The sequence below is a fragment of the Bombilactobacillus sp. ESL1197 genome (assembly GCF_058107145.1).
Window position 1 is genome coordinate 57,672 of sequence record NZ_JBYLTY010000004.1, and the last position, 57,671, is coordinate 115,342.

The window sequence follows — 57,671 nt, forward strand, 5'->3', positions numbered from 1 at the left end:
TTAGCAATGGTGACAACTGGCGATGATTTACCCGATACAGTAAAAGCTGATGATTTAGTAGACACCGTTCATCGTACCATTCATTATCAAGATCAAGCTAAACCGGGGATTCCGATTAGTCCGGATGTTGTCCAACAGGCTGATTACCAATTAACGGGAGTCATTGATAAAGGGAATAATGATCAATTCTTAGGTTATGATACCGATAACGATGGCAAAGCTGACGTCTTGTTAAGTGATTTTGCTTCTACTGCTGACGCGAAAGACGCGGCGGTGACGAAAGTCGCTAAAAACTTCCAACAACAAGAATCTCCAAGTGTATCAGGTTATTCCACTCCAGATCAACCATTTGTGACTGCTAGTTCGGCTGTGCCTGGAACAAAAGATGTGACAGTTTATTATTCTAAATTACCAGTTTTGAGTGAAGATACAATTCAAGCAAACGCTGCAATGGATTTACAACCGGGGTATATTGTTGATCAAGATGACTCTGATAGTCCTCAATGGCCACAAGAAGCCATGGCAAGCAATTTAAGAAAGAAAATTACGCGCACGATTAATTATGTTGATAAAGATACAGGAGCTCAAGTCTCTAAGCCAGTCACGCAAATTATTGATTACCAGGTGATTGCACAATTTACCGAAGAGAAGACTGACGGTAAAGTTACCGGCATTCACTTTGATGGTTACGTTTTACCAGATGGTTCTTTAACCACTGATAAGCAGACAGCTATCAATCAGAACTATCCACAATCATTAACGGCAGCAGCTGTTGTTTCGCCGAACTTAAGTGCGCAAGATTATGGAACTCCCGATGTGGGCACTGTAGCAGCTGTAGCAATTCCTTATGATAGTAGCGATCAAACTGTAACAGTTAACTATACGAAAAATCGCTTTATCCCAGTGAAGGATTCTGCTAATGCGAAGGGTGATACACCAGTAGAAACTGACAGTTCGGTGAAGATGCCCGAAGAAGCTTGGAAAATTAACTTAACGGGTAATGTGCAACGGACAATCAATTATGTAGTACCAGCTGATGATCCAGCTGCTTTGAGTGAGATCAAGGAGGCTTTAGGTAAGCAAGAAGAACCTGATGGTAGTGTCGGTGTGCCATATCTAATATTAACTGATGATGATGGTAATACGGTCGTTTCAGTGCCGCAGTTGGTGGATTATCATTTAACAGCCGTGGTAAATGCGAATACTGGTGCTTTTGTTGGCTATGATACCGATGGCGATGGTAGTACCGCCGAAACTAAAGATAAAAAAGCTGCTGTCACTTCCTATATTAATCAAAATCAGCGTTCATTTTATGCTCAACCAACACCAACGGTTGCAGGTTATACACCTGATCAAGCAACTGTCGCTGCTACTGACGCAAATATGGATAATTTGACCATAACCGTCAAATATGCAAAGAATCGTACGATTGCCATTACTGGTGGTGATCAAACTACTGATGATTTAATTGAACCTGGTAGTCAGTATAAGGTTCCAGAAGAAGCTACAGGGGCTAACTTAAATGGTACAGTATCTCGGAATATTATTTATGTCGTCCCGAATAGCGATAGCGACAAGGCTTTGAATGAAATAACGTCGACTTTAAATAAGCAGATGGAAGCAGGTGGTAGTACACATATTCCTTATCAAGTTTCAGGTGACAAAACTACAGTTACAGTTCCGCAGTCAGTTAATTATCAATTAACTGGTGTTGTGGATGCCACTACCGGTGAATTCCTTGGCTATGATACCACAGGTAAGGGAGTGGCAGATACTCAGGATAGAGATACGGCGATTGCGGCTGCGTTAAAAGATCGGACTTTCTATGACCAACCAACCCCGACCGTAACTGGTTATACTCCAAGTACGAAAGAAGTAGCTGCGAGCCGTGATACAAAAGATATTAAAGTTTATTACACTGCAAATGATTTGATTCCGGTTAAGGGTGCAGATTTAGCTAATGATGCTACGACCATTGATTATGAAGGCACAACGATTACTTTGCCAGATGAAGCTAAGCCAGCAGTATTGAATGGAACTGTTAAGCGTACTATTCATTATAAATCCAAAGATGGCTCCAGCTTGCCTGACTCAACGGCTGCGAACGATCAAGTTCAGACTATTGAGTATCATTTAACAGCAGTTGTGGATTCCACCGGTGCCTTCATGGGTTACGATACAACTGGTGATGGACAAGCTGATACGCAAGATAAAGATTATGCGATTGATGAATATTTAACAAAAAACAAGAGTGAGTTTGCAGCGGTAACCTCACCAACACAATTAGGCTATTCAGTAGATACACCAACTGTAGAAGCAAGTTCAGCAGCTAATGCTACTCCAGATGTGATAGTCACTTACACTAAGAATCGGACTTTACCGATTTCTGGCGGGGCAGCTCATAGCGTAGGGCAACCAGTGGAACCAGGTAGTAAAGCAACTACGCCAATAGAAGCTACGAAGGATAACTTAACAGGGAACGTGACGCGGACGATCAAGTATGTCATGGCTGATGGTAGCCCTGCAGCAACGCCAGTGGTTCAAGTGGTACCGTACAGTTTGACGGCCATTGTGGACTTTACCGGGGCTTTCTTGGGCTATGATACCGACGGTGATGGTAACGTTGATATTGCAGCTAATGCTACTGATGCTAAGAACGAGGCTATTAAAAAGGCAATTAGTGGTCGAACTTTCTATGAAGCTCAATCGCCAGAAATTGCTAATTATACACCTGATCAATCAGTTGTTGATTCAAAAGCTGCCAATTTGGATGCTGAAACCGTCACAGTCACTTATACACCGCAAGCAACTGTTACGATTAAAGATAGCGATAATCATGATAAAAATACGCCATTGCAAACCGGCAGTAACTTACCGACACCGGCGGCTGCTTGGAAGGAAAACTTGACTGGTTCTGCCAAATTGGTAATTAAGTATGTTAAAGCTGATGGTACGGAGGTTGCTGCAGAAAGTTCGCAGGAAATTCCTTATCATTTGACGGCGATTGTCAATGCTGTTACGGGAAAATTTATTGGTTACGATACTGATACTGATGGTAAAGTTGATACCACGAACCAGCAAGATGCTATTCGGCAATCATTTGGAGATAAGACTTTTACTTCTGTAACTTCGCCAACCGTTACTGGCTATAAACCTGATAAAGCAGTGATTGAAAATGTTGCACCGGTCTTAAATGGTAATGCTGATAAAAATGCTGCCGGTGACGCTGCTGCTAATCAGAATACTTTAACAGTGACCGTCACTTATACGCCTGATAACATGGCAACTGGTACAATCCCAGTAACTGCTGGTGATAACGCTAATGGTAATACCCCAGTAGGTGATAGCACTACGTTGAAAATGCCACAAGAAGCATGGGCAAGTAATTTAACAGGTGAAACCACGAGAACTATCAATTATGTCAAGAGTGATGGTTCTCAAGTAGCTACTCCTGTTACTCAAAGTAAGACTTATCAGTTAACAGCAATTGTGAATAAAGCTGACGGGACTTTCTTAGGTTATGATACAACTGGTGATGGAGTGGCTGATACGAAAGATAAGACAACAGCGATTGCTGCTGCCATTACTCAAGATCAATTTGCTGCAGTAACTTCACCAACAGTTTCAGGCTATACACCAGATCAAGCTACAGTGGCAGCAGGCACGCAAGCCGGAACAGTGACGGTAACTTACACTGCTGATGGTACAACTCCACCTGAAGAAAATGATACGATTCCAGTGACAGCTGCTGATAATGCCAATGATCAAACACCAGTAGGTGATAGCACTACGTTGAAAATGCCACAAGAAGCATGGGCAAGTAATTTAACAGGTGAAACCACGAGAACTATCAATTATGTCAAGAGTGATGGTTCTCAAGTAGCTACTCCTGTTACTCAAAGTAAGACTTATCAGTTAACAGCAATTGTGAATAAAGCTGACGGGACTTTCTTAGGTTATGATACTGATGGTAATGGTAAGGCTGACACGAAAGATAAGACAGCTGCGATTGCTGCTGCCATTACTCAAGATCAATTTGCTGCAGTAACTTCACCAACAGTTTCAGGTTATACACCAGATCAAACCACAGTAGCCGCAAGCACACAAGCCGGAACAGTGACGGTAACTTACACTGCCGCTGATAATGGTGGCGGAACTACACCGCCAGTAACGGATACGACTTCAGTCAAAATTAACGGTACGGCCACCAGATCTGTTTATTATGTCATGAATGATGGTAGTTTAGCTCCGGATTCACAATTACAAACGAAAGATTATAGTTTAACCGCGATTGTTGATAAAGCGGGTCAATTGTTGGGTTATGATACCAACGGTGACGGCTCAGCTGATACGACTGATAAAGATGAAGCTATCAAAATTGCTTTATTTATGGTACCGTTTGATGCGATAGATTCGCCAAGTGTTTCTGGTTATGATCCAAGTCAAACTACGGTTGCCGCAAGTAATGACCCTAATGATATAGTTGTTGTTTATACAAAGCCGGGCACCGCCCCAGCAACAGGAATTACTACTGTAACTATGCACGGTACTGCAACAAAGACTATTAGTTATGTCATGAGTGATGGAACTACTGCTCCAGTTGCTAAGCAAGAAAGCCAAGCTTATAGTTTAACGGCAATTGTTGATAAAGCAACGGGTCAAATTAAGGGCTATGATACTGATGGTAATGGGTCAACTGATACCACTGATAAGAATGTGGCAATCAAAACAGCTTTGGCAAAGACCCCATTTGCTGCAATAACATCGACACCAGTTTCAGGTTATACTCCAAATCAACAAGTTGTGGCTGCAACTAGTGATCCTAGTGATGTTATTGTTCTTTACACTAACGATGGCGGCTCAGTTACTCCACCCGAAGAAACTGGTACGATTCCAGTAACGGTTGCTGACAATGCCAATGCACAAACACCAGTCGGTGATAGCACTACACTGAAGATGCCACAAGAAGCTTGGGCAAATAATTTAACGGGTGAAACTACAAGAATCATTAATTATGTCAAGAGTGACGGTACTCAAGCAGCTACTCCTATTACCCAAAATAAGACTTATCAGTTAACGGCAATTGTGAATAAAGCAGATGGTAGTTTCTTAGGCTACGATACTGATGGTAATGGTACAGCTGATACCAAGGATAAGACAGCTGCGATTGCTGCTGCACTTGCTAAGGCTCCATTTGCTGCAGTAACTTCACCAACAGTTTCAGGCTATAAGCCAGATCAAGCTACCGTAGCGGCAAGCACACAAGCTGGCACCGTGACCGTCACTTATAAAGCTGATAATAATGGTGGTGGAACTACGCCAACTGTACCTGATAATAACCAGCCAAGTGACAATAATTCTGATAATAATAGCAATGACATTATTGTTGTTAAACCAAGCGATAATGTTAAACCAGGTCAATCAATTGACAGCAATAATCCAAGCGTTGTTTGGCCGACAGGAACTGCGCAAGAAGATCTGCAAAAGACAGTTACGAGAATTATTAAGTATCAAGATCAATATGGTAATACTTTGAGCTCACCAACGATGCAGCAAGTTGTTTATCAAATTGCTGCTGTGGTCAATAAAACAACCGGTCAGCTGTTAGGTTACGATACTGATGGTGATGGTCAAGTTGATACCCAAGATTTAACTGCAGCGTTTGCCAAAATCAATCGCACGCAAAACTTTGCTACACAAGTAGTGCCAGATTTAAGTAATCAAGGTTATGTTCCAGATACTCAAGTTGTTGCCAGTGCAGTGGCTGATACTAACGATCCGGATGTGATTGTGGTTGCTAACTATCAAAAGACTGCTTCAGGTAATGATTCAACTGGAAATACTCCAGGTAATAACACTACAGGTGCCAATAGTAATGGACAAACTTCAGATTCTGCGGCAACTAATCCTAATGGAACGATAACTGGCAACCAGCCTGCAGCACATAATCTACAATTTGATCCGAATGCATTATCCGGACAGAATTTAAAGAAAGCACAATCTGCTGCTCAAAATAAATTACCACAAATGTCTGATGATCAACAACAAGACCGCACCGTGTCATTATTGGGATTCGGATTGTTAGGAACATTATTAAGCTTCTTTGGTTTAGCAAATAAGAAGCGAAAAGATGAAAGGGATGAATAGTTAAAAGGATTATTAATAAAGGTTAACTGAAAAATGCTTCATAGCTAGTTGGAAATTTAATCAACTGCTATGAAGCATTTTTTAACTTTTTAATTGTGAATTGTAGTTATAACATCTTTAAGAACACAGAAGCGATAATGACTGAAGCCACCGAAACAGTGGCAAAACCGCCCACTAACATTTTGGGGAGCATTTGGTCATTTAAAACTGCTTCTTCCTTAGGATTGGTAGCTAATTGACTACAAATTTCAGTAGTTAAAATATAATCAGCGGGAAAACCGAATAAGGCAGTTAGAGAACAAGCAAAGGCCATCGCAGGACTCATCTTAAATGGTTTGGCTAAAATCCAAGATGCTAAAAACATTCCTAAAAGACCTAAAGCAATTAACACAATGATTTGTACTAAAACGCCAGCGATAATTTTGGGTGTGGTAATACTTAATTGGGAGAAAATATAAGCTAATAATCCATACATTAACCATTGAAAGACGCCGGCTTTGTTTAAAGCATTGTCTTCCAAAAAGCCTAATTGATGAGCAATTACGCCAAAAATTAAGCAAATAACATTCGCATTAATCGCGTTATGAATTAACATGCTACAGCCATTGGCTAATAGGGCGACAATGAGCACCCGCACAATAATAAAAGCTGAAGTTTGATAATCACTTGGAATGCCGAGCACATTTTTGGGAGTTGTTGAAGTATTCGCATTTTGCGTTTGCTGTGGATCAGCAATATTGCCGGCCCGGTACTCTTTTAAAACGCGCCGACCTTCTTTTTTGAGCATGACAGAAGTTAATGGATAGCCCACAACTGAATGTAAGACAAACATGGCTACTGGTAAAGTGACTAAAGTACTAATGCCCGCAGCTTTTAAGCCATTCGTCATTAATAAAGCGGCAACTAAACCACCAGTTAACGGTGGAATAGCAGCAACCACGGTGCGCCAATCAAAAATAGCAGTGCCGACAGTTAAGGTTAAAGCAATAACACCGATGGTTCCTAATAAAGCAATACAAACCGCGCGCCATTGTTGTAATAGTTCTTTTAAATCCATTAAAGTTCCTAAATGTACTAGTAATAATGAGATGCAGATATTGGCAAAATTAGTGTTGAAAGAAGCTTTAGCAACAATATCTTTAGGCAAAATTGTCCAAAAGCCAATCACAAATAAAATGGCGGTAATAAAGACGGATGGTAAATAAGACTTGGTAAATTTGGAAACCCATTCTCCAACTAGTAAAAATAACATCACAATGCCTAAAGCAACTAAAGAATTCATTGATAAAGCCCCCTTGTATTTTTGTTTTAAAATTAATAAAAGCAAATCTAATTAATTTATTTTTAATCATAAAACGACAATATAAAAAATTCAAGCGTGACTTTATGCGATTAACGTGGTAAATTACAATGTATAAATATTTAATTGTATTTTAATTAAAAGGGAGGGTTCTTTAATGACAACAGTCTATAAAAATTGTAACTTGTTTGTGGGTACTAAAGATGAAGTATTGGCGAATGCCTGGTTTGAAGTGGATGACCAAGGTAAAATTACACAAACTGGAACGGGTACGGCACCTCAAGCTCAACAAACGGTTGATTTAGCGGGTCAATATGTAATGCCGGGAATTATTGATGTGCATACACATATTATGATGGATCCAAATGACGGCGATATCTCATTCGTCAATGAAACGGATGCAACTGTGGCGGCTTTGCAGAATCTACAAGCATTGTTAAGAACAGGTGTCACTTATATTCGTGATTGTGGTTGTGTCTTTGATGTTGATATTAAATTAAACAAAATCGCACAAGCTGGCGTCTATCAGATTAAGGGCCCGAAGATTTGCCCGTCAGGACGACCAATGTCGATGACTGGTGGTCACGGAGATTTTCAAGAAGGAACGTATGGTGAAAAGAACTGGGGTTATTTAACTGATTCGCAAGATGAAATGCGTAAAGCTGTGCGCACCGCATTTAAACATGGTGCTAAAAATATTAAAGTGATGGCGACCGGTGGGGTAATGTCACCGACGGATCAAATTGATGATACGGAGTTGAGTTTGGCAGAAATTCAAACTGCGGTTGAAGAAGCTCATTCTAAACACATGACTGTCGCAGCCCATGCCGAGGGACGTCAAGGCATCCATAACGCGATTGTTGCGGGAGTGGATTCCGTGGAACACGGTTCTTATGTGAGTGATGAAGACATTGAGTTAATGTTAGAAAAGGGAACTTTCCTAACGCCAACCTTAATTGCTGGTTATACGATTCCGACCTATGGTCAGGGCAAGTTGCCCCAATATATGCTTGATAAAGCGAGTGCTTTTTTAGATGATTATTTTGCTAATATCGGTAAAGCTATCAAAGCTGGTGTGAAGATTTCTTTTGGAACCGACTCAGGAACGCCATTTAATGATTTTACGGATGTCCCAGTAGAATTTCAATTAATGACGCAAGTCGGCGCCACGAATTTTCAAGCATTGCAGGCAGCTGGTCAATCCGCGGCCCAATTGTTGAAGATTGACGCAGAGTATGGAACTTTGGAAGTTGGTAAATATGCGGACTTTCTCGTTTTGAAGCAAAATCCTTTAGCTGACATTCAAGCTATTGCCCAAAAGGATAAGCAGGTCTATCAACAAGGGATCCGCCAATATTAAATTCAATGAAAAATAGGCTAAAGCATTGTGTAGTCGGCTTAACAAGCAGTGAATCAAAGTTCAACTGCTTGTTAAAACTAATTGCAGATGCCATAGCCTATTTTTGTCTAATTAATTACAAAATTAATCGGTGAAAACTAACCAAAACTAATGCCAGTAAACCAATGATAGCTAAACTGGTGGTGCCTACGCGTTCGCTCGGAGATAAGGGAGTATTTAATTCGTGATGGTTAACATGATAGTATAAATAAATTCCGGGCAAATAAATAATGGTGCAGACTAGTAAATATTGTAGTCCGGATAAAGTAATCCCGACAATTTCAAAGCTGATGGTTCCTAAGCCCAAACAACAGGTCCGCCAATTTTTTTGTTGCCATGAAAACTTGATTTCAAAAGCGGCGACGATGATGTAACAAACAATTACTGCCGCGGTACTTAAACTATAAGCTAATTCGTAAGCTTGGTCAGTAAAGAGCAGGGTTAATAAAAAGATTTGTACCATTAAGCCGGTGACAATTAACGCTAAAGTCGGCGCTTGATGCCGATTCTTTTTGCCCAAAATTTGGGGCAAGAGATGATGCTGTGCCATGGTGCTGAGAGTTTCAGCCGGCAACATGGTCCACGAAATCCAGGCACCAAAAATGGAGATTAGAAGGCCAATACTAATGAAAGTTCCGCCCCAAGGGCCCACGATTTTTTGAAATAAGTAAGCCATCACCGGTTGCTGCGCATGAATTAATTGAGCTCGACTAAAGTAACCATAAGGTAAAATGGAAGCTAGAATATAAATCAGCAACAAACAGCTGACACCAATAATTGTTGCTTTACCAGCGGTTTTTTGACTTTTAGCGCGTGAAGACAATACGGTCGCACCTTCAATTCCGACAAACAACCACATCATAATCATAAAACAGCTTTTAATCTGGGGAGCAACACTACTCCAGACCAAATTGTTGTGCAGATTACCCCAAAACTGAGAACTAAAGACATGGGTATTAAAGATGAGTAAACATGCCACAATAAAGGCGAAAATAGGGATGAGTTTACACAGGGTAATTAAGGAATTAATCAAGGCAGCATTTTCCACGCCTTGATTCACTAATAACGTCAGTAACCATGAGCACAGGCTGGCTACTAAAATTGCCGGCCAACCGTTGGCTTTTTGAAAAATGGGAAAAAAATAGCCCAGGGTACTCATGAAAACGGTTGAAAAAGCTACATTACCAAGCCAACCGGACATCCAATAGCCCCAACCACTGATAAACCCCCAAAAATTGCCAAAGCCAGATTGACCATAACTAAAGATTCCCTGTAAATCGGGCCGCTTTTGTAAGAGATCGTTGAGAGTCATAGCTAATAATAAAATACCACCGCTAATGATTAACCAAGCAATTAATGCTGGACCGGGGGCGGCCGCTTTGGCTAAATCACTACTTAAGGCAAAGATTCCCGAACCAATCGCAGTAGTGACAACCAGCGTTGTTAAGGTAAAACCGTTAATTTTTTTTGCTTTATTTTCCATGAAAGCAATTTCTCCTTAATACTATTTCAAATGATGAAAAGTTGATTGATCAATAGCTTCAGTTTTTCCAGAACGTTTGAACTTTGAGATGATTTGTAATTGAGGTTGAAAACTAAGCCTTACTATCATAGCAAATTTCAGCAGTTAACTAAAATCTTTTTGAAAAATCCATTGACTTTTACATTTTAAATCAGTAATCTAGGTCATAAGTTTAGTCCTTTTAACCTAATCCTGTGAGATTAAGAAGGGAGCACAGTTTCAGTTCTGCTCGGGGGTTTGAACTTGCGAGCTTTTTTTGTACCTAAAATGACAAAGGAGAATTTAAAATTGGGATTTAAACAGCAAAACGTCATCAGCAGTTCTGAACAAAATATGTCTAATTGGGATATGTTTGCCACTTGGATTGGGGCAAACGCCAATAATGGTACTTGGTATGTAGGCGGGGTCATTGCCGCTTGTGGTTTTTTGACTTCGTCAACGTTACTCATTATTGTGGGGATTATTTCCTATTTGTTATTGGCTTTGGTTTCATTAGCCGGATATCAAAGTCGCTTAAACACGATGACGTTAATGCGCGGTTCCTTTGGAGTTAAGGGGTCGATTCTACCGTCATTGATTAATATTGTTCAGTTTATCGGTTGGGCTGCGGTTAATACTTACATTGCGGCAGTGTCTGTAAGTTATATTTTGCGGGAAATTTTTGGTTGGTCCTCGCACAATCAAACGTTAAATCGGTGGGGCTTATTTGCTGGCATTCTGATTATGTCCTTACTACATTTAGGTAGTATTTCGTTAGGCGAAAAGTCAGTTAAATGGATTGAACGCATTGGCATTATTTTGGTCACCATTTTTGTTCTTTGGGAATCAATTATTGTTTTAAGAATGGTGCCCTTGAGCCAAATTTTATCTTGGCAACCACCGGTTAAATTACATTTAGCTAATGGTGTAGCGATTGATACGATTGCTGCCTTTAACTTGGCTTGGGTCACCGCCGCTGCGGACTTTAGTCGCTTTGCCAAGAAAAGATCGGGCGCCACTTGGTGGTCATTTATTGGCGCCAACTTGGGTTTAGTTTGGTTTGCTTTAATGGGCATTGTTGCGACCATTGCGACCGCGATTAGTCTGAATAAATTTGATCCCAATAACTCCGATCCAAGTACGATTGCTACCAAATTGGGCTTGGGTGCATTAGCCTTAATTGTGATCATGCTGACTAGTACGACGGCGAATGCGGTGAACTTGATGGCCGCTGGTTCAGCGGCTACGAATATTTTCCCAAAATTAAAATTAAAGGTTGCACTGTGGATTGTGACCTTAGTTGCGACAGTAGTAACATTTATTCCGGCTTATGTGACAACTTTCTTAGAAACTTTTGAACTCTTTTTAGATGGAGTGGGTATGTTCTTAGGACCCGAAATTGCAATTTTCTTGGTTGATTATTTCATTTTAAATCACCGGCAATATCAAATTGATGACTTTGATCAGCCCAACGGTCGTTATTGGTATCATCACGGTATCAATATCAATGCTTTTGGAACTTGGATTGTAGGAGTGATTTTGTATTTTGTTTTGCGGCGCTGGGCAATCATTAATGACAGTGTTGGTGCAACATTTATTGCCATGTTAGTGAGTGCCATAATTTATTGGGCTTTAATGAAAAGCAAGGTAGTCAGGAAAAAAGCTTAATCTCTTAGTAGGTAAAGTTGGGATCATCAGGTATTAGTAACGGGTCTGCGGACCGATTATTAAGCTGATTGTCCCAACTTTTTTAATTCTTGACAATCGTTTAGTTAAGTGTAGAATATATTTTTTGAAAGGTTAGCTAGCTAACGTTTGAAATGTGAGGTGAATCTAGTGCGCAACACTGGTCGGTTATTACAAAAAGCTGCGCGGCAAATGACGAATGATTTTGACCAATTTGCTAAAAAATATGATTTAACTAGTATGCAGATGTCATTTATTGATTACTTAAGTGATCATTCGCAGATTGAGGTTTTACAACGGGATTTGGAGCAAGAGTTCAATATTCGGCGTTCTACGGCGACTTTAATTTTACAGCGTATGGAAAAAAAGCAATTAGTGGTGCGCCAAACTAGTCAAGTTGATGCGCGCCAACGGGCAGTATTTTTGACTGAACATAGTCAAGCAATTGTGCAAGTGATTAAGCGTTATATGAAACAGGAGCAAGCACGATTAGAACAACATTTTTCCACCCAACAGGTGCAAATATTTGAAGAAATTTTAACTTATTATCAACAAGGAGGACGCAAAAAAAATGAAAACTGATAAAGCCATTACGCCGAAAGTCATCGGCGCCATTGTAGCTGCAGGGTTGATGTCATTTTGTGGAGTGGTCGTGGAAACGGCCATGAATATTACTTTTCCCACTTTGATGCGCGAATTTCACATTTCTACAGCTACTGTTCAATGGATGACGACGATTTATTTATTAGTGGTGGCAATCGTAGTACCGCTATCGGCTTTGTTAAAACGAAACTTTAAAACTAAAAAGCTCTTTTTAACAGCTAATTTTTTATTTATTGTTGGATTAATCATTGATGCCTGTGCACCAATTTTTCCAGTGATGCTTTTGGGACGGATGGTTCAAGGACTAGGAACAGGGATTGCCTTACCATTAATGTTTAACATTATTTTAGAAGAAGTTCCGCCGGCAAAAATTGGATTTATGATGGGAATTGGTTCCTTAATTACCGCAGTAGCACCAGCCGTTGGGCCAACTTTTGGCGGAGTGGTCGTTAATCTGTGGGGTTGGCGCTTTATTTTTGTTTTGTTACTGCCAATTCTAGTAATTTCTTTAATTTTGGGTTTAAGTTGTATCCAGCAAGTCAGTCAATTGGTCAAAACTAAATTTGATTGGTCGGGGATCATTAGTTTACTAATCCTTTTTGTGGGCTTAATTTTTGGCTTTAGTAATTTAGGAACCAAAAAACTGTGGAGTTGGTCAGTTAGCGGTGCTTGGCTATTAGGAATTATTGGTCTCATCTTATTTATTATTAGCTATCAACACCCCCAAGAACCGGTCTTAAACTTAGGTTTATTTAAGCAAGCTAGTTTTAGCGGACATCTAATTAGTTTTTTCTGTTTTCAAATTATTAGTTTGGGAACTTCGTTTTTATTACCTAATTATATTCAATTGGTGAATCATCAGAGTACCACGATTGCGGGTTTATTAGTTTTGCCAGGAGCAGCTTTAGGAGCTATTTTGGCACCGTTTGGCGGCCAATTGTTAGATAACTTTGGTGCTCGGAAACCAATTTTGAGTGGTGTTTTGTTAGCAATTGTGAGCTTGTTGATCTTTACTCTAGCAACCGCTCATCTGAACTCAGGATTATTAATCTGTTTGTATGTTCTGTATATGGGCGGCGTTGGCATTGCTTATGGCAACATTATGACCAGTGCTTTACAACAGTTAAATAATCAACAACAGGCTGATGGTAATGCTTGGCTGAATACTTTGCAGCAATTAGCGGGTGCTGTGGGCACTTCTTTAGTCGCTGCGATTGTGGCTCAGAGTCAATTACAGCAGAATCTATCTTTGACTCAAAAAACGATTCAAGGAACACAGCATGCCTTTATTTTGTTGTTAATTTTAGCTATTGTAGTCTTCGTTATTTTGTGGAAATTCTTACCTAAAAAGCAGCGTTAATTCATTTTTTGAGCACTATAACGGGAAAATATGTATAAAGTTATGAAACTGTTTTTTCTTGGCATAGTATCATCTTGATGTTTAAAATCATATTCAAAAAATAAGTTATGTGTTAAGATAGTAATGAAAAAGGGACTGGTGCTCGAACACCAATCCCTGAACGACCCGCTTTAAAGGCGGTGACTAGTTACATGACATCTTTAAATCGTCCTATAACCGGTCAAAGTTATTAGTAGGACGATTTTTTGTTACTTTTTGTTGTTCATGATTGTGGCAACTAGTGTGCCAAAAGCAATCATTAACATTAATACCTGATAGGTATTCAAGTAAGACTGGATATCCTTTCCGTTGATTCTTCCGTATTCTCATACGCAAGCACCTCCTTGAGAACAAACCGTCATCGCCCATAAAACTTATCGCACTAACTATTGTAGCATATTACTGAGATTAAATTATTTATCAATTGAAAAATGATTTTTGCCAAAAAATATGTTATATTGGTAATGAAAAAGGGATAGGCGTTCAAGCGCCAATCCCTCAGCGATCCGCTTTAAAGGCGGTGACTTATTACAAAACTACTTAAATCGTCCTATAACTTGCCAAAGTTGTGATAGGACGATTTTTTATTACTTTTTGTTGTTCATGATTGTGGCAACTAATGTGCCAAAAGCAATCATCAACACCAATACCTGATAGGTATTCAAGTAAGACTGGATATCCTTTCTGTTGATTCTTCCGTATTCTCATACGCAAGCACCTCCTTGAGAACAAACAGCCACCGCCCATAAAACTTATCGCACTAACTATTGTAGCATATTTTGTTTCTGCTTTGATTAAGCATAAAAAATTTAATCTCAAATTTTTATATAGAATGCCCGTTAATTAAGGCGGTTCGGATAAACTATTCTTCAGCTTTTTATTAGTTTGCTACTAAAAGCTTTATTTTAGATGAATCAATGAAAAATAAGCAATTAAGTCGTTTTTTGGCTTAACTGCTTATTTTTTTAGTATTCAACTTCTCAGTGTTTCTTGTCACAACTTAATTAAACTAGCGTTCCGTTATCCATAAAGGCTTGCACATCCGGTTGCATGTGTGCATATTTCTCAACGGTACCGTCAAAGTCAATGAAGTACAATTGGTACCAAGTTAAGAAAGTATAGATGTTCCAAATTTGCCGCCGAGCGTCAATTTTTTCATCGTAATTATCTTGCAATAATTGTAAAATTTTGTCTTGATCAAAGAACTCACTGACCCAGTCTTGGCTAAATAAGTCTTGAACTTTATCAAAGTACTTATCTTCCCGGAGCCAGGTTTTAACCGGAACAGGGAAGCCTAATTTAGGACGTTTGGCCCAGTCTTCTGGTAAGTGACGATTGGCAGCCTTACGGAAAATATATTTAGTATCATGCCGATTAATTAATTTTTTCGAAGGAATGGAGTTAGCTAATTCGGCTACTTTTTTATCCAAGAAAGGCACTCTTAATTCTAAAGAATGAGCCATGGAAATCTTATCGGCTTTTTGCAAAATATCATTGAGCATAAAGTGATGTAAATCAATATATTGCATTTGTTTAACTTCTTCAGCATCTTGGACCTTGGCAAAGTCTTCTTGATAGATACCATTAACTGTTAAATCATTTTGATACGGTTTTTGTAAAATAGCATTGGCTTGCTGTGAGGTGAAAATAGTTGGTTGTTGTAAATCAAAAATTAAGGATTCGCCAACGTAATAATCTGATGGTTGGGCGCTTTGGCAATATAAATGAACTTTTCCCGGGAAATTAGGCGCATGCTTGATGTCCTTAGCCAAGTGCTGACGGATGCCTTTGGGCAATTTGTGTAAGCCACTGCCAAAGACTTTAATAGTCATATTATGCGAATGCATTCCGTAATTAACATAGCCAGCAAATAATTCATCAGCCCCTTCACCTGATAAGGCGACGGTTACTTTTTTGCGGGCTAAGCGGCACAAATACCAAAGGGGAATTACCGAAGGGTTACTATCCGGTTCATCTAAGTGGTATTGCATTTCGGCAAAGTCATTAAAAGCTTCGTCACCATTAACGGTGACTTGATTAAAGTGAAGGCCCTCTTCATCCGCTAATTGCTTAGCAACACTAGCTTCATCGTAAGGACCGTTATCGAAGTTGACGCTGAAAACTTCTTGCGGATGTAAAACGGAAGTGACATAACTGGAGTCCACTCCCTCAGATAAGAAGCTCCCCACGGGCACATCAGCGATATTATGCAATTTAATAGAATCTTTGATTGTTTTGTCGATTTCAGCGACTGTTTCTTGATCTGAACGTTGGTGGTTAATCTGATATTGCGCATCCCAATATTCATGAATTTGCAAGTCTTGATCATGTAACTCAAACCAATGCCCTGCTGGGAAGCGATAAACATTTTTGAAGAAAGTTTCTTTCAAATCATTATATTGATTCATCAAAAAAGGTTTGATCGCTTCTTGGTTTAATTCCTTCTTAAAATTAGGGTGCTTCAAGAAAGATTTAATTTCAGAACCGACAATAAAGGTTTCACCATTTTGATAATAATATAGCGGCTTAATACCGAAGAAATCTCGCGCACCGTATAAAGTCCGTTTATTATTATCCCAAATCAAATAAGCAAACATGCCGCGCACGCGTTCTAGCGTGCCAGCCATACCCCATTCTTCATAGCCATGTAGCAATACTTCAGTATCTGTTTCAGTAGTAAAAGTATGACCAGCTTTGAGTAATTCGCTACGTAAATCTTGATAATTGTAAATTTCACCATTAAATGTCACTAAAATTGAATTGTCTTCATTATAGATTGGTTGCTTGCCACCTTGAAGGTCAATAATACTTAGTCGGCGAAAGCCAAGGGCTACTTGGTCGTTGGTATAAAAACCGCTGCCTTTGATATTAGGACCACGGTGTTCAATCATTTTCATCATGGACTGGATCGTTGTTTCTTTGTCGTCAACAGTCGGGTCGCTAAAAGCGATAATGCCGCACATTAAATATTCCTCCTATATACTGATATCATCAGTTTAATTAATGATAGTCAGAGTGTCAATTTATCAAAATTAATTTTAAGCTGTTCTGCCAAGCTTTTAAAGGGTTTTAAAAAATAAAATAGTGATAATCAGCTAAGGATTGATTCGTTGAAAAAATTTTAGTGAGCGATAAGTGTCATAGTTCAATTTAATTGAAACTAGTATTTAACTGAGCACGTCCGGAAAAAAAGCTTATCAAAAAATATGAAAAATGCTAATTAACTATGGCAGTCAATATACTGAGGAAACGTTTGAGAAGTTAAAATTCAACCGCTAAATATCTTTTACATCAATTGCGCTGGAACAATCAAATTAATTAGTGAAAAATAGTGCAAGATTTTTTGCAATAAATTGATTAAATAAATATGTCACAAAATATTACTTTTGTAGCACTTGTTTGCGAACTATTCATTTTTACAAAACCTAGGTTAATAATAAGCAATATTGCGAATTGTTATGTGATGATGAGAAAATTATTAATTTAGGTTGGAAGATAAGTAATGATGAATAAAAAGCGGTTAATCTGGTTTTTTAGTATAATTTTCAGTTATTTGGTTCTGTTAATAGTTGTTACACCAGTCCAAGGCAGGGTGCTTTTCAAAAGTAATCCAATACTGCAATCTCAGGCTAGTAGTTTATCGGTTCATAACTTTTTATCGCGTACAGCATTACCTAATTATGAAGTGAACGACTACGATCCAACTACTTTAAATGGTGCCAAAATTAGTTTAATTGAATCTCCGCAAGGAACGTTGAGTAATCCCGCGGGGAGTAACTCCGCTGTCACCATCGATATGATCATCACGCACAAAAATCGAGCACAAGTAATTCCCGCTAATACCAAGTTTAAGATGAGCATCACAGCTGGCAATAGTACTTATCCAGTGAGTAGTGATAACTTCTTGCGGATTTTGTCAGTCAGTTTACCGAGTGATCAAACTGGTAATAGCTATTTTAGTTATGATAAGCAGAGTGATGGTTCGATGATTGTTACAACTATTAAGGACGTGCCCCCGGGAGTGGATGAAATTCATTTTAATTACCAAAGTGGTACCAATGTTTACAATTGGGATGGTCAAAACAAAGGAACTCCCATCCCGGGAAAAATTCAGACGCAAGTGCAGACTGCTGATAGTCTCGTTAATTTACCCGACTTAGATTATTATATTAAAACCATTCCCAAAAGTAATGGTAGTAGCAGTGTCCCCGGTTATCTGTCAGCCATTGATCATTCCGCTGCGTTTATTGATCCTTATTATCCTAATAAAAATTTAGGTAGTCATACTACCAATATCAATACAAGTGGTGTCAGTGTTGGTGGTTCGATTTGGTCGTCTTATACATTCAATGGTCAAGATAAAAATGGTGCCGGTCAGTATTATTTTGGTTATGAAGTTAATTACCAAGCATCAATTGGCAAGCCTGATGGTGCTAAGTTAGGTCTCAAATCACAAGACCCGATCGATTTACAACACGTTCACTTATTAAAGCAAGCGGATTCTGGCTTAGTAGATATTACGCAAGATCCCACTTTGAAATGGACCATGACGGCTAATTCAGTCCAAGTCGATGCCAGCAAATATCGTGATGCTAATGGTCAAGTTAATTGGAAACCATTATATTTACAAGTTTATGTACCTGAAGCCTCTTTAAAGAATATCAATTATGTCAACGCGACAGTAGGCTTTTTTAAAGAATTTTCGCTGGCGACTTATTTTAGTTCGGTTACGGATAAACGAACGGTTTATTTTATTAATCCAGATAAGACTATTTATGAGAATCAAACTTATGATCCTTATACAGATATTACAGCCATCAAAGGCAACAGTGCATTAGCTAAAAAACAGCTTACGATTACCGATTATGATGGCTACCCAACAGATGGTACTAATCTAGTGCCTGGCAACTATTCTTTACAGTATCATGCCGTAGATCCAAGCGATGCTACGAATGTTGCTGATACAACTCGGAAAATTACAGTTTTGAAGAATCAAACTAGCTTAAAAGCTCAAGATAGTCAAATTATGCAAGGTAATTCGTGGCAAAAGTACGATAATTTATTGGCTGTGACTGACCAAGATGGTAAAGTTTTGAATGTTACAGATTATCCCAGTCAAGTGCAAGTTAATGCTAATGTTAATACCCAAGTTCCAGGTGATTATAATGTTTTTTACACCTATATCGACTCCACGGGCAAACAAGTTTCTAAGTCAGTAACGGTGACCGTCTTGGCTGCTCCTAGAATCAAGACTTGTCCCAGCTCTCTTGATTTTGGAACCCATTATAGAGGAGCAAAGACCACATTCTTAAATCCACAGTTGAATGCTAATTTGACAGTGGAAATTGGTATTAAGTTAAATTCTAATTATCAATTTTTAGTTCAGGCACAGAGCAATTCACAATTAGCTGGTAGTTTACTTTTAAAAGATCAAACCAATCAATGGCAGAATTTGTCAACACCCACTTTGCTACCTGTACCAGTGCCAACGCAAACAGCTAGCGATAACTATCCGTATACTTATGATTTTTCCACCTTAATCAAGTCCGATAAATGGAAATTAATGGTCCCAGTTACCGCTCAAAAATCAGGACTGGCTAATCGAACTGTTACGTGGACTATTTCGAACTCGTTATGAGTTCGTAAAATTGAGCAGTAATTCAATGGCAATATTCAAGACGTCATGGTCTGCTATTTTTAAGCTGGATGTCATGAGGAAAAAGCAATTAGCTGCGGCGCAGGATTAAAACAAAAACTACTACTTTGAATTAGTAACGAGCAGGAGTAAACGATGAATGGCAAAGAACAAACTAAAGAACAATCACGTCAATGGTTATGGCAATCATTTCTCCAACTGTTGACTGAGGAGGATTATTCACAAATCACAGTCAAAGAAATTGCCGCTAATGCTTTGTTGGATAGACGGACATTTTACCGCTCTTTTGCTAATAAGGGGGATTTAATCGACTGGTATTGTCAGACAACCTTTTGTGAATATCGCCAAATTATTTTAGCAGAAGACTTTCAAAAATTGACTGTGGAAGAATCTCTGGGTAATTTGTTTAATTTTTGGTGGGATAAACGCCAAACAATTAGAATTTTGATTCAACAAAACTTGGCAGATCATTTTTTAAAAATTTGGAATGATAAGTTTATCGACATATACGATGATTTGAAACTACCAACTCATATACAAGGTACACGAACAGAAATTGAATATTTACAAACTTTTACTTCGGGGGGATTTTACTTTGTCATTATTACTTGGTTAGCTAAAGAAAATCCAGAGCCACCGAGTTATCTGGTGCAATGTTTTGCGCAGGCATATAAACAGATTTGTGAGTAAGAGAACTAAGTGAATTTTGATTACTAACAATTAGCTATAGTAGCAAAATAAGCAATTAAGTCAAAAATCGACTTAATTGCTTATTTTTGTGTATTACATTGTTATCCATCATTTTTAATTTTATTTTGAGATATTTTTATAGGTACTGACTTTAAAGTTTTTGGTAAAATCATTCCATATTTATTTACTATACGTATTATACGTACTAAAATAATCTTTGTCAGGAGGTAAAGTGCACATGCCTATGACACAAAAGGAAATGGTTAATTTGCTTCAAGCCCATGGTTGGAAAAAGACCAAGGGTGGTAAAAGTTCGCACATTAAAATGAGTAAACCCGGCAAAAGACCTATTACTGTTCCACACGGAGAATTAAATAAATTTACCGAACGTGGAATCAGAAAAGAAGCCGGTCTCATGTAGTCGGCTTTTTCCTTTCGGAAAGGGGAAAAATTATGTTATCAAGTTATCCAGCGTTATTTTATTATGACGATTCAGACTTAGAATCAGTTCCATTTTTCATTACTTTTCCTGACTTTGAAAATTCAGGTACACAAGGTGAGAATATTTCTGATGCATTATTCATGGCTTCTGATTGGCTAGGAATAGTTGTTGCAGATTATATAGATAATTCAAAAAAGCTTCCTAAACCATCAAGAATTCAGGATTTATCCTTATCTAAAAATAATCCTTTTCCTGAAGAATTAAATTATGATAAAGGTCAATCATTTATTTCAATGGTGTATGTAGACGTTACTAAGTATGTAGAAAATAATAAGTTGGTCAAAAAGACCTTATCCATTCCGAAATGGGCAGATAATTTAGGCAAGCAAATGAACATTAATTATTCGCAGACTTTAACTAATGCTATAGCAAATATGAATATCAACAAATAGACAAGTATAAGAGCACTCTATAGGGTGCTTTACATAGCGATATTAAGATTGAATTAGCTTATTTTTGCATGACTCTCGCAAAGTTTTTAACTACGATAAAATTAATATGCTTAAATATAGTTTTAAGAATTTTATTATAGTTATGTCCAAGTGTTAAGCAAATTTGCTGCGGATTTTTTAATTGCGTTCCAAGAAGCAGAAGTTTGTGCCTAGCATAAAACAAATAGCCAAGCCAGAATTAGCTTAGCTATTTGTTTTAGGTTAATGCTCAATTTCTAAGAGCTTCTTGGCGCAGCTTGATAATTGCACTCACAAAACTAAAAGCTTGTGCCTAACTTAGATCAAGCTTTCAAGTTAAAAACCAACTTAAAAGTTTAATCTAAGTTAGTTCTCAGCTTTTGCCCAGTTTTGTTCGCAGCTTGTTAAATAACTTCACCCTCGTATAATTTAGTAGGTAATAGATTGAAGTCATAAGATTTTAATTCATCAACGTTAGTCAAGTATGCTTTAATCCCTTTGACTAACATCAAATTGAGACCTTCTTTTTGCACATCATCTTCGCATACTAGGATGACGGGCTTATGAATAGCTTTCATATAACCCATTTCCCAAGCGGTTCCCGTATCTGGATCACTGTTATCCCAAGAAACGACGGCAATATCCGCTAAGTTCATAGCTGTGATATCATTTTGATAGGTCTCATTAGCCCATTCGTAACTACCAAAAATGCCTTCTGGATCGTGGTCGACACTGGCACCTTTGTATTGATGGTCGCGGGGACTATGCAAATAGCCCACGGTTGCATTTTGTTTTAAGGCTGCTTCGACGCGATCTAACAAGGCAATTTGTTTGGGGGTAAAAAAGCCACCAGCAAGATAAATGTGTTTTTGCATGAGAAGATCTCCTTTATTATTAATTGTCTTTGTTATAATTTTAATCTAAAGACCAACTAATTCCTAGTCTTTTCAGGATGAATTTTAAATATCGGGTGAAAGAATGTACATTAAATTTACTAATCAGCAACAGCAGTTAACTTTAAAAAAATTTTTACAGCAGCAAGGCATTAGTCATCGTCTTTACCAAAAGTTGAAACAACAACCAGACAGTTTCTTGGTTAATCAGCAAAGGGTGTTAGGCAACTACCTGGTGCAACCCCAAGAGCAAGTGCAAATTAAGCTACCGACGGAAGTTGACGATCCCCAAGTAGCAACGAGCTACCGACCGCTAACTATTATCTATGAAGATGATAATTTTATGGTGGTTAATAAGCCCCAGAATTTGAGTTCGGTTCCAGGTCCCAGTAATCGGGAAGATACTTTAGTTAATCGCATTAAAGGACACCTGAAACAAGAACATTCTGCTTATTTAGTACCGCACTTAATTACGCGTTTAGATTTTGACACCCAAGGTTTAGTCTTGGTGGCTAAGCATTTGGTGGCTAATAGTTTGGCTAATCAACTAGTGGCCCAACATCAAATTACTAAATATTATTACGCGTTGGTTGCTGGCAATTTAGAGCAAGATCATGCGGTGATCAATCAGCCAATTGGCCAAATTCCAGGCCAAATTGCCCGGCAAGTGTTACCTGATGGTAAAGCGGCCGTGACAGAATATTGGGTTTTGCAGCGTTTTTTGGACAAGACTTTAGTTAAAGTGCAATTGCATACGGGACGCACCCATCAGATTCGCGTGCACTTTGCCAGCTTGCAGCATCCACTACTAGGTGACCATTTATATCAGGGCCCCTTAGATCAAGGTTTTCAACATCAGGCCTTACAGGCGTATTATTTACAATTTTTTGATCCGCTTGCGCAATTACAGCGCACCTTTGAATTGGAAAATTGTTTAATTTAAGTTATCAGTTGGTGAATACTAAGTAATCAAGTATACTAGTAAGTAAAAGTGTTTGATGGAGGATTTTTGATGGATGCGTTAGTGAAATGGCTTAATAAATATTTAGTACCAATTGCTGCCAAAATTGGTTCCATTCGCTGGTTAGTGGCGTTACGTGATGCTTTTATTGCAATTATGCCCGCCACGATGGCTGGGGCAATTGCCACAATTTTGAATGTTTTTGTGCGGGATATTCCCCAACAAATGCATCTCAATAGTTTTGTCAAAGCAATGGAGCCCATTATTGGGATTAATACACAGGTGTGGACTGGTTCCTTAGCCATTCTTGGTTTGATTTTTGCGTTTACCTTTGGTTATCAAATGGCAATTCAGTATAAGGTTGAACCGATTACTGGGGGCATTGTGACGCTGGGAACTTTTTTAATGACGTTGCCACAAACCTTTACTTTACCGCTCAAAAAAGCGTTAAGTGCTGCTGATGTGCATACAATTACTCAAGCAGGAGCAACTGTCAGCAAAAATACGATCAGTGGTCCAGGCTATTTTAATTTTAATTCTTACTTTGGTGCGACCGGCTTCTTTACTGTGATGATCATGGGGGGCGTCGCCATTGCCGTTTATATTTGGTTGATGAAGAAAAATATTACGATTAAGTTACCGGATTCCGTTCCGCCCGCTATTGCGTCTGCTTTTACGGGAATTATTCCAGCAGCCGCCGCTTTATATGTTTCGGGAATTGTCACATATTTAGTCACTAAATTAAGCTCACTGACTTTAATTGAAATTATTTCGAAAACCATTCAAGAACCGTTATTGAACTTGTCGCAAGGTTACGGAGCCGTTTTATTAATGACTATTTTGGTTCAAGTCTTTTGGTTCTTTGGCTTGCACGGAACGAATGTTTTAGGACCGGTGCTAGATTCTATTTGGTTTACCGCGCAGGTCGCTAATATCAACGCTTTTGCCCAGCACAAAGCTTTGCCATATTTTTGGACACGAAATTCCTTTGATTTGTATGCGTGGATTGGTGGTGCTGGTTCGACATTACTATTATTGATTGCCATTTTGATTTTTAGTAAGCGAGATGATCAGCGTGCAGTTGCAAAAATGGCGATTGCGCCTGGCTTTTTCAATGTGAATGAACCAGTGATGTTTGGCTTACCTGTGGTCTTAGATCCAATTTACTTTATTCCGTTTGTTTTAGCACCAGTGGTCATGGTCAGCACTTCTTATTTTGCATTATCTCAAGGTTGGGTTTCGCCCGTTAAATCGCAGATTGTCTGGTCGATGCCGCCGATTATTAATTCGTTAATTGCCACATTAGATTGGCGAGCACCAATTTTACAGATTATCAATGCTTTCATTGCCTTTATTATTTATGTACCATTTGTGAAAGCTGCTAATAAGATTAAACCGCAGGATTAAAAATAATGAAGCATAAACAAAATCGAACGTTGTTTGCTATCAGTGGTGGTTTGCTGATTATTGTTGTGAGTCCACTTTTGCGTTCTTATTCAGAATTTTTTTATTACATGTTTTTATTAGCCGGGGTCGTTTTAGTCTTTTCCAATACGTATCTCTGGTGGAAAAATCGGAAGCATTAACACTACGGCTAAAGGGGCAATGATTGTTTGTACTGTTGAATTGTGAAGCGTCATTGTTCGCAGCTTATGAAATTGCACTCCCAAAGTCAGCAAATTGCGTTTAGCTACAACTAAGAACTTAAGTTAAGAACCAACTTAATCACTTAGTCTAGGTTAGCTTCCAGCTTTGAAGCGGCATTGTTCGCAGCTTGTATCTTTAAAAGGGGTTTTATTATGAAAATGACACTGGACTTTGCTGTTCCGGCACAATATTTATTTGAACAGCTAACTAATTCGGTTTTATATGATATTAAACAGCAAACTGGCAAGAATGTTAAACCACGACAATTGCCTAACTTTAAGTTTGACAAAACCTTTAATAATCAAGTTACAGGGCACTTTCAAATAACAAAATATCAACCTGATCAAGATTATGCCTATCAATTAAAAACGAGTAAGAACACTTATCAAGTTAGTTATCATTTGACACCGTTAGATGCAGACAATGTTAAGTTTGAATATCAAGAAATCATTCAAGCAAAGACTAAGACTGGTGATGCTAATAACAACTTATTACAATTTTTAATTGGCTGGCAACGTAAAAAACGCTTTAAAAAAATGCGCCAACAGATTGTTCAACAATACCAAGCTAGTCATTAATTAATGGAGAACGATAGCTTTCGCAAATAATCGTCAAACTTTTTAGTAAAGTTGGATGATTATTTTTTTATGAACACTAATTTATGAATTTAACTTAAAGAAGTGTAAAAATCTGTTGCAATTATGCGAATTGTTGCTTAAATTAATTGATGATAATTGTTATTTTTACTAAATTTGAGTAAGATTAAATTATACTGATTGTCGATTGTAATAACAAAGATAATTAAATATTACGGGGGATATTGGGGTGGATTTTTCATATAAAACACGAACAAATATTATCCAAAATTTACAAACTTCGGAATTAGACTTGTTAATTGTTGGTGGCGGTATCATTGGTGCGGGTGTGGCTTTGCAAGCAGCGGCTAGTGGTGCAAAAGTTGGCCTGATTGATATGCAAGATTTTGCAGCAGGAACGAGTTCCCGTTCTACCAAGTTGGTTCACGGTGGCATTCGTTATTTAAAGAATTTTGAAATTGGTGTTGTGTCAGATATTGTCTCAGAACGACAAATTGTGCAACATATTGCGCCACATATTCCACGGCCATTTCCAATGTTGATGCCGATTTATGACTCTAAAGAATCAACTTTTAATATGCAAAATATTAAAGTGGCGATGAATCTTTATGATCAATTCGCGGGAATTATTGGGGGACAATATGCTAATAAGTTGTTAACGCGCGATGAAGTATTACAACGCGATCCCTATCTCAAAGCTGAAGGTCTTCAAGGTGGCGGTATTTATTTAGACTTTGTGAATAATGACTCACGCTTAGTAATTGAAAATATTAAAGGGGCCGTCGAACTGGGGGCACTAGCTGCTAGTAATGTCAAAGTAGAACAAATTACGCATAATGACTTAGGTGTGGTTAATGGCGTTATTGCCAAAGATTTATTGACAGATGAGACCGTTAAGATTCGCTCTAAGTTATTGTTAAATGCTACAGGTCCGTGGTCGTCTAAATTTATTGGCCTTGATGACAAAAATGGTTTAGGCCAGATTATTCGTCCCACTAAGGGCGTCCATTTAGTTGTGGATCATCATCGCTTACCGGTGTCCCAACCCACTTACTCAGATTCGGGTGAAGGTGACGGGCGCATGTTATTTGTAGTACCGCGTGAAGGCAAGACTTATTTTGGGACTACAGATACCGATTATTATGGCGATTACCAGCACCCCAAAGTTGAGCAAGAAGATGTTGATTATTTATTGCGCGCCATTAATAATCGCTTTCCAACTCTGCACATTACGTTAAATGATATTGAAGCTAGTTGGGTGGGGTTACGGCCACTGTTGGAGTCCAATGGGAGCTCTGATTATAATGGTGGAACTTCCAATATGGGTAAAATTACGGACGAAAGTTTCAATTTATTAGTTGAGATTATTGATGATTATAATCGAGGGTTTGCCAAACGGCGTGATGTGGAAAAAGTTATCAGTAGTTTGGAAACTACGAATGCGGAATCTCAGCTCAATAACGATCAAATTTCACGCGGTTCTTCGTTAGATGTGGGTGATGATGGTTTAATTAGTTTGGCCGGTGGTAAAATTACCGATTATCGAAAAATGGCAGCGGGCGCCATGGCAAAAATTCGGCAAGGTTTAGCCAATAATTTTAATGTTCAACTAAAAGATATTGATTCAACCAAATTACAGGTTTCTGGGGGCCACTTTGATCCGAATCGTGTACAGCAAGCGTTGGATTACTATCAACAATTATTTATTCGAAAAGGCATTAATCAAACGGAAGCCAAAGAATTAGCTAATTTATATGGTTCTAATTCGAATCAAGTGGCCGCTTATATTGGCAAGATTTCGCCAGCTCCGGGTTTAACCTTAGCAGATACGATTAGCTTACATTACGCCATCGACCATGAGATGGTGCTGACCCCTGTTGATTATTTGGCTCGGCGCACGACTTACTTATTATTCCATCAAGATCGTTTAGCACCGAAAAAGCAAGCCTTTGTTGACGAAATGGCGCATGTTTTACACTGGTCGACCACGCAAAAGAAACATCAAGAACAAACCTTAGAACGATTAATTTCCCAAACGCGGTTAGATTATTTAAAAACAGATTCAGCAATGAATAATATAAATTAAATATTTTTATATATTATGATATTTAATGGCTTGAAATAGTTAAAGCAAGCAATTGACTACACATTAAGCAAAAATTATTATATAATTCTGTTATGCTAAGTAAAATTAGCACAACAAAACAGCAGGCAGTAGAAAAACTCCTTGATTTTCTCCCTTTCTTAAAAAAGATTGTCAAACCTCAATTGTCTGCTGAATTGTTTTGAAAAAGGACTAGTGCAATACTAGTCCTTTTTTGCTTAGTTGAAATTGTCGGTTAGTTCAAAAACTCATGCTGGTTGTGCTTCTTTTTGTAGGTAGCGGCCCACCAACCAGCCATGATTAATCCTAAGCTACCCATAAAGGCTAAGATATTAGCCCACCGCTCTAACCAAGTTGGTTGGTAAATAATTTGGAGCTGGTTGTGACGCGAGGTGGTGTGAATTAAAAACGTTCCACGGCGTGAAATACGATACTTGATAGCATGCCCATTATTCAAGACTTGATAATTAGGACCGTTGACTAAGAAGGGAAGGTCAAACGTATTAGTAGTTTGTTTGGTATTTAATTGATACGTCATTTGGTTAAGCCCCGGTTGTCCTTGAAAATAACACTTTTGGTGATTGATATAGCCAGTTGCCTCTGACAATTCATTAATATAAGGGCGGGCTTGTTTGGGATAGTAGTCGACTTTCGCATTTTGAACTCCAACGGTGATGGGGTGCGCAAAAGTGGTTTGTGTTAAGTTGAGCTCATGCCAATCTTTGCGATAATTAACGACTTCAACTAAAGCTAGGAAAGTCAGCATTACACTTAAAATAACTGTCCAACTCATGAATAGTTTTTGCAGTGGCAGGGGCTTAATTAAAGTTAAAAATTGGCCCAATAAGAAGCTCGCTAATAACGTATAAAATGGTCCAAAGCGAAAGGCAAACTGGATTACTGTGACGGGTGTGTGGTTGAACCAAGACCAGGGAAATGCTGGTGTTTGTAACCATAAAGTAACGAAGAGCATAATTGCTAGAATGGTAGTGGTGGCGGAATACTTGCGGTAGTGAATGAGAAAATAGCCGCTCGCTAGGAGTCCGCCGAGTAATAACATTAAGCCCACAGTATGTGGGGTAAAAGTGCGATTTTTTAATAAAGTCGTCAATTGGTCTGACCAACTAGACACCAAAACGTGGTTGAGTTGATAGTTAGTCGGCTGAAGTTTGGAAGGCATCAAATATGTGTGTTGCAGCACGGGCGCCCAGTAACCAAAACTCACGACGAGTGTCGCGGCACTAATTTGCAACCAATGCCAGATCAGTTGCCGCCGGTGTTGATCCAAAATTAATTGGACTATTAAGACCAAGCCCACTAATACACTAGCTAAAACAGCTGTTAATAAGTGCGTGTACAATAAGCCACTGAAGGCAATAATGGTTTGAGTGCGGCCCCCTTTTTTGTGTGCCACTTTGATGACGCCGACTAATAAAAGCGGTAAAAAAGTCATTGCTAAGAATTCACCAATACCAAAATGAGCATAAATGGCTGCCATGCGGTAAAACGAAAAAGTATACAGTAAAGCAGTGGTGATACTTTGGGACCGCTTTTTAGTTAATGAATAAACAGCGTAGTCAGTGATTATTAACGTGAGCAAGTTGACTAAACCTAAATAAAGATATAGGGCCAGAAGATCGTTATGAATTAACTTCATTAAGATAATGAGTGGGTATAAAAATTGTGTTGGATAAAATAAATTAACCAAAGAACCAATGCCAGCAAAAGTATGGGTGGTGATGTAAGGAAAAGCACCAAGTTTAGTTTGGGCTAATTCACTAATGCGTTCAATGTGAAATTGTAAGTCACTACTCCAAATAAAATTATGATAACAGTACATATATTCAAATAAACCAGAAAGTATTAAATAGAGGAGCCCCAGACTGCAGTTTTTCCAGAAGTTATTGGTTTTCATGATTGTTTAATTCCTATCCCTTTATGATAGCTTCATCATAATATATTTATTTACGAATGATAAACCAATTAGATAGAAAAATTAATATTTTTGGAGCATTGTAAAATAATAGGTTGTGACTAAAGTTGCTTGAAGGTTGAGTGCAATCAAACACAAGCGGCTGACTTGGAAAACACTATAAAAAAATGTTCGTATCAAATACGAACATTTTTAAGAAGAATTTTTATATCATTGAATTTTGACTAAAAGCCAACCGACGAATCCTAAAATAACTAATAAGAGCACATTAATTTTTAAAGAGACACCCAAAAAGTGTGTGGCTTCTGTTTTGTGGGTGAAAAAGGAATATTGTTTGTACGATAATAAATTAGCCATGGAAGCAATAATCGTTCCTAGCCCCCCAATATTCGATCCTAAAAAGAGCGCGTGAATATGGTGTGTAAATTTAGCTACTAGAATAGTCGTAGGAACATTACTGATTGCTTGACTTAAACCCAACGAAGTCCAATAAGTGGAGGTCGGACTGGCTACTAAATTGTTAATTACTTTGGCGACAATCGGGAAGCGACTGATGTTGCCGACAGCGATAAAGAAACAAACGAAAACTAAGATAGTAGCGTAGTCAACTCTTTTTAAAGTTTGCGGGCTGACGATTAAAGCAAAAATAACAGCGGCAATTGTCGTCCACCAAACCGGAATCACTTTAAAGATTCCCAAAAAAATAAACGCAGTTAAGACTAAAGTTGCCGTTAATTTACCTAGTTGAATTTCAAAGGGCGTAATTTGAACGTCCATCGGTTCCGGTTTAGTTAAAAGATAAGCAACAATGACTAAGATGATTAATTCAATCAGCATGAGGGGTGTGGAAACGCGAAAGAAATGACCCGCTGTCAAATTGAAATGGGAAAGTAAAAAGAGATTGTGGGTGTTACCAAACGGAGTAAACGAACTACCCAGATTGGCAGCCACGGTAATCATTGTCATAGTTAGCGCCCGACTTAGAGGAACGTCGGAAGCAATTTTAAAGAATAGCGGTGCTAGAATTAAGATGGTGACATCGTTAGTAATGAACATGGCGCCAAAAAAAGCCAGCAAGACTAATGCTTCCATTAGCTGCCGGGAGTTTTTGGCTTTGACAGTTAAGTGCGTTGACAAGAACTGCAATAACCCGATATGTTCTAAAATTTGGACGAGAATCATCATTGATAATAGTGAAAAGATTGTATGAAAATTAATGTCCGCTAATTGTGGTTTACTAACTAAAGTGGATAAAACAGCTACCGTGGCTGCTATCCATAACATCTTATCCATAAAAATATTTTTGAGAACGGCCATGTATAAACCTTCTTATCTACGGATTGGATCATTAACTTGAAACCATTAATATTGTACTTTAATTAGCAAGCAGAATAAAGAGAAAACTTTATGGTAGCGCTTGTAATTGGAAGAAATTCAACTAATACGTAATTAAAAGGGGAATTTGCTGAATTATTTGACTCTTTAGTTAGGTTATTGTACCAGGGTGATTTGATTTTTGCCGTGCTAACCAGAAGAAAAGTTTAAGCAATTTGGCTGTAATAATTCTGCTCCAGTTCAAAGCTCATGCAAAATTATCATGGCTTTTCATCATTCGTTTCATAATAATTAAGAAAACGGTATAATATGCTTATTCTTTTATTGGAGGATTATGATTTTATGACGGAAAAGTCCGCAGCAACAGCCATTGTTGAAACAATGATTGAGTATCAGATTGACTATGTGTTTGGAATTCCCGGTGCCAAAATTGATCGGCTCTTCGAAGAACTAGAACACAATGAAAATGTTCATAAGCCTAAATTAATCGTGGCGCGTCATGAACAAAATGCTGCCTTTATGGCGGCAGCAATTGGGCGCTTAACAGGCAAACCCGGTGTGGTATTAGTAACATCAGGTCCCGGAGTTGCCAATTTAGCCACAGGTTTAGTTACCGCTACGGCGGAAGGTGATCCGGTAATTGCTTTAGGTGGTCAAGTTCCGCGGGATGATTTAGCGCGGTTAACACATCAGAGTATTCCTAATCAATCTATTTTGGCACCTGTGACCAAGAATAGCGTTGAAGTTCAAGATCCTAATAATCTGTCTGAAGCTTTTGCAAACGCTTATCAAGAAGCGACCGATACCAAAAACGGTGCGGTATTTATTTCAATTCCCCAAGATGTGATTAATGAAAATGTGACGCGGCCAATTATGAAGCGCCATCCGACAGTAGAGCAAGGGGTTTTAACTGCCGATAAATTACAGGCAGTAGTTCTGGCCATCAAACAAGCTAAAATGCCCGTGATTTTGGCCGGCATGCGCGCTTCGCAACAAAAAGTCACGCAAGCTTTACGTAATCTTTTACGACATACCCCGTTACCTGTTGTTGAAACTTTTCAAGGTGCAGGAATTATTTCCCGCGACTTAGAGAATTTATATTTTGGCCGGGTGGGGCTCTTTCGCAATCAAACTGGCGATATTTTATTAAAGCAAGCAGATTTGGTGATTGCCATTGGCTATGACCCGATTGAATATGAAGCTCGTAATTGGAATCAAGATCGCCAAGGTCAAGTCATTAATTTAGATAATGTCGTCCCTGAATTGACCCAAGATTACCAACCTGATTTAATTTTGCAAGGCAACTTAGCTGCTACGCTTCAAGAATTGACTACGTTGTTAGCAGATTATCAATTGTCAGCAGCGACTAAAGAACATTTGCAAGCTATCAAGCAAGAATATGATCAAAAAGATGTTCCTAACGTTTCAGCTCAAACTACGGGAGTTCAAGATCCGTTGGCCATTGTGCAAGAATTACAAAAACACGTTGATGATTCAATGGTTGTGACAGTCGATGTTGGTAGTCATTATATCTGGATGGCCCGGCATTTTCGTAGTTATGAACCACGGCATTTATTATTTAGTAACGGGATGCAAACCTTAGGTGTAGCCTTACCTTGGGCCATTAGCGCCGCGTTATTAGATCCAAAGCGTAAAGTGGTGTCTGTAGCTGGCGATGGTGGGTTCTTGTTTTCTAGTCAAGAATTGGAAACGGCGGTGCGCTTACACGCTAATATTGTGCAATTAGTATGGGTTGATGGTTATTATGATATGGTGCGTTTTCAAGAGCAGTCTAAATATGGCCACGATGCGGGGGTGCAATTTGGTCCTGTTGATTTTGTCCAATATGCGCAAAGTTTCGGGGCTGCTGGTTTACGTGTTGATCAAGACCATAGTTTGGCAGCTGTCTTAGATCAAGCATTTAAAATGTCTGGGCCAGTCGTCGTTGAGATTCCGGTCGATTATAGTCGTAATTCTAGTTTGAACCAGGCATTGTTACCTGATCAATTCCATTAATAAAATAATTACTGCTACAAATGCTGGTTAAAAGTCGAGGACTAACCTAGGATAAACAATTAAGGCAGTTTGAGACTTGAGTTTTTGGTTGTAGTTAAACGCAGGCTTTTGGTTTTTGGAACGCTAAATAAAATACTGTGACAAAAGCGGTTAGCAGTTGAGTATAGCTTAGAATAAGTACTTAAGTTTTGTTTTTTAAGCTTAGGTACTTATTCGTAGCTAGACGCAAACTACTGCTTTTGGAACGCTAAATAAAATACTGCGACCAATAGTTTAAAAATTGAGCGATTAAATTAATAGGAGGTAAAAAGGATGAATGATGTTTTATATCAACATGGCACACTAGCTTTATTAGTACCAGGTTTGTTAAAAGGAACTTTAACAATCAAAGAATTGCTGCAACACGGTGATACTGGGATTGGTACTGGTGAAGGTTTAGATGGTGAATTAGTCATCTTAGATGGGACTCCTTACCAAGTCGATGGGCAAGGACAAGTTAATATTGTGTCAGGCGATTTTACGGTGCCATTTGCGACAGTGCATCAAGCTGATTTTCAGCCATTAGTAAACTTAGAACAGTTACCAGCTGCCGCAGTTTATCAACAAATTGCCCAACAAACGCAATCCGCCAATATCTTTTATGCGGTGAAATTAACCGGTGTGTTTCAACAAATGAAGACTCGCACAGTTGTGAAAGCACAAGAGCCTTATCATACTTTAGTGGAAGCATCGCAAAAGCAAAGTGTCTTTGAAGCACAAAATATTGCCGGCACTTTAATTAGCTATTATTCACCCCAAGTCTTTGATGGAGCCAGCGTTGCTGGTTTCCATAGTCATTTTTTGGCGGCTGATCATTCGCTGGGAGGGCATGTTTTGGACTTTACCTTGCAACAAGGCCAGGCTTTATGGCAACCATTTGCGACTTTGCAACAACATTTGCCAGTTACTGATTCAGCCTACATGCAGCATGATTTCACTAAGGATCGAGTTACCGAAGCTATTGATCAAGCTGAACGCTAGGCCATAATTTTGTTGATTAGCATGAGCGGACTTGAGTGTTGTAGTTATTCACGGTAAAATTAAGTCAAAATAATAAGGGAGTAAATTTATGTCAACCACGTTAATTATTATCTTAATTGTTATAGTTTTAGTTGTGGTCTATGCCTTGCTATATAACGGCTTAGTGCAAAAAAGAAACCAAGCCCAAGAGTTTCAAAGTCAAATTGCCGTGCAATTAAAGCGACGCACAGACTTAATTCCTAATTTAATCGAAACTGTTAAAGGCTATGCACAACATGAAAAGCAAACTTTGACCGAGATTGTTAATTTGCGGAACTCGGTGATGAATGCAGAATCATTACAAGAAAAAGTAGACGCTGACAGCAAGTTAACGACCGCCTTGGGACCGATTATGGCCTTAGCTGAAAATTATCCGGATTTAAAAGCTAATCAAGAATTTGGAAAATTAATGGAAGAGTTAACTAATACTGAAAACAAAGTTGCTTATGCCCGCCAAGCTTATAATAGTTCAGTCCAATATTACAATACGGCAACGCAGACTTTTCCACGGAATTTAGTAGCGAAGTTACATCACTTCTTGCCGATGGAATATTTACAAATTCCCGAAGCTGAGCAAGCAGTTCCTCAAGTCAAATTTTAAGAGGTTAAGCCATGATATATCAACAAATAACACAAAACAAGCGTCGTACTTATTTAGTTTTGGCGCTTTTTTTCTTAATTCTTGGTTTAATTGGTGGAGTAGTCGGGCAACTTTTTTGGCATAGTTATCAAGTCGGAATAATCGGTGCGTTAGTAATTGCCTTGTTTTATGCTTTAGGCACTTACTTTCAGTCAACTGAGCTAGTGATGAAAATGAACCACGCACAGCCGATTACCAGTAGTGACCAGGCCCCTGATTTATGGCATATTGTGGAAGATTTAGCGTTGGTCGCACACATTCCACAACCAGATTTATATTTCATTGATGATCCCAGTCCCAATGCTTTTGCCACGGGGCGTGATCCTAATCATTCGGCCGTGGCGGTAACGAGTGGCTTATACCAAATGATGGATCGCGAAGAACTGGAAGGGGTCTTGGCCCACGAATTATCGCATATTCGTAATTATGATATTCGCGTTTCCACTGTTGCTTTGGCGTTATCTTCTGCTGTTGTTTTTTTGTCCTCTATGTTATCGAATATGTATCGGTGGGGCTGGCTTTTTGGCAGCGATCGCGATGACCGTGAAGACTCTAATAGTAATAACTTAATTCAGTTGGTGTTATGGTTAGTCGGATTAATATTTTCAATTGTGGGTCCTCTAGTAGCTTCATTGATTCAATTAGCCATTTCGCGTAACCGTGAGTATTTGGCGGATGCGTCAGGCGTGGAGCTAACACGTAATCCGGCAGGGTTAATCAGTGCGTTACGTAAATTGCAGCAAAATGAACAGCCCATGCATCAAGTTGATGAGGCTAGTGCTGCTTTGTATATTACTAATCCGCTAAACAAGAAACATTCTTTGGAACATCTCTTTGATACGCATCCTCCATTAAGTGAGCGGATTGTGCGTTTGGAAAGGATCTAATGTAATGCGTAATGCTAGTTAAAAATAGCAGTTTAGATCGTGAGAAATGTTTATGCACGTGTTTGGTGTTTAACTTATAAATAAAAAAAGTAGCCCTTTGAGCATATCAGAACTCAAACGGGCTATTTTGGTGTTGGCTTAGAATTAATGGGCAATTAATTTTAAAATATCTTGTGGTTGTTCAAAGATATAATCAGCATCACTAAAGTCGTCTTGATCGTTAGCGCCCCATTTAGCGAGCCCAAATTTTAAACCAGCATGATGCGCACAACCAATATCATTGCGGGAGTCTCCAATTAAGAGCGTGGTTTGGACCTGGGCATGCAACAATTCTAAGGCTTTTTGTGCCGGTTCAGCGGCCGGTTTAGGATTTTGGACGATGTCGGCAGTCACAAAATGTTTAAAATAAGGTTGCAAGGCAGTTTTCTTGAAGATGGCGGTCACTTCGCGTGAATCTTCCGAAGTAACAATGGCTAAGCCAATGTGCTGATGAGCTAGTTGTTGCACTGTCGAGACGATTCCAGGAAAAGGTTGCACTTCATCAATAAAGCCAAAGGCATTTTTAAACACACTTTGGGCCGCTTTGAGATGCTCTTCTTTAGGAATCTGAAAATAATTGAGAGTATTTTCCGCTGTACCAGAAAAAGCAAACTCCAAATCAGCCAGTTCAGTTTGAATGTGATAATCCTCTGCTAAAGTCTTTTGTAAAGCTAGTAAACTAGCCTCTTTTGTGTCTAATAATGTACCGTCAACGTCAAAAATAATATTCGTAAACATTTCAGTTCTCCTTTTATGAAAGGTAGCTATGAGTGCTATTATAGTATTGTGTCAGAGTTTTGGGCAATAGAAAGGGAGAGATTTTATGAATTTTCAACAGACAACGGCTAATTATGAAGCACAAGGACTTTATTTTAGTGGTCGTTGGGTACAAACGAGTCATGGGATGTATACAACTAATTTAGGTGCACGGATTATTACGCAAGTGCAGGGTACAACCTCTGTGCAATGGTCATTTTCAACCAAAGCCAATGCGGGGGATACTTGGTTGGCTTACCAGATTGATGATCAGCCTTTTGAACGTTTGGCATTGACGAGTGAACCATTTACAGTGACGCTGCCTGATGAACAAAGCCATGTTTTACAAGTCGTTTATAGTGGTAATTCAACTGAAGATAACGTTTGGAAAAGACATCAAGGCTTGTACTTCGACCAAGTACAAACAACGGGGCAATTACAAGCAGTGAAACCTACAGGCACACCTTTAGTGTTTGTGGGCGATTCGATTACGGCGGGTTCTTGGGTTGCTGGAACGACTCCTGGTCAAGATTATCGTGCTGAAAGTAATTATGCAGCTTTAGTGGCTGAGCATTTTAACCGTGAAGATATTCGGATTTGCTATCCGGGTACTGGTGTGGTTAAGCCCGGTACTGGTGGTGTTCCTAATGCCCAAACATTCGTTGATCACTTAGCTGATCAAATTGATTGGCAACCGGATTTTCAGGCTGATGATGTGATTGTTAATTTAGGGACGCCTGATAAAAAGATTAACGATAATGATTTTCGGGTTGGTTTTGAAGTTGTGATGCAAAAGTTGAAATTACAATATCCCAAGAGTCGTTTGTGGGTCATGATTCCGTTCAGTCAAAATCATGCTGCTGTTATTCGTGAAGAAACTCCTGAATATGAAAATACACGGTTGATTGAAACCAAAGATTGGGACTTGACCTTTACTGATGGCATGCACCCAGATTTAGCTGGTAGTCAAAAAGCAGCTGACTATTTAATTCAAGTTTTAAAACCGACTTTAGATTAAGCAAGTTGTAGTTAAGTGGCGGTCTTTTGTTGCACCTGAAAAGTTACGAGCTTGACTTTGAATTTGTTCTAAATGCGAAGTTCTCCTGATTGATTTTTGTCAGTTAGGAGAATTTTTTGTATAATAAAGTTTCATTGTTAGTAGATCGAGGAAAATCAAATGGATCAATCAAAGACAACAGCAACTAAAACGCTGAAACAAGATTCATTATTGTCTGGCTCAGCTTGGATCACGGCCAGTGGGATCGTTTCGCGCGCCTTATCAGCTTTATATATTATTCCGTGGAACATTTGGATGGGTTCGGCGGCGACGGTGGCTGCAGCTAATGCGCTATATGGCAAAGTATACAATATTTACGATTTTTTCTTACTTGTGTCGACGGCCGGCTTGCCGAGTGCCATCTCGAAACAAATTGCGCATTATAATGCGTTAGGTGAGTATGAAGCCAGCAATCAATTATTCAAGCAAGCTTTGAAAGTAACGGCAATTATCGGTGTGATTTTTGCCGGAATTATGTATTTTGGCGCTAATTTGGTAGCAGATGTCTTTACCAATGGTGATCCACGGAGTATTCCGGCGCTGAAAGCTTTAGCTATTGCTGTGTTATTGTTACCAACGTTAAGTATTATGCGGGGTTATTTTCAAGGCCACGGTCAAATGGGGCCATCGGCAATTTCCATGATGCTAGAACAATTAGCGCGTGTTAGTTATATGTTATTAATTACGTATATTATCATGCAAATTAAACATGGTAATTACGTTGACGCCGTCACCAAATCAACGTTTGCTTCCTTTATTGGAGCGGGAATTTCGATGTTGTTTTTGTTGTGGGGCTTTTGGCGGCAGCGCAAGCCGCTAACCCAATTGGCAGCTACTGGCAGTCACGAGATTAGTTTTACGGCCAAAGATTTTACCAAAGAAATCTTGTTACAGGCGATTCCGTTTATCATTATTGATTCCGCCATTACAATTTTTAAGTTATTCGATCAGTCGACTTTTAATCCGATGATGCAGAGCTTTATGCACATTTCGCGGCAACAATTGGACTATTATTACTCACTCTTTGGTTTTCAAGCTAATAAATTAATCATGGTCGTGGTTTCTTTAGCGACAGGGGTCGTATCCTCAGCTATTCCGATTGTTTCCTCTTTATATACCACTAAAGATACGGCCAAGATTCAGGCACAAATTGTGAATATCATCAAAATGTTTGCTTTCTTTATGTTGCCGGCAGCGTTGGGGATGTTAGCCGTTTCGCGTCCATTGTGGAGTGCCTTTTACGGTTTTGACGCCTTAGGAATTAAAATTATGCAATTATCTTGTGTGATGGCGTTGCTATTAGGCTTTTTCATGGTCTTGGCGGCTATTTTGCAAGCACTATATCGTAATGTATTAGCCATTAAATATTTAGTAATTGGCTTTCTATTTAAAATAGTAATTCAGTGGCCCTTAGTTTATGTTTTTCACGAATATGGTCCGATTGTGGCGACGATTTTGGCTATGGTTTTAATCTGTTATTTAATGTTGCAAAAAATTCATGCCTTATATCCGTTTAATTTGGCAACTTTATTTAAACAGGATCTTGGCAAAATCTTACTAGGAGCTGTAGTGATGATGATTGTGGTGCTCCTGGTGGATAGTGGTTTTTACGGCTTTGATCACTATATTGGGCGCATTAAAGCAACTAGTTACATGTTAGTTGAAGTAGTCGTGGGCGCTGTGATTTACGGCTTCTACGTGTTAAAAACGCGGTTGATGGATCAAGTTTTGGCAAAAGATTTGACACGTTTACGTCAAATTTTGCATATTAAATAAGTTGGTGAAAAAATGATTGCAGTTAAAACTGTTAATTTAAGTAATGGAAAAATGGTGTATTTAACAGAGGACCTAGGGGCAACTGCAAATACAATATTCTTGCCGGATTTAACGCAAAGTGTGAATAGTTGTCTTCAGATCATGACGTTTAACGGCCTAACGAATAGTTATGCGCTGGATTGGCGCTACCATGGTCAGTCAGTAGCTCAAGGTTCAGTTGATGTCATGAGCTTTGCTCAAGATTTACAAGAATTTGTAACGACCCTCCAGTTAAAAAATTACCAAATTGTCGCAGCTGGTTTAAGCTTGTTTGTGGCATTACAAGCAATGCAAACTGGTCTCAAACCGCATCAAGTGGTGGTTCTAGATCCCCAGTGGCAGCCCGCGTTGCCATATAGAACTACACCTCAGATTGCGACCTATCAAGATTTAATAGCTTTTGGCCAACAACAGGTGCAAACTTTACAGCAAAAACAGGACTTAGATGATTATCAACGCCAAATGCTCTTAAATGCTGTCATGGCCGATTTTCATCAAAGACCGGGCGGCTTTGGCTTGTATGTTGATTCAGAGTTGCAAGCGGAATTTGTGCAAAGTTTACCTAAGAAATTATTGCTAAATACGAAAGTGCCAATGACGTTACTGATTGCCCAATCAACGCAAGATCAATTGCCTAAACAATTAGCGCATCATCCACAATTGCGTACGATTTATCAGCACTTTAGTCAAAGCTATGTCTTACAAACGATTTACAGTAAGCAGTTGTTACAGGTAGCACCGTTAGAAATTCTCAATTTTTTGGCATAATAAAAACCTCCAACAAAATGTTGGAGGCTTTTTAATTTAAATTATTGAGGGGGATTCAAAATTTAAATATTGAGGGGGAGAAGTGAGATTTTTTCTATCTCATCAACTTACAAACTATATATTACACAGAACATATGAAGAAGAAACTTTTAAAATGTGAAGAAATTGTGAATATTTGTTAAGTTTAAGTAAAAGTTAGCAAGGGCAAGGCTTGGCGGCTTTCAAAAGATAAAAAAGCGCAAAATGACGGCAATGCAGCTCAATCAAGACCTGCTTTTTAGTGAAAGGCGAACATTATTACTGCTAAAGTTTAAAATATATCGTAAAATACTAGATTTTTGACATCTTAATCCGTATAATAAGAGACGTTGTTTCTGAAAAAAGAAACTATTGGGAGGAATTAAGATGAGCAAACAGCCGCAGGGACTGTTAGAAAAAGTTTTTGATTTGAAAGCCAACCGAACCAATCCGCGCCAAGAAATGATTGCGGGTACAACGACGTTTATGGCGATGTCTTATATTTTATTTGTTAATCCCAATGTTTTAGGCGATGCAGGGTTGAATCAGGGAGCGGTCTTTGTAGCCACGGCGTTGGCGGCCATTGTTGGTTGCTTAGCGACCGCCTTGATTGCTAATTATCCGGTGGCGATTGCACCTTCATTAGGGAGTAATGCTTTTTTTGCTTATACAGTGGTTTTGGGCATGAAAATTCCGTGGCCGACGGCTTTGGCTGGGATTTTTGTGGCTTCTATCTTATTCATGTTAGTCACAGTGTTTAAAATTCGAGAAAAAATCATCAATAATATTCCCGCTGATTTGAAATCGGCGATTGCGGCCGGGATTGGTTTATTTGTGGCCTTTGTCGGCTTACAAAATGGCGGCTTGGTCAAAGCTAGTTCGTCAACCTTGTTGACGATTACCGATTTTCATAATCCGACTGTTTGGTTAACCGTTTTTGGCTTAGTATTTACATTAATCTTGGTAGCTTTAAAAGTGCCAGCCAATTTTTTGTTGGGCATGGCGGCAACTTCGATTGTGGGCATTTTAACCGGTTTGATCAAGATGCCGACGGCAATTGTCGCCGGCGTGCCAAGTTTAAAACCCACCTTTGGTCAAGCAATTTTTCACGTGCAAAATGTTTTTACACCGCAAATGATCACCGTGATTTTAATTTTCTTCTTAGTGGCCTTCTTTGATACAACGGGAACTGTAGTGGGCTTAGCAGAGCAAGCCGGGTTTATTAAGCGCGGTGAAAAAGTACCGCCGCGTTTAAGCAAGACACTATTAAGCGATGCTTTGGCGATGACGAGTTCTTCCATTTTTGGTAGTTCACCAACTGCAGCTTACGTCGAATCATCAACAGGGATTGCTGTTGGTGGCCGAACAGGGTTAACTTCTTTAACAGTAGCTTTTTGGTTTGCATTAAGTTTATTCTTCTCTCCATTATTAGGGGTCGTGACTTCCCAGGTCACAGCTCCAATCATGATTATTGTGGGTTCATATATGGTCACCTCATTGGGTAGAATTGACTGGAGTAAATTGGAAAGTTCTTTCCCAGCATTTATGACAATTATTGGAATGCCATTTTTCTATGATATTGCTTACGGTTTTGCTTTTGGGGTCATGTCTTACGTTTTGATTATGGTCTTTGAAAAAAAGGGTAAACAAGTTCATCCAATTATGTATGGTGCCTTTTTCGTATTCTTGTTCTTATTAATTGCCATGAACCAAGCACATTATTGACCAAATAGATTAAATTAAAAAAAGCTATATCTTAATAGGTATACAATTAGGATAAACTTAAAGGACTAACTGACGATATTTAATCGGAGCTAGTCCTTTTTGCCTGCTAGCTTGTTACTTTGATTCAACAAAATAGATAAATATCTACGACTGAAATAATCGCAGATATAAAAATGACCGCCAAAGTTATTCGAACTTTGAGGGTCATATCATTAATATGGACATTTTTTATAGTATTCAACTGTTAAGTGTTTTTAATCTTGTATCTTCATTTTTGGTTTTGTGGAAATTATTAATCTAATTTGGCACCAATTAATTGTTCTTTACTGTGAATTAATTGGGTTAATAAACGACATTCAGGAGTTGGAATGCCATATTTTTCACCCTTACGCCAGACGGCACCATTAATAAAATCAATTTCGGTTAAACGATGATGGTTGACTAAGTCTTGGTACATAGAGGGATAGTGATTAGCAATGTTGCCATAGAAAGTTTCATCAATATGGTGGAACACTTCATCTTCGTCAAGATCGGTACCTTCATGGCGGGCAACGGCAGCAAATTCAGCGATAATATCCTTCAAGTAAGTTGTAGCTTCTTTAGTTTTACCGAGTTCGCCCATGTTACATTCCAAAAGTGAACATAATGAATTTAAAGTTCCATTCACACAGGCTTTACGCCAAATTGAGTAACGAGCACTATTACTATAAACGGACTTGAGACCGGCATCATTGAAGACAGCAATTACTTTTTTCGCAAATGATTCGCCTTGAGGGCCTAAGTTTTGAATTTCAACGTTGCCATCACCAAATAACTGTGCATGTCCCGGTTTGTCATAACCAGCAGTAAACATCGTGACCCCAATTAATAACAAGTTTTGATCAACATACCGTTCAAGAATTTTTTCGTGACCCATTCCGTTCATCAAGCACAAAACGTAAGTTTTGGGGGTCAACAAAGATTTAATTTGGTCAAAATACTCTTCTAGTTGATAGGACTTAGTAAAGACAATAATTAAATCGGCAGGATCTTTGATTTGGTCGCTTTCATTAGGATAGTAAATCGGCAATTTAGCACTGACTTCAACGCCATCTAAATTGGCAGAAATCCCATTTTGGCGAATAGCTTCAACGTTCGGTTTCCAGCCGTCAATTAATGTCACATCATTACCCGCCTTTTGCAATGCGTAACCAAAACGGGTACCCATACCGCCGACACCAAGCATTGTGATTTTCATAAATGATGCTCCCTTCGTAATTTGTAATTACTATCTTAGCACTACAATTAATTATTTACCATCTATTTTTAATAAAAAACTAATTAAAACAAATATCAGCTAGCGATTTAGCTGATTTGAAAAAGATCTATTATTAATTTTAATTTAATAAAAAAGTTTAACACAGTGATAATTATTTGACATTTGGTCTATGAAATTTTATATGCTTCTGCTCACAGGTTTAATATAATTGCGTTTGCAAAACTAAAAGCTTACATCTAACTACGATTAAGCTTTCAAGTTAAGGATCAAACTTAAAAGTTTAATCTAGGTTAGTCCTCAGCTTTTGTCCAGTTTTGCTCACAGCTTGGCGAAATTGCGTTCCCAGAAGCAGAAGTTTGTGTCTAACTACGGAAAAGTTCTCAAGTTTAAAAGTCAAAACTTAAGAACTTTACCTAGGTTATACTCAACTTCTTAACGCTTCTGCTCACAGCTTGATTTAATGATGACTAGTTCGGTAATGTGGCTGGCTCTGATGTTTGCCGGGTAAGTGTTGATACTTAGGAGTGGCAGTTTGGGTTAATTGGTAATTTTTGATCTTACCAGTGACAATTTTGCCCTGCAATTTTTGTTGTTGCCAGAATTGTAAAGTTTGAATTAAAGTTTGCGCTTGTTGCACTCTGGTTAAATTCTGTTCTTGCTGTTGAGCCACTGGAATGACTTGTTGCTGAAGATATTGAATTTGTTTTTGATTGTACTCTAAGAGTTCTTTGGTTAAAGGAGCATGTAAGTATTGGTTGGCCAGTTGCTGAATCATGCGCAAGGCATCTTTGGTATTTTGTGGTTGATAAGAATTTGACATAAACTTATCCTTTCTGCTAATAATGTCATTATATTATAATAGAATTAAATTAGTGGGAAGAAAAGGAGTTTAATATGCGCCAAGTTCGTTTGGTTCCATTGTTAGGGGTGGCCTTCTTTAATGAAACGGCCTATAGCATGATGTGGCCGTTAGCAACCATTTATATTAATACTATTTTGCATAAATCATTGACGGTGGCAGGCATTGCGTTGATGTTTTTTTCGGCTGCTAACGTGTTAGGTGCGATGGTTGCCGGCAAAATGTATGACCGGTTTAATCAATTTTACCTAACAGTGGGGGCCATGTTAGCCTGTTTAGCAATCTGCGTTATTGGCATTTGGTTCACTGGTTGGCCCAATTATGCCTTGGTGTTGACGGCTTTTGGCGTGACAACGGGTTGGCTAACCACGGCAGTGAACGTCTACGGCACATTATTGCCCCATATCTCAACCACTAAAGCTTTTAACCTGATTTATTTAGTCTTAAATGTAGGCTTGGTCTTGGGCACAATGCTGATCAGTGAAATGTTTAAACGATCAGTTGCTCCGATTTTTATTTTGGCAGCAGTTTTATACTTATTGTCTTTAATCATTCAAATCGTTTGTTTTCCTAAGCAACGCTTGGAATACCAAGTTGCTGCAGCAAAGCACGCTAACAGAACTCCTAAAAAACATCCGCAAGCGCGTGTGCGCCAATTATTTGTGGTTAGCTTTTTAACATTAGTAGTCATGTGGACGATGTATTCGCAATGGGAATCGAACTTTTCCGTTTACTTAATTGATAGTGGTTTTGCCTTACGCGTTTATAGTTTATTATGGGCATTAAATGGAGTAATCATTATTATAGTGCAATGGCTATTGACGTGGCGACCACAAATTATCAAAAACTTGGATCACCGAATTGTGATTGGCTTATTCTTTTTGACAATTTCTTATTTTGTCACGATTGCTAGCAAACAAGTCGCCTTAATTTATTTAGGGATGATTTTGTTGACGATTGGCGAAGCTATCTATGTCCCAACGGTTCCAGTCATTATTGATCAATGGACGCAACCGGAAGATAAAGGGCGCAGCCAGGGCTGGGTTAGTGGCTTTTCTTCGCTGGGCCGCGCCATTGGTCCGGTCTTTGGGGGTCTGGTGATTGATCATTCATCATTTCAGATGCTCTTTATCATTGCTGGAATCTCGATGATTGTGATTACTCTGTTAAATACGTGGAATATTCAACATTACCGAAAGAATAAGACTAACTAAAAAAGCAAGTTCTGAAGTCTGAATTAGGCTTAAGAACTTGCTTTTTAAGTGCCAAACTAGTGCTGATTAGGCATTAATTTTAAAAAATTCTTCATTATAATAGCTTACACTATGTTCGGATGAAAAAATCAGCACTAAATTGTGTATTGAACACTGCTTATTCGTTTTGATCTAATTGAGCCAAAACTTGGTCATAATTAGGTTCATTGGTCATCTCGGGCACCACTTCTTGGTAGCTAATCGTTTGATCGGGTTCAACAATCCAGACGGACCGGGCTAATAAACCACTGTCGGCCATTAACAAATGAGTTTGTTGACCGAAATCCTGTTTGACATCGGAGAGTAATTGCATTTTTTTAACGCCTTGAGCTGCACACCAACTAGCTTGTTGCTCAGCGGTGTTCGTTGAGATAGTGACAAAATTGATGTTAGGGTATTGATCCATTGTTTGATTAAAATGTTTCGTCTGCAAACTGCAGACACTGGTATTAATATCGGGTACTACACTAATGAGCAAGGGTTTGTTCAATAATGATGCTAAAGTAACGGAGTTTTGATCTTGATCAAGAACCGTAAAGTTGGGCATCTGGCTGCCAACTTGGGGAATGTCAGTGAGCGTACAAAAGTCTTCACCATGACGAGTTATTTTCATTTTTCTTCACCTCTATCTTAGTATACTATGTTTGAAATCTTCCCGTAAAAGAAAAGGTTTTGTTTGCTATAATAAACTTCAGATCAAAGGGGGCATAGTAGCATGAATTTTTTTTAACGATGGATTTATCTAATATTTCGGCTGGCATTGAGCATTCTGAACTGAATCGCTTGCGCTTATTTCAACAACATCAAGTTCCAGCCAAGATTGTGACGACTTATTATCGCAATGATTGGGCCGCTGGTCCGGGCAAGTTTGGTTTAGACTTAGATGACGTTATTAATGTCTTTGACTACTTTGGGGAAAATCATGTGGATTTTTATCAAACGAATACTGTCCAAGATTATTGTCGCACGCATAATTATCAATTAGTGCAGGAGTTAGGCTCTGATGGTGCAGAACTGGGTTTTAAAATTCAAACACACGACGGTCGGCAAGGTCTGATTCGGGCTGATGAAAAATCGCAACAATTGACTTCGGTGGTCTTTGCTCCCTTGGGTAGTCAAGTTCCGAGTGTTGCGGAAGGCTATGATACCCGCGGCTTTTTGTCTAGCAAGTATTACTACGATCGCCATGGGCAGGTCACCAAGCAAGAAGTGCTTAATCAACAAGGCCAAGTTACTTGTACGCAAGTTTATAAGGCTGATCAAAAGAGTGTGGCTTTATATAAGCTAAAGTATCACGGCAAGAAGTATCGGTTTACGGATTTGCGTGATTTCCAGGCCTTTTTTTATGATTGTTTAAATCAAGACTATGGTTTGAACAATTTATTTATTGCCGACCGTGTGGAATGCGTCGAGAGTTTGACACGAATGCAAACCGCAGCTCAAAAAGCATTTTATATTCATAATCAATTCTTAAATGGTTGGCAGGCTGATGTCATGACGGGGGGATTAAACTATAACTATGAGTATGGTTTAACCCATAATGAAGAGTTCGATTATATTATCTGTCCGTCCAATTGGGAGAAGCAAGAGATTAATCAACGTTTTCACATTGGAGAGAAAGTGGTGGCTATTCCGGGTAAACCGAGCCAAGTTAATGTTCCTCGAGTTGAATTTTCCCAACGTGATCCGCACTTGATTATCATGGTGGCCCGAATTTCGCCCGAAAAACAAGTTGATCAAGCCTTAAAAGTTTTACAGCGTGTGCGCCGTGAAGATCCGCTAGCCCGCTTAGAGGTTTATGGGGGCATTACTTATCAGCAGGAAGCGCAAAAAATTAATCAAACGGTCTTGAATTTAAAATTACAAGACGCTGTGCAATTTAAGGGTGTCGTAGCCAATATGGCAGAGGTTTATGATCAAGCTCGTGTTTTAATCTTGACTTCGTTTGCGGAAGGCTTTCCTTTGACGTTATTAGAAGCAAGTAGCCATGGGGTACCCATGGTAAGTTATGATTGCCGTTACGGCCCTCGAGAAATTGTGCATGATAATGAAAATGGTTATTTAGTTCCACAAGACGCAGTATCCACTGCTGCCCATAAAGTAATTGACATTTTGCAAAATGATCAATTAGCTCAAAAATTAAGTCAAGGTGCTTATCAAAGTGCACACCAATTTGAGCCGGAAGCAGTATGGCAATTGTGGCAACCATTAATAAGTTAAAAGTTGTTCAGTTATAATTAATTGTGTTTGAACTTCACAAAATTAAGTGCTATATTAACAGTGTGTCTAGAGCTTCTAGTCTTACGAAAGGAGTCGTGATTTTTGGAAAAGCAAACTCACAAAGTATCAAAACGACTCCCTTGGCGTAAGGTAACTGGTTTAATTGTTGCAGTAATTGCTACTGTGGCAATTGTGATTGGTGTTTATTCGACAGCCATGTGGGCGGGTACCGATTACGATTATCAAGGTAATGAAGTTGCCCAGGCTTTACCAGTTACTCAAGGCGCTACTCGAGGGGGAGGTAGTTCTAACTCACAATCTAAGTCATCAACTGCTTCAGTAATTATTCCACAGTCTAACACGGGTGCTAATAGTCAACAGGCGAAAGCTCCTAAGTTAGATCAGTTGAATTACCCACAAACTGGCGGTGCGGATCAAAACGGACCGGTGCAAGTGGTGGGTACGCCATCATATCCACAAACGGGAAATGATGTCAGCTATGGAGCAATTGCGTTAGGTGTTGGTTTACTGTTTGGGTTAGGATTATGTTATCGTAAGCAGTTCATAACATTTTTTGATAATTTTAAGCGAATTTAGTTATTCTTTGAAAATAAACTATTGCAAGATTAAAAAAAAGTGTTATTGTATTTATGTAATGAGAATACCATTCGGTATTCGAAATTTTTTGGGGGGATTTACTAATGAAAATGAATAAATTATTTGCTTCTGTAGCAACTGCTGTTGTTGCTTTGGCTGCTGTAGCTCCAGCTACAACTGCTAAGGCTGATATGGATCCACAGAAAGCTAACACAGAACCTAATTCGACTAGTGGTAATACAACTGCTAAATCTACTGCTAGTTTAAAAGTAGAAGATGGATTTTTATTTTTAAATGCTGTTCCTGACATGACATTTAAGCCTGCTGCTACAACTTCTGATTATGCATATTTCCAAGACAACAATAGTTTAGCATCTGAAACTAATAATGGTCATTATGGTAACAGTGGTAATAATGCTGCTCAGTTGAGCATTACTGATACTCGTCATGCGAGTGCTTCTTCTGCTGATCCTAACTATAACAAAGGGTTGGGCTATGAAGTTAGAGTCCAATTAGGGTCATTTGAAAATAAAGATGGCGCTGTTCAAAGTGGTTTGAGTATGGAAATTCCTTCATTCAAAGCAACTACAAATGATATTTATACTAAAGCTCTTAATGGTAGTACAGCCTTAGTAGCAGGTGATACTGAACCTGATCAGCAACTTATTAATGTACCAAAGAATAACAAAGTAGGTACTGATATTTTTGAATTTAATAAGAAAAATGCTGGTACTGCTTTGAGATTAGCTTTACCTGGAAATATTCCAACGGGTGCATACACTGCTCCAATTACTTGGACTTTAAATGCTAAACCTGCTGATGATACTACAACAACAACAGCACCTGCTCAATAATAGATTTTCATCCTTTAATTAGTACTGATGAGCATTTCATCAGTACTTTTTTTGTGTAAAAGTTTTATAGTATTTAATTTATAATTGTTAATGAAGTACCCTTTGAAATTACATGTAAAATTATTGTTTGAGGTTATTATCACAATAATATGTTATTTCAACTGTTGACTTTATTAAGAAAAGCTTTAAGATGAAAATGTATTTATATAATTTAATTATTGGGGTGTATAAGATAATGAATCACATTAAACAATGGATAATTGCAATACTGTCTATAACGGTGTTTGTGATTACAACGGCAGTGCCTACTAAAGCTACTGTTGGAAATTATGGTATTAAACCTAATTACGGAACAAATCAAATTGCTCAAAATGGTCAAATTGATATTTTTGGTAATCCAGGTAGTAGTCAAGATATCTCTATTGGGGTGGCAAACAAAGATTCTAAAAACCATCGTTATACTGTAAAAGTTAATACGGCTTATACAGGAAATGATGGAACATACACATATAATAAGAGCAGGGTTAGTGACTCTTCTTTAAAAATAAAAGTTTCCAATATTGTTAAGCCTCGTGAACAGACTATTATGATCCCTGCTGGTCAAATAGTAAATGTCCATTTTCAAGTACAGATACCTAAGCAAAAGTTTGCAGGATTTTTAATGGGAGGAATTTTGGTTCAGCCTGCTAAAGGCGAGAAAGCTCCTAAAAGTATGACAAAAAACGGTTCTTTGTTGACTAATAGATTTAGTCAAGGAATACCATTACGGATACGTCAATCTAAAAATTCAACATTACAGCCTAACTTTAAAGTTAAACAAGTTGAACCGTATGCTCTAAGTTCTGGTAGTGGAAATCGTGGTGTTAAGGCTAATATTCAAAACTATACCAAAGGATTTAACGCTAACATTAATGCTAAAGCAACAGTTACCAAAAAATCTAATGATCATAAATTTAAGAAAACTGCCACTTTAACTGCTATGTCACCAGCTCCTAATTCTAACTTTAACTATTCAATTGACTGGGGAGACACTCCTTTACAAGCTGGAAACTATCATTTACATGTTAAACTAGTTTCAAATGATAAGGCTAAGTCTTGGGTCTTGGACAAAGACTTTACGATCACTTCTGCTGATGCTGGTAAATACAACAAGTTATCTGGTATTAAGCCAAACTACATGTGGCTATGGATCTTAATTGCTGTCTTAGTCATCTTGTTAGTCTTAGGTTTAGGTATTTACTTCGGTCGTCGGAACAGTAACAAGAATAATAATTAAGCTTAAAAGTGTTTAATAAAATTGTGTGGATACTTAACAGTATCCACATTTTTTTGTATAATGATGCTATCATTAATCCGTTATGGGGGATCTATGAAAAAATTTAGCCTATTTATCATTAGCGTCTGTACTTTGCTTTTGGCGCTCACACAAATACAATCTGTTAAAGCGGATGTCAATAATATTTCGGTTACACCAATTGTCGATAATTCGAACGTCACGGACCGTTTTCAAATTGTAGCTAAGCCTAATCGCGTGTACCAAGTTAAATTATCAATTACTAACTTTGGCGCAGTGAATACCAAGGTGCGGATTCGTCCTACCAATGCTTCCACGACGTCGCAAGGTGGGATTACTTACCAAAAAGTTGTTCATTCGGGCGACAGCGATTTGCGTTATGCTTTTAAAGATATGACGCAAGCTAAGATTATTAAATTAAAAGCTAACCAAACTAAAGAAGTAGCATTCAACATTCAAATGCCACCCAAGGCCTTTAAAGGTTTGATGCTCGCCGGTTTTTATATTTATGATATTAATGATTCAGCTAGCCAAGGCTTGAAAGTTCCTGTGTGGCTCACGGAAGATAATCACCCAGTGGGTGGGGTTTTGGTGTTGAATAATGTGACTCCTCAAGCAGTCGAACATAAGCCGTTTATCAATGTTAATCTATCCAATAATCAACCAGGATTGATGAAAGATGTCGTGGTTCACATGACCTTGAAACGCAAGGGACTGCTCGAATTGTTTGGCATGGGGTTCAAGCCCGTGAATGTGGATCAAGTTTATAAGAAGATTGCTCCTAATTCTAACGTTCCGATTGCGTTTGATCAGCAATCACTGCCAATTAAACCAGGCATTTATCAAGCCGTGGGAACTGCTAAGAGTGGTAAGACGCACTGGAAGTTTTCCGGAACGTACCACATCACTAAGAAACAAACTGATAAGGTTAATAATGATTGCAAAGGTTTAACGCCTGATAAGACAGTTTTGTATTTGATGATTGTGTTAGGTCTCATCATCTTAATCATGTTTGTGGTTGGTGGTTTATGGAGCCAATCTAACAAACAAAAGAAAGCACAACAACAGCGTCAAAACCAGCAGCAACAGAATCAATCACAACCCAATAATCAAAATAATAATTTTAATCAATATCCGAGACAGTAAGCTTTAGATTTAAATGGGGGAATTTATTCATGAAGCAACGACGGATTTCAATGATAGTGATCCTGACGTTACTATTGGGGTTTTGGACGCTTTCCACCAATTCAGTGGCAGCAGCCAAAAAATTACCGACGCAGGAACGTTCATTTACTGTAAAGGCGATTTTACCCAAGAATCAAACGACGGATCAGGAGACGTTTTTTGATTTACAAACTAAGCCACAACAAAAGCAACACTTACGCTTATTAGTGTCGAACATCGGCAAAAAGCCTTTGAATATTAAGGTCCAGATCAATGATGCTTATACTTCAGGCAATGGGATTATTAGTTATGATCGCCCAAAAGTGAAGTTATATAAGCCGCAAAATCCTGCTTTATCTAGCTTAATTAGTAGTAAACGCACTTATCACGTGCATGTTAAACCGCAGTATTCTAAGATTGTGACCTTTACCTATCAAGCACCAAAGACGGAGTTTCAAGGAATTATCTTGGGGGCGATTGTTGCAACTGCGGGAGTCAGTTCTTCGAAGAAAAGTGAGTTTGCTATTCAAAACCAAGTTCAATATGTCACAGGTGTGGTGTTGCGTTCTAAAAAAGATACTGTTAAGCCAGCAATTACCATGGGTAAGCACGTAATTGCCACAACTCGCGCACAACAGACGGGGTTAGGCTTTACTTTGTATAATGCTGCGCCGATTAATGTTAGTCAGCTGAAGATGACTAGTTCAGTCAAACGCAAGGGTCATAGCAAAGTCATCACGAAAAAATTGCATAATTTGCAGATGGCACCAAGCTCGACGTGGAACGTGTTATTACCACAAAGCAAGATTCATCCTGGTTCTTATACATTGACTTTGCATTTGCAAGCTAAGAATCATTATCAAAAAACTTTTGTACGGCACTTTACAGTTACTAAAGCCAACGTCAATGCAATTAAGAAAGCTACACAGCCAAAGCACTATAATCGCTTGTTGCCGTGGATCTTTATTGGATTAGTATTAATAATTGTCTTAGGATTATTATATTTACTGTGGATTTATTTAAAAGGTCAAAACAAAAATGGACGTTCTTAGTTCAAGTTGCTATAATGACTTCGAGGGGTGAGATCTTGAAAAACATGGGGAAAATGATCATCTCAACTGTTTGTCTCTTAATTTTTGGTTGGGGAGTTAATGAACAATCTTTAATGGTACAAGCTGATAGTGATGTGACGCGGAGTGATACTGATCCAACTTTACAAGCGGGTGATGTTTCCACGCGCGACGGTGATAATAGTACTGATGGTACGACGGGCAGTACAAATGTAACGGTCACTTTTATCAACGGCAGTATTTACATTGTCCAGATGCCCAACTTTGATTTTGGTACGGGGCATGATTACCGGGATACGAGTTTTAATTTGAACAGTCCTAGTAGCAATAAAAAAATTGATCGTTCTTTAATCGTTAACTCACCAGATAGTGCAGTTGGCTTTTATGTGTCAGTTGCTAATTACGGTAGTACATTGATTGATTCTAGTTCAAAAGCAGATGTAACTAGTTCTGCTGGCTTGTCAAATACTAAACTCGGTAGTTTAGATTTGGATAGTGGTGTTAATGATAATCCAGTTTCAACACAAACTGGTTTGCCAGGAACTGATAGGGCTCCTGTAACAGCAGGTTATACTTATGGAAATAATAGTACTAAAAATCCATTCGGTGAAATTCCTCTTACCAGTGACCCATCTAAGTCAGTGACTCCTATCACAGTTTTAAATGCTGATAGTGGCTTTCAAGGCTATATTCGTTTATCATTTGTTGCTCCAACTAGTGCTACTTTGAATTTAAATAGTACTGTTTTAGGGAATGTACAAACTTATATTCATGATAATAAAATAGATAATGCTACATTCATTTTTCCATTGCATTGGACGGCTAATTTGAATAATGTAACTAAAACAATTGCCAATGAACAAATGTAAGTTTTTAAAAAATTGGGCTTGGTTGGTTATCTTGTTGGTAGCATGTTGTGGTTTGGGTAAAAGTCAAATCGTTCACGCGGCGGGGGGCACATTCAGTGTCGAACCCGAGCAGTTAACAAATCAAATTGGTTCAGTTAAGGGTGGTTGGTACTTACATGTTCAGCCAAATCAAACGTATCAATTGAAGTTTAAAATTCTCAATTTAACTAACCAGTCCAACGTTATTACGGTCAAGCCAATTCCTGCTCAGACTAATTCAGATTTACAGTTGATGATTGATAATCCCTATGCTAAGCCGGGACCCAAGGCCCAGTTTGATTTACGTAAACTAGTTACTCCTTTGAGTGTGGAAGTTCCAGCTAAAAAAGAAGTCGAAACGTCCGTAACATTAAAAATGCCACGGCAACGGTTAATCGGACTTATTATGGGAGGGCTGTTGTTTCAGTCACAGACTGACTTCCAGCAACAGGAACAACAGGCTGTTAAGAGTAAACAAGGTTCGGCAACGATCTCAACAGCCAATATTAGTTATGGTTTGAATTTGCGCCAAGATGATGCCATCTTATTACCTCATTTTCAAGTGGGGACACCAATTTTAACTTCACAGGCTAATCGGGTGGTGATACAGACACCAATTAAAAATACCGCGCCGTATCCTTTTTTAAAGGGGCACTTGCGAGTTAAGATTAGTAAAAAGAATTATTCACGGGCGAACTGTACCATGGTTTTAAAAAACGTTAATTTTGCACCTAACTCGCAGACTAAGTTATTATTACCTTGGCGTAAGGGTCGCTTGATGCCGGGAACATACAATGTTACTTATATATTGGATCATCATAAGCAACATTATGTATTTCACCGCCATATTATTTTGAGTCCACAGCAGTCTAAAAAGTTAAATTACTTTTTGCCACGAGCACAACGCAAGTATCGAAATGTGATCATTATTTTAGTACTGTTTTTGGTGATTTTGATGGGCTTAATTTCTTGGTGGGTTTATGCTTATGGGCAGAATTTATCGAAGAAAAAGTAGCGCCGATTTTGGGGGATTAAAATGAAGAATACTTATAAGACAGTAATGTTCACCAGCTTAGTTTTAGCAGCAGTAGCAGGTGCTAGTGTTAATGAGTTGAATGTTCAAGCAGCAGGTAATGCGCTGGATGGCGTGTCAGGAGTAGATCCTGGACAAGCTTTAGGAGCTAATAGTGGCATTGATTTTAATAGCGCTGCTGCAAATCCGTCTGATGCAGCGACTGATAGTGCTAATAATCATGACTTTCAATCTTTCGGTGGCATTGATTTTGCAGAAGATCGGATTTCACGGCCAATTTTCTTAATGGAAGTTCCTAATTTTGATTTTAATATGAAAGTCGGTGCTACTACTGCTGAAATGACGGCCTCTTCTGGTAATCGGTATTTAGTGGTCAATGATACTAATGCTGGCTCTGGCGTGCATAATCTATGGGAGGTGGATGTAAAAGTGGGTTCTTTTTATAAAACTTCCGGTTCTGCTCAGATTAAATTATCTAAGATTACGCCGACAATACCGTCAATTAATTTACCATCTACTAATGTAGGCAAGCGAACGAGTTATGGAAATTGGAGTGGTAGTGGTTATACTCCGTCTAAAATATCTGGTGCTTTACAGGGTCCACCAACTCCGGCAGACAATTCAAAGCCTGATGGTTTGATTTTGTTAGCTAAGGATGGTAGCGACTCCGATCCTAATCCTTCGCAAAGGGTCATGCATATAACCGGTAGTAATTATGATTCTCATTATTATGGCTTAGATTTTAACGATCCTAGTTATGCTAAATTAAATGATTTTCCCACTACTAAGATAGAAAATTTAAAAGATAAGTACGTTGCTCCAATTACTTGGACTTTGCAGTTTACACCAACTGGTCAGGCTTCCAAATGAAAAATAAATTACGTTTTAAACAATTAATTTGTGCACTAGTCATGGTCTGTGGTTGGTGCCTTTTTTTTCAAAAGCAACTGGTACAAGCTGATCCCGGTTCACCGGTACAGGTGCAATTACAAGTTCCAAAAGAAAATCAAGTGCCGGCTAGTAGTGGTGTCGTACAAGTTGATTTAAAGCCTAAGAAGTCCGCAAAGTTTGCGTTATACTTAAAAAATTTGACTAATCAACCAGTGCAATTAAAGATTTTTGGCGGAACGGCACAAACCACGGAACAGGGAGGCCTGAGTTTAGGATCAAATAAACATTTGTTGATGGATCGGTCGTGGCAATATAGTTTGGCAGACTTGGGTTTAAAAACGCAATACTTAGTGCTCAATGCCAATCAGGAACAGGCTGTACCTTTAAAAATTAAAGCGCCAGCTCATTTTAAAGGTTCAATTGCGGGTTCAGCGGTTGTGCAGACTTTGTTGACTAAGCAATATAACAATCAGGTTAATAATTTTCAAATGGCCTTTGGTGTGTTAGCTAATGTTGGGGCTGTGGATAAGTTACAACCCAAATTACGCCTTGGTAAGGTGCGTGTGCGTTCATATGCGGGACAGCCGCAAGTAGTAGGGCAAATCCATAATCAACGACCTATCTACTATGGTAATGGAGCGGTCAATTATGACATTCGCGTTCATGGATTAACCAATAACTTTGACAAGCATTTGAACATTCCTCAGGGCGCTTTAGCGGCCAATTCTATTGCGCCAATTGCCATTACGTTAGGTAATAATCCTATTAAAGCGGGTAATTATCAGTATAGCGCACAGGTTAACGTGGGCAATCGTAATTTTCATTTTCAACATAATTTTACGATTAGTCCCAAGCAAGCTTGGCAATTGAATCGCCAAAATCCTAATATTAAGCGCACCAAATGGCCATTGATTGTTGCTATTGTCATTTGTGGTTGCTTATTGTTTGGCTTATTCTTGTGGTTGTTGTTTAAGTTTGCCAAGAATCGTGGGCGAAAACAAAAATAGAAAAGGTATTTAACTTTAATATTTGAGATTAGTGTTTCATATAGACACAAAATCCATTCTTATTTAGGAATGGATTTTTTAGTGTGGTTATGATCAACTGACATTGTAATTAATCAATATATAATTTTTTTATGGCATGATCAATTGTGTTCAACCAGATGGACAAGTTAATACAGAATTACAAACTGTTACCATTCAACGTTATATTAAGGATAATGAAGATGGAACGGTGACCTACGGTGATTGGTCCAAAGCTAATTGGACATTGTACGCTATGCCAGAAATTGCGGGTTATCAGGCAAGTCAAACTGCGGTATCTGAACAAGCTGTGGCTGGTGACACTAAAGATCAAACAATCGATATATACTACTCGCCAATTGAACAAACAGTAACAATTGAATACTTGTATGACGGTGACGCAGTTGACACGCAGCAGTTAACTGGTTATGTCGGTGATATCTTAAATATTAATTATCATACTCCAGCTGGTTATGAAGTTATCGATCAACCACAAACAACGGTAACGGTTGATGCTTCAGGACAGCAGATTATTCAAGTTGCTGTCGATCATCAGATTATACCTAGCTTAGAAACTAAGACCCTTACGCGAACAATTAATTTCCATTATCCAGATGGACAAGTTAAGAGTCAAAACCAAGTGGCAATTTTAAAACGTAACATCTATCAAGATGCAGTTACAGGCGACAGGGTTTATGGTACTTGGCGCGGTGATACTTGGGATGCTGTGATGGTACCAAAGGTTAGTGGCTATACTGCCAGCCAAGATACAGTGGCTGAACAGGCGGTTACTACAGATACTACTGATCAAGTGATTGATATTTTCTATCAAAAAGCGTAGTGCTTGCGAAACTTTATCAAGTGATTTTTGCGACATGAGTCCATGGTAAATGGGCTCTTTCTCATTTGATGCGCTGAAAAAATTGATTTATTTTTAAGAATTTAAGTGCTTTGTTGAAAAATCTATTGTATAATTAGTTCGATGTAAATAAGTAAAGATTTTTTTAAGGTGGGGGACTTCTTTATGAAATTAAATAAATTATTGAGTATGGGAATTTGTGCTACTTCTTTGTTAGCTATTGCCGCTCCAATGTTGGCACAAACTGTTAGTGCTGCTGATGCTACTTTGGTAAGCGGTGCTGGTAATACTGTTACTGCTGCTTCATCTGCTTCAGGATCTTCTCAAGCTTCAGTTGGCTTTAAACCAGGTGATTTGACTTTATATCAAGTACCAAACTTCAATTTTGGTACAGGTAAAGTTGCAAAAGCTGGTGCAATTGATATGGCTGGTTCAGCTGCTAATCGATTGGCTGTTGTTGTTGATAATCGTTCTACTGCTAATGCATCTGGTAATGGTAATGTTAATCCGTGGACTTTGAATGTATCTGTAGATAAATTTAAAACTTCTTCTACTGATACTGGCGTTGAAATCCCTTTGGGAATTAATAATAAAGCTGATACGTCTGCATTTAGTATGTTGAATTTAGATCAGTCCACTTATAGTTATTCTAATAATGATGTTTATACTATTGATAGTAACAATCCAGCTAAACCACTTACTCCTATGGCTAAGGGAGATATTTCTGGAGATACTACGCTTGCTCTGGTTTCTGGTTCAAAACGATTTGGCGTAACTGGATTTGATTTTAGAGATCCAGCTTCTGTAAGATTGCTATTAGATGCAAATAACGTATCTAAAGTTGATCCTAGTAGTAATTATACTG

Annotated in this window: 47 protein-coding genes (2 of these 47 cut by a window edge); 35 read left to right on the top strand and 12 right to left on the bottom strand. The window is 38.5% G+C overall.

Features of this window, described 5'->3' with window-relative positions:
- A protein-coding gene (locus tag AC3B6B_RS08080; RefSeq protein ID WP_489758144.1) for a mucin-binding protein crosses the window boundary here: on the top strand, positions 1-6,147 show its 3' portion. Its footprint begins 2,031 nt before the window's first position; the window shows 6,147 of its 8,178 coding nt (coding positions 2,032-8,178); its start codon lies off the left edge, out of view; its stop codon occupies positions 6,145-6,147.
- 106 nt (positions 6,148-6,253) lie between these two features.
- Here the strand turns inward: AC3B6B_RS08080 and AC3B6B_RS08085 are convergent, their stop codons facing one another.
- Positions 6,254-7,429, bottom strand: a complete 1,176-nt coding sequence (locus tag AC3B6B_RS08085) for a hypothetical protein (RefSeq protein ID WP_489758145.1) — start codon at positions 7,427-7,429, stop codon at positions 6,254-6,256.
- A 175-nt stretch (positions 7,430-7,604) separates the two neighbouring features.
- Between AC3B6B_RS08085 and AC3B6B_RS08090 the strand changes: the two genes are divergently transcribed.
- Positions 7,605-8,807: a metal-dependent hydrolase family protein gene (locus AC3B6B_RS08090; RefSeq protein ID WP_489758146.1), complete on the top strand. Its 1,203-nt coding sequence runs from the start codon at positions 7,605-7,607 to the stop codon at positions 8,805-8,807.
- A 115-nt stretch (positions 8,808-8,922) separates the two neighbouring features.
- Here the strand turns inward: AC3B6B_RS08090 and AC3B6B_RS08095 are convergent, their stop codons facing one another.
- Entirely contained in the window at positions 8,923-10,329 is a 1,407-nt protein-coding gene (locus AC3B6B_RS08095; RefSeq protein ID WP_489758147.1) for a basic amino acid/polyamine antiporter, read from the bottom strand.
- Between the two features lie 306 nt (positions 10,330-10,635).
- Between AC3B6B_RS08095 and AC3B6B_RS08100 the strand changes: the two genes are divergently transcribed.
- The 3 genes from AC3B6B_RS08100 (at position 10,636) to AC3B6B_RS08110 (ending at position 13,996) form a co-directional block, all read left to right on the top strand.
- Positions 10,636-12,015 carry a cytosine permease gene (locus AC3B6B_RS08100; protein ID WP_489758318.1) on the top strand — a complete coding sequence of 460 codons (1,380 nt, stop codon included), beginning with the start codon at positions 10,636-10,638 and terminating at the stop codon, positions 12,013-12,015.
- Between the two features lie 168 nt (positions 12,016-12,183).
- A complete protein-coding gene (locus AC3B6B_RS08105; RefSeq protein WP_489758148.1) occupies positions 12,184-12,615 on the top strand; it encodes a MarR family winged helix-turn-helix transcriptional regulator in 432 nt (143 codons plus the stop codon).
- Positions 12,605-13,996: a DHA2 family efflux MFS transporter permease subunit gene (locus tag AC3B6B_RS08110; protein WP_489758149.1), complete on the top strand. Its 1,392-nt coding sequence runs from the start codon at positions 12,605-12,607 to the stop codon at positions 13,994-13,996. The genes AC3B6B_RS08105 and AC3B6B_RS08110 overlap by 11 nt, the downstream gene beginning before the upstream one ends.
- Before the next feature lie 210 nt (positions 13,997-14,206).
- Here AC3B6B_RS08110 and AC3B6B_RS08115 read toward each other — a convergent pair whose 3' ends face one another.
- The 3 genes from AC3B6B_RS08115 to asnB all read right to left on the bottom strand — a co-directional run bounded on the left by AC3B6B_RS08115 (position 14,207) and on the right by asnB (position 16,998).
- Positions 14,207-14,365, bottom strand: a complete 159-nt coding sequence (locus AC3B6B_RS08115; RefSeq protein WP_489758150.1) for a hypothetical protein — start codon at positions 14,363-14,365, stop codon at positions 14,207-14,209.
- 210 nt (positions 14,366-14,575) lie between these two features.
- On the bottom strand, positions 14,576-14,743 hold the full coding sequence (locus AC3B6B_RS08120) for a hypothetical protein (protein WP_489758151.1): 168 nt from the start codon (positions 14,741-14,743) through the stop codon (positions 14,576-14,578).
- Between the two features lie 296 nt (positions 14,744-15,039).
- Positions 15,040-16,998 (bottom strand): asparagine synthase (glutamine-hydrolyzing), encoded by a 1,959-nt coding sequence (gene asnB / locus AC3B6B_RS08125; RefSeq protein ID WP_489758152.1) that lies wholly within the window; start codon positions 16,996-16,998, stop codon positions 15,040-15,042.
- A gap of 539 nt (positions 16,999-17,537) precedes the next feature.
- Here asnB and AC3B6B_RS08130 point away from each other — a divergent pair.
- The 4 genes from AC3B6B_RS08130 to AC3B6B_RS08145 all read left to right on the top strand — a co-directional run bounded on the left by AC3B6B_RS08130 (position 17,538) and on the right by AC3B6B_RS08145 (position 21,275).
- Complete coding sequence (locus AC3B6B_RS08130) at positions 17,538-19,673, top strand: bacterial Ig-like domain-containing protein (protein WP_489758153.1); 2,136 nt, start codon at positions 17,538-17,540, stop codon at positions 19,671-19,673.
- Positions 19,674-19,826: 153 nt separating this feature from the next.
- Complete coding sequence (locus AC3B6B_RS08135) at positions 19,827-20,381, top strand: TetR/AcrR family transcriptional regulator (protein ID WP_489758154.1); 555 nt, start codon at positions 19,827-19,829, stop codon at positions 20,379-20,381.
- A gap of 238 nt (positions 20,382-20,619) precedes the next feature.
- Positions 20,620-20,802, top strand: coding sequence for a type II toxin-antitoxin system HicA family toxin (locus AC3B6B_RS08140; RefSeq protein WP_489758155.1), 183 nt, complete (start codon positions 20,620-20,622; stop codon positions 20,800-20,802).
- A gap of 32 nt (positions 20,803-20,834) precedes the next feature.
- Positions 20,835-21,275: a type II toxin-antitoxin system HicB family antitoxin gene (locus AC3B6B_RS08145; protein WP_489758156.1), complete on the top strand. Its 441-nt coding sequence runs from the start codon at positions 20,835-20,837 to the stop codon at positions 21,273-21,275.
- A gap of 422 nt (positions 21,276-21,697) precedes the next feature.
- Here the strand turns inward: AC3B6B_RS08145 and AC3B6B_RS08150 are convergent, their stop codons facing one another.
- Positions 21,698-22,168 (bottom strand): nucleoside 2-deoxyribosyltransferase, encoded by a 471-nt coding sequence (locus tag AC3B6B_RS08150; RefSeq protein ID WP_489758157.1) that lies wholly within the window; start codon positions 22,166-22,168, stop codon positions 21,698-21,700.
- A 103-nt stretch (positions 22,169-22,271) separates the two neighbouring features.
- Here AC3B6B_RS08150 and AC3B6B_RS08155 point away from each other — a divergent pair, with 103 nt between their 5' ends.
- From AC3B6B_RS08155 to glpO, 5 genes are all read left to right on the top strand, one after another.
- Positions 22,272-23,129 carry an RluA family pseudouridine synthase gene (locus tag AC3B6B_RS08155; RefSeq protein WP_489758158.1) on the top strand — a complete coding sequence of 286 codons (858 nt, stop codon included), beginning with the start codon at positions 22,272-22,274 and terminating at the stop codon, positions 23,127-23,129.
- 69 nt (positions 23,130-23,198) lie between these two features.
- Positions 23,199-24,554 carry a PTS sugar transporter subunit IIC gene (locus AC3B6B_RS08160; protein ID WP_489758159.1) on the top strand — a complete coding sequence of 452 codons (1,356 nt, stop codon included), beginning with the start codon at positions 23,199-23,201 and terminating at the stop codon, positions 24,552-24,554.
- 5 nt (positions 24,555-24,559) lie between these two features.
- Positions 24,560-24,733, top strand: coding sequence for a hypothetical protein (locus AC3B6B_RS08165; protein ID WP_489758160.1), 174 nt, complete (start codon positions 24,560-24,562; stop codon positions 24,731-24,733).
- Between the two features lie 213 nt (positions 24,734-24,946).
- A complete protein-coding gene (locus AC3B6B_RS08170; protein WP_489758161.1) occupies positions 24,947-25,372 on the top strand; it encodes a DUF3284 domain-containing protein in 426 nt (141 codons plus the stop codon).
- Between the two features lie 247 nt (positions 25,373-25,619).
- The gene (glpO, locus tag AC3B6B_RS08175) at positions 25,620-27,476 is read left to right on the top strand and encodes a type 1 glycerol-3-phosphate oxidase (RefSeq protein ID WP_489758162.1); all 1,857 of its coding nucleotides are present in this window, start codon (positions 25,620-25,622) and stop codon (positions 27,474-27,476) included.
- 253 nt (positions 27,477-27,729) lie between these two features.
- Here glpO and AC3B6B_RS08180 read toward each other — a convergent pair whose 3' ends face one another.
- Together AC3B6B_RS08180 and AC3B6B_RS08185 are read right to left on the bottom strand one after the other, a co-directional pair.
- On the bottom strand, positions 27,730-29,334 hold the full coding sequence (locus tag AC3B6B_RS08180; RefSeq protein ID WP_489758163.1) for a hypothetical protein: 1,605 nt from the start codon (positions 29,332-29,334) through the stop codon (positions 27,730-27,732).
- Positions 29,335-29,637: 303 nt separating this feature from the next.
- Positions 29,638-30,744 carry an SLC13 family permease gene (locus AC3B6B_RS08185; RefSeq protein ID WP_489758164.1) on the bottom strand — a complete coding sequence of 369 codons (1,107 nt, stop codon included), beginning with the start codon at positions 30,742-30,744 and terminating at the stop codon, positions 29,638-29,640.
- Positions 30,745-31,104: 360 nt separating this feature from the next.
- On the opposite strand from AC3B6B_RS08185, the gene alsS reads away from it, so the two are divergent.
- The 4 genes from alsS (at position 31,105) to htpX (ending at position 35,364) form a co-directional block, all read left to right on the top strand.
- Complete coding sequence (alsS, locus tag AC3B6B_RS08190; protein WP_489758165.1) at positions 31,105-32,778, top strand: acetolactate synthase AlsS; 1,674 nt, start codon at positions 31,105-31,107, stop codon at positions 32,776-32,778.
- A gap of 312 nt (positions 32,779-33,090) precedes the next feature.
- Complete coding sequence (gene budA, locus AC3B6B_RS08195) at positions 33,091-33,798, top strand: acetolactate decarboxylase (protein ID WP_489758166.1); 708 nt, start codon at positions 33,091-33,093, stop codon at positions 33,796-33,798.
- An 88-nt stretch (positions 33,799-33,886) separates the two neighbouring features.
- Positions 33,887-34,438, top strand: coding sequence for a LemA family protein (locus AC3B6B_RS08200; protein WP_489758167.1), 552 nt, complete (start codon positions 33,887-33,889; stop codon positions 34,436-34,438).
- An 11-nt stretch (positions 34,439-34,449) separates the two neighbouring features.
- Complete coding sequence (gene htpX, locus AC3B6B_RS08205; RefSeq protein ID WP_489758168.1) at positions 34,450-35,364, top strand: zinc metalloprotease HtpX; 915 nt, start codon at positions 34,450-34,452, stop codon at positions 35,362-35,364.
- Between the two features lie 144 nt (positions 35,365-35,508).
- On the opposite strand, the gene AC3B6B_RS08210 is transcribed toward htpX, so the two are convergent.
- On the bottom strand, positions 35,509-36,141 hold the full coding sequence (locus AC3B6B_RS08210; RefSeq protein ID WP_489758169.1) for an HAD family hydrolase: 633 nt from the start codon (positions 36,139-36,141) through the stop codon (positions 35,509-35,511).
- 85 nt (positions 36,142-36,226) lie between these two features.
- On the opposite strand from AC3B6B_RS08210, the gene AC3B6B_RS08215 reads away from it, so the two are divergent.
- From AC3B6B_RS08215 to AC3B6B_RS08230, 4 genes are all read left to right on the top strand, one after another.
- Positions 36,227-37,177, top strand: coding sequence for an SGNH/GDSL hydrolase family protein (locus tag AC3B6B_RS08215; protein WP_489758170.1), 951 nt, complete (start codon positions 36,227-36,229; stop codon positions 37,175-37,177).
- Between the two features lie 159 nt (positions 37,178-37,336).
- Complete coding sequence (locus AC3B6B_RS08220; RefSeq protein WP_489758171.1) at positions 37,337-38,992, top strand: putative polysaccharide biosynthesis protein; 1,656 nt, start codon at positions 37,337-37,339, stop codon at positions 38,990-38,992.
- Positions 38,993-39,004: 12 nt separating this feature from the next.
- Positions 39,005-39,799: a hypothetical protein gene (locus AC3B6B_RS08225; RefSeq protein WP_489758172.1), complete on the top strand. Its 795-nt coding sequence runs from the start codon at positions 39,005-39,007 to the stop codon at positions 39,797-39,799.
- A gap of 405 nt (positions 39,800-40,204) precedes the next feature.
- Entirely contained in the window at positions 40,205-41,542 is a 1,338-nt protein-coding gene (locus AC3B6B_RS08230; RefSeq protein WP_489758173.1) for an NCS2 family permease, read from the top strand.
- A gap of 292 nt (positions 41,543-41,834) precedes the next feature.
- Here AC3B6B_RS08230 and AC3B6B_RS08235 read toward each other — a convergent pair whose 3' ends face one another.
- Positions 41,835-42,779 carry a 2-dehydropantoate 2-reductase gene (locus tag AC3B6B_RS08235; RefSeq protein WP_489758174.1) on the bottom strand — a complete coding sequence of 315 codons (945 nt, stop codon included), beginning with the start codon at positions 42,777-42,779 and terminating at the stop codon, positions 41,835-41,837.
- Between the two features lie 478 nt (positions 42,780-43,257).
- Positions 43,258-43,620, bottom strand: coding sequence for a hypothetical protein (locus AC3B6B_RS08240; protein ID WP_489758175.1), 363 nt, complete (start codon positions 43,618-43,620; stop codon positions 43,258-43,260).
- A gap of 74 nt (positions 43,621-43,694) precedes the next feature.
- Here AC3B6B_RS08240 and AC3B6B_RS08245 point away from each other — a divergent pair, with 74 nt between their 5' ends.
- The gene (locus AC3B6B_RS08245; RefSeq protein WP_489758176.1) at positions 43,695-44,873 is read left to right on the top strand and encodes an MFS transporter; all 1,179 of its coding nucleotides are present in this window, start codon (positions 43,695-43,697) and stop codon (positions 44,871-44,873) included.
- A gap of 157 nt (positions 44,874-45,030) precedes the next feature.
- Here the strand turns inward: AC3B6B_RS08245 and tpx are convergent, their stop codons facing one another.
- On the bottom strand, positions 45,031-45,525 hold the full coding sequence (gene tpx, locus AC3B6B_RS08250; protein WP_489758177.1) for a thiol peroxidase: 495 nt from the start codon (positions 45,523-45,525) through the stop codon (positions 45,031-45,033).
- A gap of 119 nt (positions 45,526-45,644) precedes the next feature.
- Between tpx and AC3B6B_RS08255 the strand changes: the two genes are divergently transcribed.
- The 12 genes from AC3B6B_RS08255 to AC3B6B_RS08310 all read left to right on the top strand — a co-directional run.
- Positions 45,645-47,132, top strand: coding sequence for a glycosyltransferase (locus AC3B6B_RS08255; RefSeq protein WP_489758178.1), 1,488 nt, complete (start codon positions 45,645-45,647; stop codon positions 47,130-47,132).
- 102 nt (positions 47,133-47,234) lie between these two features.
- Positions 47,235-47,729 carry a hypothetical protein gene (locus tag AC3B6B_RS08260; RefSeq protein ID WP_489758179.1) on the top strand — a complete coding sequence of 165 codons (495 nt, stop codon included), beginning with the start codon at positions 47,235-47,237 and terminating at the stop codon, positions 47,727-47,729.
- 104 nt (positions 47,730-47,833) lie between these two features.
- The gene (locus AC3B6B_RS08265) at positions 47,834-48,583 is read left to right on the top strand and encodes a WxL domain-containing protein (protein ID WP_489758180.1); all 750 of its coding nucleotides are present in this window, start codon (positions 47,834-47,836) and stop codon (positions 48,581-48,583) included.
- A 190-nt stretch (positions 48,584-48,773) separates the two neighbouring features.
- Positions 48,774-49,859 (top strand): DUF3324 domain-containing protein, encoded by a 1,086-nt coding sequence (locus AC3B6B_RS08270; RefSeq protein ID WP_489758181.1) that lies wholly within the window; start codon positions 48,774-48,776, stop codon positions 49,857-49,859.
- A gap of 93 nt (positions 49,860-49,952) precedes the next feature.
- The gene (locus AC3B6B_RS08275) at positions 49,953-51,023 is read left to right on the top strand and encodes a WxL protein peptidoglycan domain-containing protein (RefSeq protein WP_489758182.1); all 1,071 of its coding nucleotides are present in this window, start codon (positions 49,953-49,955) and stop codon (positions 51,021-51,023) included.
- Between the two features lie 29 nt (positions 51,024-51,052).
- Positions 51,053-52,093, top strand: a complete 1,041-nt coding sequence (locus AC3B6B_RS08280) for a DUF916 domain-containing protein (protein WP_489758183.1) — start codon at positions 51,053-51,055, stop codon at positions 52,091-52,093.
- A 35-nt stretch (positions 52,094-52,128) separates the two neighbouring features.
- Positions 52,129-52,980: a hypothetical protein gene (locus AC3B6B_RS08285; RefSeq protein ID WP_489758184.1), complete on the top strand. Its 852-nt coding sequence runs from the start codon at positions 52,129-52,131 to the stop codon at positions 52,978-52,980.
- A 52-nt stretch (positions 52,981-53,032) separates the two neighbouring features.
- On the top strand, positions 53,033-54,013 hold the full coding sequence (locus AC3B6B_RS08290) for a WxL protein peptidoglycan domain-containing protein (RefSeq protein WP_489758185.1): 981 nt from the start codon (positions 53,033-53,035) through the stop codon (positions 54,011-54,013).
- Positions 54,014-54,034: 21 nt separating this feature from the next.
- Positions 54,035-54,901, top strand: coding sequence for a hypothetical protein (locus AC3B6B_RS08295; protein WP_489758186.1), 867 nt, complete (start codon positions 54,035-54,037; stop codon positions 54,899-54,901).
- Positions 54,898-55,929, top strand: a complete 1,032-nt coding sequence (locus AC3B6B_RS08300) for a WxL protein host-binding domain-containing protein (protein WP_489758187.1) — start codon at positions 54,898-54,900, stop codon at positions 55,927-55,929. Before AC3B6B_RS08295 ends, AC3B6B_RS08300 begins: the two co-directional genes overlap by 4 nt.
- 136 nt (positions 55,930-56,065) lie before the next feature.
- Positions 56,066-56,788: a mucin-binding protein gene (locus AC3B6B_RS08305; protein WP_489758188.1), complete on the top strand. Its 723-nt coding sequence runs from the start codon at positions 56,066-56,068 to the stop codon at positions 56,786-56,788.
- 183 nt (positions 56,789-56,971) lie between these two features.
- Positions 56,972-57,671, top strand: partial view of a WxL domain-containing protein gene (locus AC3B6B_RS08310; RefSeq protein ID WP_489758189.1) — the 5' portion only. Its footprint extends 71 nt past the window's final position; only the first 700 of its 771 coding nucleotides appear in the window; the start codon lies at positions 56,972-56,974; the stop codon falls past the right edge of the window.

What these genes read in the sequence shown, in the direction of transcription:
- AC3B6B_RS08085 (WP_489758145.1), bottom strand. Translation starts at nt 7,429, where the DNA reads ATGAATTCTTTAGTTGCTTTAGGCATTGTGATGTTATTTTTACTAGTT.
- AC3B6B_RS08090 (WP_489758146.1), top strand. Translation starts at nt 7,605, where the DNA reads ATGACAACAGTCTATAAAAATTGTAACTTGTTTGTGGGTACTAAAGAT.
- AC3B6B_RS08095 (WP_489758147.1), bottom strand. Translation starts at nt 10,329, where the DNA reads ATGGAAAATAAAGCAAAAAAAATTAACGGTTTTACCTTAACAACGCTG.
- AC3B6B_RS08100 (WP_489758318.1), top strand. Translation starts at nt 10,636, where the DNA reads ATGACAAAGGAGAATTTAAAATTGGGATTTAAACAGCAAAACGTCATC.
- AC3B6B_RS08110 (WP_489758149.1), top strand. Translation starts at nt 12,605, where the DNA reads ATGAAAACTGATAAAGCCATTACGCCGAAAGTCATCGGCGCCATTGTA.
- AC3B6B_RS08115 (WP_489758150.1), bottom strand. Translation starts at nt 14,365, where the DNA reads ATGAGAATACGGAAGAATCAACGGAAAGGATATCCAGTCTTACTTGAA.
- AC3B6B_RS08120 (WP_489758151.1), bottom strand. Translation starts at nt 14,743, where the DNA reads ATGAGAATACGGAAGAATCAACAGAAAGGATATCCAGTCTTACTTGAA.
- asnB (WP_489758152.1), bottom strand. Translation starts at nt 16,998, where the DNA reads ATGTGCGGCATTATCGCTTTTAGCGACCCGACTGTTGACGACAAAGAA.
- AC3B6B_RS08130 (WP_489758153.1), top strand. Translation starts at nt 17,538, where the DNA reads ATGATGAATAAAAAGCGGTTAATCTGGTTTTTTAGTATAATTTTCAGT.
- AC3B6B_RS08135 (WP_489758154.1), top strand. Translation starts at nt 19,827, where the DNA reads ATGAATGGCAAAGAACAAACTAAAGAACAATCACGTCAATGGTTATGG.
- AC3B6B_RS08140 (WP_489758155.1), top strand. Translation starts at nt 20,620, where the DNA reads ATGCCTATGACACAAAAGGAAATGGTTAATTTGCTTCAAGCCCATGGT.
- AC3B6B_RS08145 (WP_489758156.1), top strand. Translation starts at nt 20,835, where the DNA reads ATGTTATCAAGTTATCCAGCGTTATTTTATTATGACGATTCAGACTTA.
- AC3B6B_RS08150 (WP_489758157.1), bottom strand. Translation starts at nt 22,168, where the DNA reads ATGCAAAAACACATTTATCTTGCTGGTGGCTTTTTTACCCCCAAACAA.
- AC3B6B_RS08155 (WP_489758158.1), top strand. Translation starts at nt 22,272, where the DNA reads ATGTACATTAAATTTACTAATCAGCAACAGCAGTTAACTTTAAAAAAA.
- AC3B6B_RS08160 (WP_489758159.1), top strand. Translation starts at nt 23,199, where the DNA reads ATGGATGCGTTAGTGAAATGGCTTAATAAATATTTAGTACCAATTGCT.
- AC3B6B_RS08165 (WP_489758160.1), top strand. Translation starts at nt 24,560, where the DNA reads ATGAAGCATAAACAAAATCGAACGTTGTTTGCTATCAGTGGTGGTTTG.
- AC3B6B_RS08170 (WP_489758161.1), top strand. Translation starts at nt 24,947, where the DNA reads ATGAAAATGACACTGGACTTTGCTGTTCCGGCACAATATTTATTTGAA.
- AC3B6B_RS08180 (WP_489758163.1), bottom strand. Translation starts at nt 29,334, where the DNA reads ATGTACTGTTATCATAATTTTATTTGGAGTAGTGACTTACAATTTCAC.
- AC3B6B_RS08185 (WP_489758164.1), bottom strand. Translation starts at nt 30,744, where the DNA reads ATGGCCGTTCTCAAAAATATTTTTATGGATAAGATGTTATGGATAGCA.
- alsS (WP_489758165.1), top strand. Translation starts at nt 31,105, where the DNA reads ATGACGGAAAAGTCCGCAGCAACAGCCATTGTTGAAACAATGATTGAG.
- budA (WP_489758166.1), top strand. Translation starts at nt 33,091, where the DNA reads ATGAATGATGTTTTATATCAACATGGCACACTAGCTTTATTAGTACCA.
- AC3B6B_RS08200 (WP_489758167.1), top strand. Translation starts at nt 33,887, where the DNA reads ATGTCAACCACGTTAATTATTATCTTAATTGTTATAGTTTTAGTTGTG.
- htpX (WP_489758168.1), top strand. Translation starts at nt 34,450, where the DNA reads ATGATATATCAACAAATAACACAAAACAAGCGTCGTACTTATTTAGTT.
- AC3B6B_RS08210 (WP_489758169.1), bottom strand. Translation starts at nt 36,141, where the DNA reads ATGTTTACGAATATTATTTTTGACGTTGACGGTACATTATTAGACACA.
- AC3B6B_RS08215 (WP_489758170.1), top strand. Translation starts at nt 36,227, where the DNA reads ATGAATTTTCAACAGACAACGGCTAATTATGAAGCACAAGGACTTTAT.
- AC3B6B_RS08220 (WP_489758171.1), top strand. Translation starts at nt 37,337, where the DNA reads ATGGATCAATCAAAGACAACAGCAACTAAAACGCTGAAACAAGATTCA.
- AC3B6B_RS08225 (WP_489758172.1), top strand. Translation starts at nt 39,005, where the DNA reads ATGATTGCAGTTAAAACTGTTAATTTAAGTAATGGAAAAATGGTGTAT.
- AC3B6B_RS08230 (WP_489758173.1), top strand. Translation starts at nt 40,205, where the DNA reads ATGAGCAAACAGCCGCAGGGACTGTTAGAAAAAGTTTTTGATTTGAAA.
- AC3B6B_RS08235 (WP_489758174.1), bottom strand. Translation starts at nt 42,779, where the DNA reads ATGAAAATCACAATGCTTGGTGTCGGCGGTATGGGTACCCGTTTTGGT.
- AC3B6B_RS08240 (WP_489758175.1), bottom strand. Translation starts at nt 43,620, where the DNA reads ATGTCAAATTCTTATCAACCACAAAATACCAAAGATGCCTTGCGCATG.
- AC3B6B_RS08245 (WP_489758176.1), top strand. Translation starts at nt 43,695, where the DNA reads ATGCGCCAAGTTCGTTTGGTTCCATTGTTAGGGGTGGCCTTCTTTAAT.
- tpx (WP_489758177.1), bottom strand. Translation starts at nt 45,525, where the DNA reads ATGAAAATAACTCGTCATGGTGAAGACTTTTGTACGCTCACTGACATT.
- AC3B6B_RS08255 (WP_489758178.1), top strand. Translation starts at nt 45,645, where the DNA reads ATGGATTTATCTAATATTTCGGCTGGCATTGAGCATTCTGAACTGAAT.
- AC3B6B_RS08265 (WP_489758180.1), top strand. Translation starts at nt 47,834, where the DNA reads ATGAAAATGAATAAATTATTTGCTTCTGTAGCAACTGCTGTTGTTGCT.
- AC3B6B_RS08270 (WP_489758181.1), top strand. Translation starts at nt 48,774, where the DNA reads ATGAAAATGTATTTATATAATTTAATTATTGGGGTGTATAAGATAATG.
- AC3B6B_RS08275 (WP_489758182.1), top strand. Translation starts at nt 49,953, where the DNA reads ATGAAAAAATTTAGCCTATTTATCATTAGCGTCTGTACTTTGCTTTTG.
- AC3B6B_RS08280 (WP_489758183.1), top strand. Translation starts at nt 51,053, where the DNA reads ATGAAGCAACGACGGATTTCAATGATAGTGATCCTGACGTTACTATTG.
- AC3B6B_RS08295 (WP_489758186.1), top strand. Translation starts at nt 54,035, where the DNA reads ATGAAGAATACTTATAAGACAGTAATGTTCACCAGCTTAGTTTTAGCA.
- AC3B6B_RS08300 (WP_489758187.1), top strand. Translation starts at nt 54,898, where the DNA reads ATGAAAAATAAATTACGTTTTAAACAATTAATTTGTGCACTAGTCATG.
- AC3B6B_RS08305 (WP_489758188.1), top strand. Translation starts at nt 56,066, where the DNA reads ATGATCAATTGTGTTCAACCAGATGGACAAGTTAATACAGAATTACAA.